General features: G+C 40.4%; 47 protein-coding genes, 1 tRNA gene and 1 pseudogene (2 of these 49 running past the window's edge). 42 read left to right on the forward strand and 7 right to left on the reverse strand.

What is annotated here, in order from left to right:
• The 15 genes and pseudogenes from J2Z48_RS10330 to J2Z48_RS10405 form a co-directional block, all read left to right on the forward strand.
• Positions 1-175: the 3' portion of a head-tail connector protein gene (locus J2Z48_RS10330; protein ID WP_307253240.1), read on the forward strand. The gene continues 110 nt to the left of window position 1, outside the view; 175 of the gene's 285 nt are visible here — the last part of the coding sequence; its start codon lies beyond the left edge, outside the window; its stop codon occupies positions 173-175.
• 23 nt (positions 176-198) lie between these two features.
• Positions 199-510 (forward strand): phage head closure protein, encoded by a 312-nt coding sequence (locus J2Z48_RS10335; RefSeq protein WP_307253242.1) that lies wholly within the window; start codon positions 199-201, stop codon positions 508-510.
• Positions 494-820 carry an HK97-gp10 family putative phage morphogenesis protein gene (locus J2Z48_RS10340; protein WP_307253244.1) on the forward strand — a complete coding sequence of 109 codons (327 nt, stop codon included), beginning with the start codon at positions 494-496 and terminating at the stop codon, positions 818-820. Before J2Z48_RS10335 ends, J2Z48_RS10340 begins: the two co-directional genes overlap by 17 nt.
• On the forward strand, positions 817-1,197 hold the full coding sequence (gene gp17 / locus J2Z48_RS10345) for a tail completion protein gp17 (RefSeq protein ID WP_307253246.1): 381 nt from the start codon (positions 817-819) through the stop codon (positions 1,195-1,197). The genes J2Z48_RS10340 and gp17 overlap by 4 nt, the downstream gene beginning before the upstream one ends.
• Positions 1,198-1,773 (forward strand): hypothetical protein, encoded by a 576-nt coding sequence (locus tag J2Z48_RS10350; RefSeq protein ID WP_307253248.1) that lies wholly within the window; start codon positions 1,198-1,200, stop codon positions 1,771-1,773.
• 17 nt (positions 1,774-1,790) lie between these two features.
• Entirely contained in the window at positions 1,791-2,120 is a 330-nt protein-coding gene (locus J2Z48_RS10355; RefSeq protein WP_307253249.1) for a hypothetical protein, read from the forward strand.
• Complete coding sequence (locus J2Z48_RS10360) at positions 2,120-2,410, forward strand: hypothetical protein (protein WP_307253251.1); 291 nt, start codon at positions 2,120-2,122, stop codon at positions 2,408-2,410. Before J2Z48_RS10355 ends, J2Z48_RS10360 begins: the two co-directional genes overlap by 1 nt.
• Positions 2,411-2,414: 4 nt before the next feature.
• Positions 2,415-5,123, forward strand: a complete 2,709-nt coding sequence (locus J2Z48_RS10365; RefSeq protein WP_307253252.1) for a phage tail protein — start codon at positions 2,415-2,417, stop codon at positions 5,121-5,123.
• Entirely contained in the window at positions 5,116-7,623 is a 2,508-nt protein-coding gene (locus J2Z48_RS10370; protein ID WP_307253254.1) for a distal tail protein Dit, read from the forward strand. Before J2Z48_RS10365 ends, J2Z48_RS10370 begins: the two co-directional genes overlap by 8 nt.
• Positions 7,623-10,085: pseudogene (locus J2Z48_RS15755) on the forward strand (phage tail spike protein). Before J2Z48_RS10370 ends, J2Z48_RS15755 begins: the two are co-directional and overlap by 1 nt.
• Positions 10,086-10,105: 20 nt before the next feature.
• A complete protein-coding gene (locus J2Z48_RS10385) occupies positions 10,106-10,384 on the forward strand; it encodes a hypothetical protein (RefSeq protein ID WP_307253258.1) in 279 nt (92 codons plus the stop codon).
• Positions 10,385-10,398: 14 nt separating this feature from the next.
• Entirely contained in the window at positions 10,399-10,629 is a 231-nt protein-coding gene (locus J2Z48_RS10390; RefSeq protein ID WP_307253260.1) for a phage holin, read from the forward strand.
• Position 10,630: 1 nt separating this feature from the next.
• The gene (locus tag J2Z48_RS10395) at positions 10,631-11,422 is read left to right on the forward strand and encodes an N-acetylmuramoyl-L-alanine amidase (RefSeq protein WP_307253261.1); all 792 of its coding nucleotides are present in this window, start codon (positions 10,631-10,633) and stop codon (positions 11,420-11,422) included.
• Positions 11,423-11,521: 99 nt separating this feature from the next.
• Positions 11,522-12,103, forward strand: a complete 582-nt coding sequence (locus J2Z48_RS10400) for a matrixin family metalloprotease (protein ID WP_307253263.1) — start codon at positions 11,522-11,524, stop codon at positions 12,101-12,103.
• A 21-nt stretch (positions 12,104-12,124) separates the two neighbouring features.
• On the forward strand, positions 12,125-12,820 hold the full coding sequence (locus J2Z48_RS10405; protein WP_307253265.1) for a hypothetical protein: 696 nt from the start codon (positions 12,125-12,127) through the stop codon (positions 12,818-12,820).
• Between the two features lie 398 nt (positions 12,821-13,218).
• On the opposite strand, the gene J2Z48_RS10410 is transcribed toward J2Z48_RS10405, so the two are convergent.
• Complete coding sequence (locus J2Z48_RS10410; RefSeq protein WP_307253266.1) at positions 13,219-14,565, reverse strand: helix-turn-helix domain-containing protein; 1,347 nt, start codon at positions 14,563-14,565, stop codon at positions 13,219-13,221.
• Positions 14,566-14,840: 275 nt separating this feature from the next.
• Here J2Z48_RS10410 and J2Z48_RS10415 point away from each other — a divergent pair, with 275 nt between their 5' ends.
• The 4 genes from J2Z48_RS10415 to J2Z48_RS10430 all read left to right on the forward strand — a co-directional run bounded on the left by J2Z48_RS10415 (position 14,841) and on the right by J2Z48_RS10430 (position 25,515).
• Positions 14,841-15,170: a hypothetical protein gene (locus J2Z48_RS10415; RefSeq protein ID WP_307253267.1), complete on the forward strand. Its 330-nt coding sequence runs from the start codon at positions 14,841-14,843 to the stop codon at positions 15,168-15,170.
• 485 nt (positions 15,171-15,655) lie between these two features.
• The gene (locus tag J2Z48_RS10420; RefSeq protein WP_307253268.1) at positions 15,656-24,397 is read left to right on the forward strand and encodes a DNRLRE domain-containing protein; all 8,742 of its coding nucleotides are present in this window, start codon (positions 15,656-15,658) and stop codon (positions 24,395-24,397) included.
• Positions 24,398-24,518: 121 nt separating this feature from the next.
• Complete coding sequence (locus tag J2Z48_RS10425) at positions 24,519-24,911, forward strand: transposase (RefSeq protein WP_307253270.1); 393 nt, start codon at positions 24,519-24,521, stop codon at positions 24,909-24,911.
• Positions 24,877-25,515, forward strand: coding sequence for a DUF416 family protein (locus J2Z48_RS10430; RefSeq protein WP_307253272.1), 639 nt, complete (start codon positions 24,877-24,879; stop codon positions 25,513-25,515). Before J2Z48_RS10425 ends, J2Z48_RS10430 begins: the two co-directional genes overlap by 35 nt.
• A gap of 1,550 nt (positions 25,516-27,065) precedes the next feature.
• Here the strand turns inward: J2Z48_RS10430 and J2Z48_RS10435 are convergent.
• Positions 27,066-28,472: an RNA-guided endonuclease InsQ/TnpB family protein gene (locus J2Z48_RS10435; RefSeq protein ID WP_307253274.1), complete on the reverse strand. Its 1,407-nt coding sequence runs from the start codon at positions 28,470-28,472 to the stop codon at positions 27,066-27,068.
• Between the two features lie 1,365 nt (positions 28,473-29,837).
• On the opposite strand from J2Z48_RS10435, the gene J2Z48_RS10440 reads away from it, so the two are divergent.
• From J2Z48_RS10440 to J2Z48_RS10450, 4 genes are all read left to right on the forward strand, one after another.
• Entirely contained in the window at positions 29,838-31,031 is a 1,194-nt protein-coding gene (locus tag J2Z48_RS10440) for a sensor histidine kinase (RefSeq protein WP_307253275.1), read from the forward strand.
• The gene (locus J2Z48_RS15760; protein ID WP_370872922.1) at positions 31,025-31,219 is read left to right on the forward strand and encodes an ATP-binding protein; all 195 of its coding nucleotides are present in this window, start codon (positions 31,025-31,027) and stop codon (positions 31,217-31,219) included. The genes J2Z48_RS10440 and J2Z48_RS15760 overlap by 7 nt, the downstream gene beginning before the upstream one ends.
• Before the next feature lie 51 nt (positions 31,220-31,270).
• Positions 31,271-31,540 carry a hypothetical protein gene (locus J2Z48_RS10445; RefSeq protein ID WP_307253277.1) on the forward strand — a complete coding sequence of 90 codons (270 nt, stop codon included), beginning with the start codon at positions 31,271-31,273 and terminating at the stop codon, positions 31,538-31,540.
• Between the two features lie 75 nt (positions 31,541-31,615).
• The gene (locus J2Z48_RS10450) at positions 31,616-31,771 is read left to right on the forward strand and encodes a hypothetical protein (protein WP_307253279.1); all 156 of its coding nucleotides are present in this window, start codon (positions 31,616-31,618) and stop codon (positions 31,769-31,771) included.
• A gap of 97 nt (positions 31,772-31,868) precedes the next feature.
• On the opposite strand, the gene J2Z48_RS10455 is transcribed toward J2Z48_RS10450, so the two are convergent.
• Positions 31,869-32,045, reverse strand: coding sequence for an alpha/beta-type small acid-soluble spore protein (locus J2Z48_RS10455; protein WP_307253281.1), 177 nt, complete (start codon positions 32,043-32,045; stop codon positions 31,869-31,871).
• Positions 32,046-32,414: 369 nt separating this feature from the next.
• Between J2Z48_RS10455 and J2Z48_RS10460 the strand changes: the two genes are divergently transcribed.
• From J2Z48_RS10460 to J2Z48_RS10490, 7 genes are all read left to right on the forward strand, one after another.
• Positions 32,415-32,741, forward strand: a complete 327-nt coding sequence (locus J2Z48_RS10460; protein ID WP_307253283.1) for a DUF2500 domain-containing protein — start codon at positions 32,415-32,417, stop codon at positions 32,739-32,741.
• Between the two features lie 176 nt (positions 32,742-32,917).
• Positions 32,918-34,135 carry a radical SAM protein gene (locus J2Z48_RS10465; RefSeq protein ID WP_307253285.1) on the forward strand — a complete coding sequence of 406 codons (1,218 nt, stop codon included), beginning with the start codon at positions 32,918-32,920 and terminating at the stop codon, positions 34,133-34,135.
• 189 nt (positions 34,136-34,324) lie between these two features.
• Positions 34,325-34,570: a hypothetical protein gene (locus J2Z48_RS10470; protein WP_307253286.1), complete on the forward strand. Its 246-nt coding sequence runs from the start codon at positions 34,325-34,327 to the stop codon at positions 34,568-34,570.
• 251 nt (positions 34,571-34,821) lie between these two features.
• Positions 34,822-35,514: a response regulator transcription factor gene (locus J2Z48_RS10475; RefSeq protein ID WP_307253287.1), complete on the forward strand. Its 693-nt coding sequence runs from the start codon at positions 34,822-34,824 to the stop codon at positions 35,512-35,514.
• The gene (locus J2Z48_RS10480; protein ID WP_307253288.1) at positions 35,504-36,574 is read left to right on the forward strand and encodes a sensor histidine kinase; all 1,071 of its coding nucleotides are present in this window, start codon (positions 35,504-35,506) and stop codon (positions 36,572-36,574) included. The genes J2Z48_RS10475 and J2Z48_RS10480 overlap by 11 nt, the downstream gene beginning before the upstream one ends.
• 177 nt (positions 36,575-36,751) lie before the next feature.
• Positions 36,752-38,404 (forward strand): cell wall-binding repeat-containing protein, encoded by a 1,653-nt coding sequence (locus J2Z48_RS10485; RefSeq protein WP_307253289.1) that lies wholly within the window; start codon positions 36,752-36,754, stop codon positions 38,402-38,404.
• A gap of 92 nt (positions 38,405-38,496) precedes the next feature.
• Positions 38,497-40,353, forward strand: coding sequence for a clostripain-related cysteine peptidase (locus J2Z48_RS10490; RefSeq protein WP_307253290.1), 1,857 nt, complete (start codon positions 38,497-38,499; stop codon positions 40,351-40,353).
• Positions 40,354-40,483: 130 nt separating this feature from the next.
• Here J2Z48_RS10490 and J2Z48_RS10495 read toward each other — a convergent pair whose 3' ends face one another.
• The 4 genes from J2Z48_RS10495 to J2Z48_RS10510 form a co-directional block, all read right to left on the reverse strand.
• Positions 40,484-40,711 carry a LuxR C-terminal-related transcriptional regulator gene (locus J2Z48_RS10495; RefSeq protein WP_307253291.1) on the reverse strand — a complete coding sequence of 76 codons (228 nt, stop codon included), beginning with the start codon at positions 40,709-40,711 and terminating at the stop codon, positions 40,484-40,486.
• Positions 40,712-40,835: 124 nt separating this feature from the next.
• Positions 40,836-42,956 carry a peptidase domain-containing ABC transporter gene (locus J2Z48_RS10500; protein ID WP_307253292.1) on the reverse strand — a complete coding sequence of 707 codons (2,121 nt, stop codon included), beginning with the start codon at positions 42,954-42,956 and terminating at the stop codon, positions 40,836-40,838.
• Positions 42,957-43,019: 63 nt separating this feature from the next.
• Complete coding sequence (locus tag J2Z48_RS10505) at positions 43,020-46,178, reverse strand: type 2 lanthipeptide synthetase LanM family protein (RefSeq protein ID WP_307253293.1); 3,159 nt, start codon at positions 46,176-46,178, stop codon at positions 43,020-43,022.
• Between the two features lie 91 nt (positions 46,179-46,269).
• Complete coding sequence (locus tag J2Z48_RS10510) at positions 46,270-46,497, reverse strand: hypothetical protein (RefSeq protein ID WP_307253294.1); 228 nt, start codon at positions 46,495-46,497, stop codon at positions 46,270-46,272.
• Positions 46,498-46,845: 348 nt separating this feature from the next.
• On the opposite strand from J2Z48_RS10510, the gene asnB reads away from it, so the two are divergent.
• The 12 genes from asnB to J2Z48_RS10570 form a co-directional block, all read left to right on the forward strand.
• The gene (asnB, locus tag J2Z48_RS10515) at positions 46,846-48,690 is read left to right on the forward strand and encodes an asparagine synthase (glutamine-hydrolyzing) (RefSeq protein ID WP_307253295.1); all 1,845 of its coding nucleotides are present in this window, start codon (positions 46,846-46,848) and stop codon (positions 48,688-48,690) included.
• 72 nt (positions 48,691-48,762) lie between these two features.
• Positions 48,763-48,839, forward strand: a tRNA-Arg gene (locus J2Z48_RS10520).
• A 621-nt stretch (positions 48,840-49,460) separates the two neighbouring features.
• Positions 49,461-50,294 (forward strand): class I SAM-dependent methyltransferase, encoded by an 834-nt coding sequence (locus J2Z48_RS10525; protein WP_307253296.1) that lies wholly within the window; start codon positions 49,461-49,463, stop codon positions 50,292-50,294.
• A 190-nt stretch (positions 50,295-50,484) separates the two neighbouring features.
• Complete coding sequence (locus J2Z48_RS10530; protein WP_307253298.1) at positions 50,485-51,453, forward strand: D-2-hydroxyacid dehydrogenase; 969 nt, start codon at positions 50,485-50,487, stop codon at positions 51,451-51,453.
• A 16-nt stretch (positions 51,454-51,469) separates the two neighbouring features.
• Positions 51,470-52,549, forward strand: coding sequence for a 3-phosphoserine/phosphohydroxythreonine transaminase (serC, locus tag J2Z48_RS10535; protein ID WP_307253299.1), 1,080 nt, complete (start codon positions 51,470-51,472; stop codon positions 52,547-52,549).
• A 56-nt stretch (positions 52,550-52,605) separates the two neighbouring features.
• Positions 52,606-53,610, forward strand: coding sequence for an asparaginase (locus tag J2Z48_RS10540; RefSeq protein WP_307253301.1), 1,005 nt, complete (start codon positions 52,606-52,608; stop codon positions 53,608-53,610).
• A 28-nt stretch (positions 53,611-53,638) separates the two neighbouring features.
• Positions 53,639-54,655, forward strand: a complete 1,017-nt coding sequence (locus J2Z48_RS10545; RefSeq protein ID WP_307253302.1) for a hypothetical protein — start codon at positions 53,639-53,641, stop codon at positions 54,653-54,655.
• Between the two features lie 2 nt (positions 54,656-54,657).
• A complete protein-coding gene (locus tag J2Z48_RS10550; RefSeq protein ID WP_307253304.1) occupies positions 54,658-55,272 on the forward strand; it encodes a beta-sandwich domain-containing protein in 615 nt (204 codons plus the stop codon).
• A 25-nt stretch (positions 55,273-55,297) separates the two neighbouring features.
• A complete protein-coding gene (locus tag J2Z48_RS10555; protein ID WP_307253306.1) occupies positions 55,298-55,540 on the forward strand; it encodes an acyl carrier protein in 243 nt (80 codons plus the stop codon).
• Positions 55,541-55,619: 79 nt separating this feature from the next.
• Positions 55,620-56,654 carry an asparagine synthetase A gene (locus J2Z48_RS10560; RefSeq protein ID WP_307253308.1) on the forward strand — a complete coding sequence of 345 codons (1,035 nt, stop codon included), beginning with the start codon at positions 55,620-55,622 and terminating at the stop codon, positions 56,652-56,654.
• 22 nt (positions 56,655-56,676) lie between these two features.
• Complete coding sequence (locus J2Z48_RS10565) at positions 56,677-56,928, forward strand: phosphopantetheine-binding protein (RefSeq protein WP_307253309.1); 252 nt, start codon at positions 56,677-56,679, stop codon at positions 56,926-56,928.
• Positions 56,929-56,933: 5 nt separating this feature from the next.
• Positions 56,934-57,671: the 5' portion of a class I adenylate-forming enzyme family protein gene (locus J2Z48_RS10570; RefSeq protein ID WP_307253311.1), read on the forward strand. It continues 720 nt past the right edge of the window; the window shows 738 of its 1,458 coding nt (coding positions 1-738); it begins with the start codon at positions 56,934-56,936; its stop codon lies beyond the right edge, outside the window.

The following is a 57,671-nucleotide window of genomic DNA, read 5'->3' on the forward strand; positions in this document are numbered from 1 at the left end:
GCAAGCTGGAACGTATACCCGAAGACCTTGGTCTTACTATGGGGCGAATGTTCCACTTCCGATTAAACAAGCTATTCTTCTAATAATCGGGCATCTATATGAAAATCGCGAGAGTGGAACCATTCCCCTACAAGCTGAGTACCTACTTCAACCATACAAGCTGTGGTTGCTATGAAAGCAGGAAGACTTCGACATCGGGTGAAGATTCAGCGATTGGTACTCGGAGAAGACGATGGAATAGGTGGAACGATCCGAAGTTGGGAGGACGTTGGGACTGTATGGGCTAGGGTCACTCCACTGAGTGGAAGCGAAATGGCCACAGCACAACAGATCCAACCGAGTACAACGCATCGTGTGGAGATGAGATATCGAAATAATATTCATTCCAGTATGAGGCTCCTATTTCAAGGGAGGAAGTTAGAGATTCTCTCTGTTCAAAATATCGAGGAGTGTAAGAAAGAGCTCCACTTACTCTGTAAAGAGGTGGGATTAGATGAGCTTTCGGAGTAATTTACCCAAGATGATGAAACAGCTTAAACAGAATGAAAAAAATGCTCTTGAAGCGGTAGGACTCTTTGTTACGAGAGAAACGAAAATCCGATCTCCGGTTGATACTGGGAGGCTTCGTAGTAGTTACCGCCACCGAGTGAATTCAGATAAAAAGAGTGTCCAGATTGGAACGGACGTAACATATGCGACTTATGTGGAAAAAGGGACAAGCTGTTCTAGGCCCCAGCCTCACTTAACACCCGCGTTAGAAGAGAATCAGGCTCAGATTCAGAAGGTCATCGCCACTCAATTAGGGCGTGGATTGAAATGATCGAACTACAACGATTCATTGTGACACAACTGAAAAAGATCCATTCCCGTGTCTATTTAGAATGGACTCCGCAAGATACACCCTATCCTTATGTGGTCTATCAAATTCCAAACAGTAGTGAAGTGAATCGAAGAGAGGACTTTGTTCTTGAAATAAATGTGTGGGATCGACTTCCAGAACCGAGTGGCTCGACCGTTCGTCTCCAAATGTTAGCGGATCAAATGGATCAACAACTGAATCGTCTTATTTATACAGATGAAAGCGGATGGACTGTCCGCTTTTTTCGCATGTCCAGATTGATGCTACCTGATCCAGATCCATCTATTAGACGGAGACAATTGCGCTATGAAATACGAACTTATAGGAGGGATACCTAAATGGCCCATCAAACCCATGGAATCTCGGTGGATACAGTTAAAAATATGCTTTTGGACGCGGGTAGGGTTTATGTGAACTATGGATTAACAGATGAAAGACCGATCGGGGCTACTTCGGGCGGTAATAGCTTTACTGTCGAGAGGGAGATTAAGGAAATTGAGATCGATGGAGCAAGGGGAAAGGTCAAGGGGGCTCGGCGAATCATCAGCGAAAACGCTAGTCTCACCATTAATTTACTAGAGATGAGTCCAGAGAACTTCGAGATGGTATTAACCGCCGCGGATACAACAGACATCTTAGATGCTGACGGAACAACCAAGATTGGGAAAAAAGTATCACCTAGAGGGCAAATTCTAGACTCTGACTATATAAGTAATGTGGCATTAGTAACGGAAGTAAGTGGTTCCAAACAACCATGCGTAATCGTTCTTTATAATGTTTTAGCCGACGATGAGATTGAGTTAGAACTGGAGGATAAGGAAGAAGGAAAGCCAGAGATCAAATTATCTGCGCATTATGATCCTGCCAATTTATCGGCTGTACCCTATGAAATTAGATATCCTGTTATTCCCTAAAAGAGAGGAGAAACAAAATGAGAGAGTTACAACTAGAAGATTTGTTTAAGTTTACGAGAATCTTACGTAAGCTCGATATCAAAAAGGAGATCCAATCTCTTGACTTCCAAAACGTTGAAAATGATTCCACAGGGATCGGAATTCAGGTATTTTGGTTGCTACTGGAGAACTCGGACAAGGCCGAAAAGGAAGTGTATGAATTTCTGGCAAGTGTAGCAGGTGTAACGCCTCAAGAGATGAAGACAATGAGTCTTTCTCAACTAGGAGAGCTTATTCAAGAGTTTCAGAAGATACCTGGTTTAGCAAATTTTTTTCGCTCGGCTTTCAAACAAGTAACGAAGAACTAATGGATTTGCTACTGAGGAGATATGGTGGTGGGATTGAGTATATACTCCACATGCCTTTAGAAGAAGGCATTCTATTTATCTCTACGGTTTTTGAAAAAGAACAAGAGGAGCGAGTTTGGCAAATGTGGCTGGCATTCCATCCGCATATGGATAAGCCTGTTCCTTTTACTCAATATCTTCATCAATGTAAACAGGAAAATGTGGGTTCACAGGAACCGAAGCAAGCCCCAGAACAGATTATTGAAATGGCTGAACGGATCAAGAAAGCAGACCAATCGGCAAGGAGGTGAACCGTTGCAACTTTTTAAGATGTTCGGAGAGGTCATGCTCAAGGGATCGCAGGCTGTCACGAAAAACCTGAAGATCATTGGGCGTAGTGCTCAGGAAGTGAATCAGAAGATAGAAAATATCCGGGACTATCTGAAGATAAAAGTGGATGCAGATACAGAGAGTGCTGAGAAAGATATCGAAGAAGTGGAAGACAAAATAAAGGATCTCCCCAATGAAAAGAACATCAGGATTGATGTAGATACGCATGAAGCAATGTCTAATATGAATGGACTTATGAAGTCGCTCCTAGCTCTGTCTCCTGCTGTACTTCCTGTTTTGTCCACTGTAGCAACGGGAGCCCTTGCGATTGGGAGTGCTTTTGCGGCCGCTGGCATTGGAGCAGTCGGTTTTGGTGCCGTGGCCGCGGGTGTTTTAGGGGATGTTTTTGAGGCTTCCAAGGAGTTAGGGAAAGCACAAGATGCTCTAGATAAAGCAGATAACGCCAAAGAACGTGCCAAAGCCCTCGAGATGCAAAAGGAAGCACTTAAAGGACTGACCGAAGAGCAGAAAAAAGCGGTCATGGCTCTACAAGATTTTAAGTCTTTCTGGGATACGTTCGCTAAGTCTTTCTCGAAGCCTGTGGTAAATATCTTTACTAAAAGTCTAGATGTTTTAAAGAGTGTTCTGGATAGACTGAGGCCTGCAATTGAAGGATCGATGAACGCTGTGGCAGGGTTAGTGGACAGCTTCGGACAAAGCCTAAAAACTGAAGATATGGTGTCATTCTTTGATTGGTTGGGAAAAAGCGCGGGGCCTTCGATCACTGCATTTGGGCAGATTTTTGGTAATGTTTTTAGAGGGATTCTGAACTTGTTGATGGCCTTTGCCCCAAATGCTGAAGGAGTCCTAAGCTGGCTTGTGGAGTCAGCACGAGGTTTTGCCGACTGGAGTTCTGCACTGAAAAGCTCAGATGGCTTTGCGAAATTCATCGGATATGCAAAAGAGAGTGGCCCTATTTTGTTGGGCATTTTTAGGGATATTGCAACCATCATTGGAGATATCATTACCCTGCTGGCACCACTCGGAAGCATTGCAATGAAAGTACTGGGTGGCTTGGTGGAGATTCTAAGAGATGTAATTGGACAAGTGAAAGCTACCTTTCAAAATCTGGATCCGAGCAACATCACTGGTAACTTTCAAAACCTAATCACCTCGATTATCCAAGCCATTGTCGGTGGACTTCCCAGATTGATCCAAATGGGTTCTGACATGATCCAAAAGATTGCAAATGGGATGGGAATCTCCATTCCTGAATTAATGATGCTTCCGATTAAAGCCATCGAAGGATTGATAACCGGTTTCCTTCAAGCGATTCCGCAAATTTTGCAGGTAGGTATCCAGATTATACAGGGACTCTTGCAGGGAATCATGACATCACTTCCTCAAGTGATTGATAGTGTCACCCGTATTATTCCAGAGTTGATTACGACTCTGACGACGATGATTCCTCAACTATTACAAATGGGTGTACAGCTCGTATTGAAATTGGTGGAAGGAATCGTGCAAGCCCTTCCCAAGCTACTTGATAGTGCGATCCAAATCGTGAACAGTCTGGCCCAAGCTGCTACTACGATGTTACCGACTCTACTAAACCTTGGTGTTCAATTTCTCACATCATTGGTGAATGGAATTTTGCAAGCTCTTCCAGCCCTGATTACCCAGTTAGCGACAGTCGTCACAACCCTAGTCAATACCTTGGTGCAATATATCGCGACGAACTTGCCCAAAATCCTACAAGCAGGGCTTTCTATGTTGCAAGGTATCATCGATGGAATCGTGACCAACCTGCCACTCATCTTGCAAGCTGTGATCTCTCTCATCATGACTATCTTGAATACGGTAATTACGAACCTGCCACTTATCATTGGAGCAGGTATCCAAGTTTTACAGGCTCTTTTGACTGGGATTATCAACATGCTACCCTCACTCGTTACACTCGTGGTTGACTTGGTTATGGTACTCGTGGAGGCTCTTGCAACCAACTTACCTATTATCATTGCAGCAGGGGTCAATATACTGGTATCCCTCATAGAAGGGATCATCAAGATGCTCCCCCTTCTTATCGAGATGGCGATCAAATTGATTATGAAATTATTCGAGGCTCTCATGGCGAATCTCCCGAAGATTCTCCTAGCAGGAGTCAAGATTATTGTAGCTTTGGCGAATGGACTCATCAAAGCGATCCCGTCTTTACTTGCCTCCATACCTAGAATTATCGGAGCTATTTTCAAGGCATTTATGGATGTGAGCTGGCTAGATATTGGAAAAGAGATTATAAGTGGGATAGGAAAGGGGATCACTAAATTTGCTGGTTCCCTCTTCGGAACGGTGAAGGATATTGCAAAAGGGTTGCTAAAAAGTGCGAGGTCAATCTTAGGAATTTCATCACCCTCTAAAGTGTTTGCGAAAGAAGTAGGGAGATGGATTCCAGCAGGGATTGCTGATGGAGTTGATGCCAACAGCGGCTCGGTTATGAGTGCTGTAGGAAATATGGGGTTATCTGCACTAGGTGGTTTACCTTCAGTATCTCCTACTTCTAGGTCGTCTGCTATTCAAAACCACATCAACATCCAATTAAATGGAAATGTCAGAAGTGATCATGATCTGGATCGTTTAGCAAAACAGATTTCCGAGATTCTCTACCGACAACAACAACGACAAGCTCGTGTGTAGAAGGGAGGAGAGCGAGATCGTATCCTTTCAATTTAATGGAACGTCGTCGACTGAGTTTCCTTGGCTGATTATAAATAGAGTAGAGAGTCCGATGCTCTCCCCAATTGAAAATAAAATGATAGAGGTCCCGGATCGTTCTGGAGCTTTTTATTTTGGGCAAAAGGTATCCAGTCGAACCGAACAAGTAAAAATCACGATTCTAGCAGATAGCTTGGAAGAGTTAGCTCATAGAAAAAGAATGATCTCAGGCTGGCTTTCCACATCTGAGCCTAAGCCATTCCGCTATTCATATGAGGATAAGGAGTACCAAGCCATCCTCGATGGATCGACCGATCTAGAGAAAACGGTAGCTGATGGAGAGGTGACTCTCTCATTTCTGATTCCTGATCCCTATGCATGTGGGATCGAAGTGAAATCTCAAATTATCGTAGGAGCTCCAAGAGTGACAGAAGACACTCATACTCAAAGATCGTGGTCTGAGGGGAATTTAGACGGAGTGGAAGCAAGTCCAAATGGATTACAGCTTCAAAAGATAGGGATAGATCAGGAAAAATCGATTTCTCAATTTGATACGGGGAATCATCATCAAACACAGGGAACGAGCAAACTTACCTTAGACGGAACGAGTTTACCCACTTCCCAGTCTTATCAGGATGACTTTGCAGATGGTGAAAATATAAACGTTCGAGTAGTGGATGGTACTTTGAGGATCGCCCAGCTTCCTGTTTGGGAAGAGAGGGACAATATGGAGAGTTGGTCTCAATCAGGTTGGGAAGCCAAAATTACGGAGAATGCTGTGTCTCAAACATCAGATGGAGCACGTATCCACTGCAGTGGTGTGAGTGCTGCCTTGGTAAAAGATCACCCTACACTCAAGTTCCCACAAGCATTTGAATTCGTGTATAGACTCAAACCACCTACTTCTCCAACCAATGGTTATGAGAATAAGGCGAGCTTTCAAATAATAGAAGCTCGTGACGGGAAGAACTATCGGTTTTCTATCTCCTTAGATGAGACGTCTACTTTGAAGTGGATTAGGGTCGTGTTAACCAGCCCTACAACTGGTGATGTTTACATCAATGGAATGCATGATCGATCTATTGCTTCTCCCTCTGTGACCTCGTTAACACCAAGAATTCAATTTATTATTGATCATTCCTTACGCAATCAGGGAGATATGGATATTATCCAATTCTATCGGAAGTCAGGAGTTATGCATGAAAAGATTGGATCCATTGGTTTTCCTTATCGAGGGGAGCGAGTAACTCCTCCGATTGACTTATCATCTCTCGGAATCTATCAATCAAGTGAGATCCGCTTTGAAACCCTTACACCAACAGGATTTAACGGCTTCGACTCTACGTCTCATTTGAAGATTAGCATATTGAGAAACGGAAAATGGTCTGATTATCAAACCCTTGTAGTAGGGGAGGGAATACCGGGGCTCTCCAGTGGAGATTCATTGACTGGAGTTCAAGTGAAATTGAAAGAGACCTTAGAGGTTTATGATATAGAACATCCCCCACAAATTATATCTGTGGGAATAGTGGTCAATGGAAAACGTTTTGTTTATTACACGGATGGAAGATATGAGACTCTAGCTGAGGGTCTTCAATCTGTAACCAAGGCAAGAAAGGCCACTTTCTCTTGGCGGGAAACAAAACCCCATGGAACAGAGATTAAGTGTTATTTGGCCTTGGAGATCAATGGCATTCTAGGAGAATTTAAAGAGGTGGCAAACGGAGCGGATATCCCACAAGTTAATCCAACTATGGATCTCACGAAAGCCAAACTCTTTGTTCGATTTGATCTACAAACCACTGATCCGAAGATAACTCCGGAGGTTAACAGCTACAGTTATCACTTCGTAACAGCCTATAAACCAAAAGGAGAACGGATTAGTAAAGGTGTTGCTCTCTCATCTCTTAAATCCATCGAGGAATCATCTATTACGTGGGACACCACGCCAGATTCCTCTCCGGATGTGGAACTCTATGTTCAATTTGTGGAGCCGAGCCAAACTCCTACTTCGAATGGTTGGTACTTGGTCAAAGATAATCCGTCTACCATTCCAAATGTGGATCTTACAAAAAGGTTGTATACCAAACAGGTCATTACGAGTGACGGTATGACTACACCCACTCTTCAAAGGCTTTTGTGGGAGATAGAAGAGAAAGCTGGAAACATTGTTCTCTATGATGGAACGATCAAAGCCTATCCGAAGATAAGGATTACGTTTAATCAAGTGGTTCCAGATCAATTTAAAATCCACCATCAAGAAACCGGAAAGCAACTAATTTTGAATCGTTCCTTTCAGATTGGAGATGAGGTGGAGATTCAAAATCAAACAGGAAAAGTAACAACCAATGGTGCTCTGGACATGGTTTCCCTGTCCATACAGAGTGCTTTTTTCTTTTTGCAACCAGGGAGCAACACCTTTATTGTTAGCCCTGAAAATGTGTGTACCGTCTACTTGGAATGGAAGGAGAGATTTCTCTAATGGGACCAATACTTTATGTGTTCAGACAGGAACAATTGATTCAAATCATATCAAACGAACTGCCAGATGGGCTTCCCCTACCTTCTTGTATTCTCAAAGAACAAATCAATGGAGAAATATCTCTTACTTTTTCTATTCCTTCTAATCATTTAGATTCACAGAATGTGCAGGTTGGGGATGTGATTGTGATAAAAGATCTCGACTCAATTCATAGGGCCTTCTTGATAATTGATGAACAGGAAACTCATAGTGATGAATTTATTCGAGAGTTCTATAGTGAAGATCTTGGAATCAATGAACTGAATGATGAAGTGGTAACCGATGTCCGTTCACAAAATACTAGTGCCGAAGTAGCCCTATCGCGGATTCTCAAAAATACTCGATGGCAGGTCGGGAATGTCGATAATTTAGGAATCAATAGCACAAATGTTTATTATGAACCAGTAATGGATGGTATTAAGAAAGTGCTCCAGACTTGGGGAGGAGAGTTACGATTCCGTGTTCAAATGAACAGTCAAAACCAGATCACAAAAAGGTATGTGGATCTCGTATCTAGGCTGGGGAGGCGCACAGGAAAGCGGTTTGAGTTTGGTAAGGATCTCACGAATGTAGAGCGAGTTGTGGATATCAAGTCTCTGAAGACGGCTCTCTTTGGACGAGGCAAAGGAGTGGAAGACGAGGACGGAACGGGATATGGTCGTCGCCTTACCATTGCTGATGTGGAATGGCGAAAAGGGAAGGGTGATCCTTGTGACAAACCACTGGGTCAAGAATGGATTGGAGATCCTGAAGCATTGAAAGTCTGGGGGCATATCAATTCTGATGGTTCCAAACGACATCGATTCGGTGTGTTTGTGGATGAAGAGGAAACCGATGCAGCTATACTCCTACAAAAAACATGGGATCGGCTTCAAGAGATGAAGAAACCAGCCATTACGTACAAAATGGATGTGATCGACTTAGAAAGAGTCTCATCATGAGATGGTCACAAGGGGGTGTAGCTAATGACTACATTTGACTATAAACATGAAGCAATCCGTTTAGGAGATTCCACTTATGTGATTGATCGTAATTTCCCAGTTGATGTGGAGCTAGAAGCACGAATAACTGAACTAGAAAGAGATTTAATCTCCCCTGAGAATACAAAGGTGACACTAGGGAACGTGCTTGGAGATATCGGCTCTTATGTGAAAGATCTTCAGGCTGAACTGAAGAATAAAGTATCCATTGGTGATCCAGTTGGCTGGCTAGAGGGAGCGAGAGATCTTGAAAACATCGAGTTCGAGAGGTCTGGAGCTTATGTTTATATGAACGATGTGGATGGATTCTTAACGACCAACCGTCCTCTAAGAAATATAGATAATCCACCAGACGCAGCCGTGCAAATTAGATCAGCAGGAGTGAGAATAGCTAATAATTTAAAGCCAGATGGAGGTTTCGATTGGAAGACATTCATGACGGCGGGTGGAATGATTGCCGATTGCATCACAAGTGGAAAGGTTCGAACGAACGATGTGGAAATCGGTGACGACGATGGAAAAATACTTCTGACTGGAGGAAACCTCACGATTAAGGGTGGAGGACTCGAGGTCTACTCTACTCCCAGTGCCACAGACAACGGAGTGATGATACGTGGGAACCGTATCTCAACCAATTTTGTAAAGAATCCCGAATTCCTCACTCCACCCAATGGATCAACGGATTGGAAACTATACTCTGGTGTTAAGTACGATCCATCTGCTAATAAGATGTCGATTGATTGCTCAGCCACCATGAATTTTATTGGGATTGATCAGATGCTAGATATCTATCATCCGAAAGCAACCTTTCAAGCCCTCTTTCGAACGAATAGTTTTGGGGGCTCTACACCTAAGTCGGCCCGAATTGTACTCTACAACTATGATAGAAACGGACAGCAATTAGAGAGTCGGATTCAAACAGAAGTATTCTCCCTCTATCAAAAAAATCTATTATTAACCATGCCAGTTGTTTTTCCCGTGGATACGGTCAGATGTCGATTGTGGATACAAGTAGAGTTTGACAAAGATGAAGAAAAAGCGATGGAGATCCTCTGGGTGAGGGGAAGTTATGATGATGTTGTTTCCCAACAGCAATTAGATATGTATCCCAAGGATATCTATAATCTCGATTCGAAACCCGAGGTACAGATATTCCATGTGACCATCAGCCACTCAGGATTGGGATCCGGAGTATATCGCAATTGTGGTAGGGTAAAGTTCGATCAGCCGTTTTCTCCACCGGGAGAACTTGGCAGTATGATTGTTCTACTCACACCCTATGGAAGTAAATCAGTAGACTACCACGCAACTGCCTATTCAGTAGATAGAGCTGGTTTCAACTTATACATTCGGACTCTTACCAGTATACCGTCAGGAGAGCTGGAGGTTCACGGTCTGGCTTATAGGGCTGGATATATGGGGAATGTGGGGCTATCGATTTAAGGAGGTGGGAGAGTGTAAATATGGGAGAACTTCAGATTCAAGAGTTGGTTGCTAAATTAGATAAGCTGGATGAGAGGCTGGGTCATATGCAAACGGATCTGGCGGTAATTCGAGAGAAGCAGTCCAATGAAGTCTATCGCCTTCAGCTGGATATAGAAAGACTAGAAATGGATTCAAAAGACATACGTCAAGATGTGAAACAACTTCATGAAAAAATATCAAACCGAGATAGATTGTTGGTAAGTACATTACTGGCAGCTGGTCTCGGTCTTTTTGTGTGGTTAATACAACGAGGATAAGAGAGGGATATGCAATGACAAAAGATAAGCAGAGATGGAGAAATAAAGGGTTATGGGTGAGTCTACTAGCAGTCATTCCAGTTGTGCTGGAAGCGTCAGGAGTTAGTTTACTACCTAACCAACTAGAGGCAGGAAAAGAAGCTGTAATGTCTTGCCTTGGACTTCTTGTTGTTTTGGGTGTTTTAAGTGACCCGACCACTCAAAACACGGGTTTTCTAGATGATCAAAAAAGGGAGGACAACTAATATGTCATACTTGATAGCACTCGATGATGGCCATGGCCGGGGAACATCTGGAAAGAGAACTCCACATATTTCAGGGGTAGGTGTTATTGAAGAGAATCGATTTAATAGTGCGGTGGTAGGCTTTTTAGATCAAGAGTTGAGAAAATGTGGGTTTCGCACTCTGTTGGTAGCTCCGACCGATTATGATACACCGCTTGCTCGTCGTACCGCTCTGGCTAATGCTAAACGGGCAGATGTTTATGTTGCTGTTCATTATAATGCCGGGGGTGGGAGTGGCATAGAGACGTTCTATCATACTGCATCAAGCAAAGGTAGACGTCTAGCGACTTGTATTCACAAACAAGTTGTAAAAGGAACACCTCAGAAGGATCGTGGTCTAAAGTCCGGGAATCATCTCTGGGTCATTAGAAAAACGAACATGCCAGCCACTCTCGTCGAATTTGGCTTCATGGATGACCCGGGCTTAGTTGAGGCGAAGCGTATGATTAGTTCAGATTTTCAAAGAGAGTGTGCTATGGAGACAGCGCGGGGTATTTGCGAATTCTTCGGAGTAGCCTATTCTTCTGGTTCATCTAGTACTTCCACATCATCTCCATCCTATCCGGGATCTCACATTCGAAAGGGGTCGCGTGGAGAGAGTGTAAGGATGATTCAACGTAGATTGGGTGGGCTTGTAGTGGATGGGATATTTGGCGAGAAGACCCTAAGTGCTGTGAGATTGTTTCAAAAGAGAAATGATCTCGTAGTAGATGGGATAGTAGGAGTGAATACTTGGAAGGCTTTATTTAGTTAGAGGAGAGGAGTATATAGAAAGTGTTACTTGAGTGTAGCACTTTCTATATAAGTATTGATAGATTAAGAGGTTAATATCATATATACGAGGTGGAACATTTTGAACAAGAAATTACCGTTATTGTTTGCGATTGTAGCAATGATCGTATTTCTACCAACAGATGTATTTGCATATAATCTTTTTGGTTATAAGTTAACCAATGGAGTAGGTAACTGGGGTAAGAATCGCCAATATTATTACGTACATGACTCTGCTAAAACGTATTATAAACCACTTATTAAAGGTGCTTGGGATACATGGATACACTCATCTCACATCGTATCTACTCCTATTTCTTTTCGAGAAACAACTAACAAGAAATCAGCGGTAGTAGAGCTGGCTTCTTTCTCTAATAACGATTCCAAACATCAGTATGTAGCAATTACGAGCTTTTTTAGGTATCAAAAAGAAGTTGAACCTTGGGAATCGAACTGGGGATGGGCAAAAATTGACTTAAACCGTTTTTATATGAAAAATCATCTTAAAGCCGATCAGCAAGGGACGATTGCCCACGAGATCGGACATGCTATGGGTTTAGCCCATAATGGAGATAGTTTTTCAATTATGTGTCCACTTGCAGGAGGTAGAAAAACAGCCAGACCTTTAAGGGATGATTACGAGGGAATCAATGTACTGTACTAATAACTAAGGGGCGGTTTTGATATGAAAAAAGGACATATCTTTTTAATTGGCACTATCGTGTTATGTTCTGTCATAATGGGTTTAGTTTTTTCGTCAAAAGCTTCTTCGACAAATCAGGATGCACATGCTAAAAAGAAGGTTGAAACGAATGTGACAAAGAAAGATGTTGATGAAAAATCACCGGGCTTGACTGTTGAATCTAATGGAGATATTGAAACCATATACAGCGACATACAAAGCTTAACAAAAGAAGCTGATGTTATATTCGAAGGTGAGGTATTAAGTACTAAAACAAAATATTATAAGGATATTACGATACCGTCTACCGTTTCTCAGGTTAAAGTTGTCAAGGCAACTAGTGGGAATATACGGGTTGGAGATGTTCTAACGTTTGAAGAGATAGGAGGATTTACTACACAAAAGTATGTTAAGGAAAGTAGTGGAAGAGATTTTCCTCTTAGCAAATCAGAAGAAAAACAGCCAGTGGAATTCAAGGTTAATGGGATTTCTGCCATGAAAAATGGCGAAAAGGTAATTTTGTTTGGAGGGAAAAACAAAGATGAGACGTATTCGGTGATCGGTGTCTATCAAGGTAAGTTTAGAATAGAGGGCGATATCATTCAAAGAGTAGTACCCAAGGGAGATGAGGGAATGTATTCATCCTTACAGATGAATCAGGCCAGTTTGGAAAAAGAAGTAAATCAATTTAAAAAGTAAGAGATAGGAGTATCGATGTCTCCGCAGAGGATGATGTAGTAGGGCCGCGAACGTGGAAAGTGTTGTTTAGATAAAAAATGATAACTAACTGCCTCCATGTTTGCATACGGGGCAGTTAGTTAATTAGTACATGAAACAAATAAGGGCCATCAATATAGTGTAGACCTTCTTCATTAAATCAAGATCTACATAGAATGAAATTCGTTCAGATTTCCGAGATTGTCATAGTCATAGGTTTGCAGACATACCCCTGACACTTGCTTGGATAGCTCCTATGCTGTCGTAGTCGAAAAACTACTAAATAGTAGAATCGGGTGGGTCAGGCTGGAATGCTGTAAGTTTTTGATCCGGTGGATCAGGCTGTAGAAAGCTCATTGTCTTCATCTTTTTCACCTCCTTCATCCTTCTACCTTCTCAATAATGGAATCTAATGTTAACTCTAGTTCGTAATCGAGTAATTTATCTGCACACTTTCGATGTGCCTCAATATTACCAACAGATCGATAGCAATATGCCAACTTAACTAGAGTATCTTTCAGTAGTGAGGGAAACTTGCTTTTTTCTGCCTGGACTAGAGCTTTATTGTAAGGAATAATCGCAGATTCGATTTCTCCTTGGTAGATATGGAAGTCTCCGAATGTCTCTAAAGCCTCGATGTAACGATATTCATCATTACTGTTTTCACCAATCTGAACGGCCTTTTCGATGTGCTCCTGAGCCCAATCAGATTTGCCTTGTTGCATATACAGTTTTCCTAGTTGTATATGTATGCTGATAAGCAGATACTCTTTTTTGATTGAATCCTTCATCTCTAGTGCCAGATTGAAATATTCTTCGGCTTCCTCAAATTGTTTACTTCTCATGTATAAACTTCCAAGGGTAATCCAAAGTTCAAATCCACGTTCGATCTCCTTATTAGTTCGTGCTAATTCCGCTCCTCGTTCCGCGTACTCTTTGGCTTTATCGTAAAAATTAGCTTTGATAAAAAGTAGAGCTTGGATCTCAAACATATTAATTCTTACCTCAATGTTATCGATCTTCCCAATGTCCTTCCATAATTGCGATAGAGTTCGTGTGGCAGATTCATTTTCGTTCATTTTTTCCAAATAGAATGCCTTGGTCACTAGTAGTACATAGATTAGACCAGGACGTTCTTTTTCAGGTATAAAAGAATCGATGCCCAGATTGTTGAAATGGATAGCCCGTTCTGCATTGCCCTCATGGTAATAGGCGATCCGCCCCAGTTCTTTGTAACAGAATGGAATAATGTTACTTTTATCCCAATCAGGATGGTCTTTTAGAATGTTAATTGCTTCCTCGAATTTCTCGCGTGCTTTCGTCCACTTTTTCTTATGATAGTAGCATCTACCTATTAAATAAGCATGAATACCGCTAATAGGATCATCCATATCAAAAGTGAGAGTCTTTAATTTTGTATATGCTTTATTGGCTCCAAGATAATCGAGTAAACCTTCGATTCCTAGTAGTTTTTTGTACCATTTATCTTGCTGTTCACGTTCATTTTTCAGGATGTTCCGATACTGGCTAAAATCAATCTCTAGCGGCTGACACATAAGTTTGATTTTATCTTCACTGACACCAGCTATACCACGCTCATAATTACTGATTGTGGCAGCGGATATTTCTTCTTTGGCTGCTTTGGACAGGTTATCAAGTGTATAGCCTAGACTTTTCCGGGCTTTCCGAAGGTATTTACCAAAGTCTAGATAGTCTCTCATTTCCATTTGTATCGGAATTACTCCTCTCCAAAAGGTATCTGAATCAATTATTGATCAAAACTCTGATTTTTTCAATGAGTCAGACGTAACTATATTTTTAGTATCATTCGCTAAAAAATGAGTGCTTTTGATTTGAATAGATGTTATTAGGTACAGATATTTAATCAAATACCACCTTATTCATTAAATATAAAATGTTTGTATAATTATGTATTTTTATATAAGATCAAACCAATGAAGAAGTTTAGAGCTTGTATTCTTTAATTGAAGGAGGTGAAAGTATGCTGAAGTTGCAGGTGGAAGGTCCAAAAGATGAGATCCAAGCATTCCTGTATGACTTGAATAGGAACTCTAATACAACATTAAAACAGCAAGAAGATGGATATAGGATAAATGATGATGGTGTCTTTCCTTGTATGAGATGTGAAATGGAGCATGATCGTAGTAGTAGAGTGGAGATTATCGAGATGGAAACCGTTGATGGCTTGACCATTCGCCTTCCACTGTTAGATGTGATTTGTGTGAGGATTACAGATGAACATCAAATGGTAAGCGGAATGAGCTACGATATTTTTGCAAACAAAAAAGGCCACGCCACATGGCCCGAGTGAAAGTATACCTAAACACTACAAAACAGTGATCAAATACGTAGGAGGTAGATGAGGTATAAGCTCCTCCTATGTGTTTACCCTAGTGTAGCACATCAATATGTATTTTAGTATTGTATCTCTTCATTAAGGAAGGTACGAGAAAAATGAGGAATTTTCCAAGGGGTTTCACTCCCTTGTGTACCGTTTACGTTACTGTTAAGCCAAATCGAGATATGCACAATATCAAAGTTGTTCAGGATCATGGTACTGTTTTTAAATTACCCAACGCCATACTTAAACGAGAGAAGAAAGATAGCGATTCCCGGTGTTCGTGTGGGAGAAGAGTTATCCCTCCTATATCCACTCTTCAATGTCCCCTTTGTTTCCTTGATTCTTTACCTATCGTAGATGATACAAATAATTAAAGGGAACTAGTTTCCCTTTTTATTTTTTCGGATATATTCAGAATAGAATTATATATAAGATGAAAAAGGAGAGAATATAAGATGAAAAAGAAACGATCGCTTCTCCGACGATTGTTTTTAGTGAGTACGTCGTTTTCGATCTTTTTTGGAACAGCTTTCCCTACTTCTACCCATGCGGCAGATTTTGCTAGCGCGACCTATAAAGCCGCGGAATGGGGCTTTCTATCTGTTTATATGAGTGCAAAGGATACATGGAACAAGCTATCAGATCAATGGACTCTCGCATCCGAAAAGACCAATGGAAGCAAGGAGTTTACTGATAATCAACAGAGCCTTCCAGTAAAGGAGACGGCCCCTAAAGGAAAAAAGGTTGTAGATCCTAAGCGAGTAAAAGAGTTAGTAGAACAAAGGAAGATCAATGCTAAGTTCTATGAGCTTTCGGATGGCCGGATCGAAGCCGAGATTAGCTCAGATCCTGTTCACTACCGGGATTCAGATGGAAAATTACAAGATATCCAAAATGGCATCTCGAAGACGAGTCAAAAGGGATACGTGTATAGTAGCGAAAAGAACCAATTTAAAACGTATTTTAGCGATAGAGCAAATGAATTAGTCAAGATTTCGAGTGGGAAGCATGCTATATCCATGGGATTAAAAGCTCCGAATAAGCCACAAGTTTCCCCAACAGTAAAAGGGAACATCATCTCGTTTCCAGATGTCTTGAATAAAAGTAAAATCGAGTATCAAACCGAAAATAGCAAAGTAAAAGAAAGAATTGTTTTAAATGAGAAGCCAGAGAGTAACGTATTTGACTTCATCCTCGAAACAGGAGATCTCGATCCCAAGTTACAATCAGATGGCTCCGTTTTATTTGTAGATAAAGGTGATGTTGGTGTTTTTAAGATTCCAAAACCCTTTATGTACGATAGTAAGAAAGAAGAGAGCTCCCCCTATGGTTATGCTTGGAGCCATGATGTGAAACAGGAAATTGTCCAGGTAGATGGTAAGAACGTTTTGCGTGTGATTGCGGATAAAGACTGGATAAACAATGAGAAGCGCTCATTTCCTATCACAATAGATCCCACTCTGGAATTGCAACCGACTCCCGGTAACGGAGCCCAGAATAGCAAAGACACGATGATCAATAGTTCCTCTCCTACCACGAACTACAATGATAACTGGAGGCTATCCGTAGGAGCGGATTCGTCGCAAATTTCACGCTCCATTGTAAAGTTTGATACTTCTGTCATTCCATCAGGAAGCAAGATCGACTTTGCACAGGTACAGCTCTATTACGACCAAAACTTCTGTACAGGTTGTAAGGATACCGACCAAGATGTAACCTTCAGCCTCCATAGAGTCCTTCAAGACTGGAACCCAGCTGAGGCGACATGGAAGGAAGCAAAGAAAGGAGTACCATGGACAAGCCAAGGTGGAACCTACCGAGGAGCCGTAGAAGCAAGCACCTATGTGTTGGATAACACAGACAGTACAGGTATTACCAAGAATGGTACATGGAACTTATCCAGTAACGTTGCGGGTGGAGTGAATGGTAGCTATCACGCCGCACAACCGAATGATAAGAGTGCGACGAATACCTTTACGTGGAAACTGTACCTAAACGAAAGTGGGACTTACGATGTCGCGGCATCGAATGTAAAGGCATCAGACCGTGCAACCTCTGCTCCATACAGCATTGTCCACAATGGAGGAACAACGAAAGCCTATGTGAACCAGCGGACAGCTAGTACGGGTTACCAATCACTTGGACAATTTAAATTTGCGGCGGGGGATAGCCATAGTATCACCCTTTCTAACTACGATTCGAGTAAAAAAGTAGACGGAGCCGTTATCGCCGACGCTGTTCGCTTTACGAAAACAGCTGAGGTGAATAAATCTGCTAACGTGAATAACCGCTGGCATGATTACACAGCGCGAGATCTCGTTCAATCTTGGGTGGATGGAAGCCAAGAAAACTATGGAGTTCTCATCAAGGCCAAAGATGAATCGAAAAAAGTAGGTGGAGTGCGTTATACAGCAAGCCAGAACTTTGATGAAAATGCTGTGCGACCGAAGCTAAAAGTAGTTTACGGTAAGCCGTCTGTTCTACTAGCAGAGCCTACTAAGATCTATGCAAACGGTGCAGAGTTGAAGTGGACGAGGTATATACGTTCTGACTTTGTGGAGTACCAGATCCATCGAAGCACAAATCAAGCCTTTATTCCTGATGAAACTACCTTAGTCGCACCGATCCCTAACCAGAATACACTCACCTTTACAGATACGACGGCCACACCAACTCCTTCTTATAGCAGTGATCCGTTTGGACGAGCCTACTTCTACCAGATTGCAGTGAAAACGGTAGATGGTACGATTGTTCCCTCTACGACTCAGCTTGTCCGACTACCGAAATCGGGTATGACCATTCAGATTTTGCAAAATGCCATTGATACGACTATCTCAAGCAAAGTACCGGGAAGAGGATTTGACTATTTAGAAGGAAGTCCATGGGCATCTGTAGGGAACAACAGTGAGACGCTTGAAACCACTCGCTCTCTTTACAAATTTGACCTCTCTTCCATTCCTAGTACAGCGAAAGTAGTGAACGCTGACTTTAGTCTGTGGAGTTGGCAACGGGATAGCGTGGGAACCAAAAATGCCACCTATAATGTACATTCTTTGAAAAAGGATTTTACATCCGAGGAAGGGGCTAACTGGAAAGATTATAATAAGGAATTTGATTCCTCTGTTATCGACTATGTAACCAATGTGACCAATGATCCAAAGTGGCTAAACTGGGATGTTACTTCGGTTGCTACTCAATGGGTGAAAGACCGGGCTGCAAATAAGGGATTCATGATCCGCCATAGTGATGAAGGAAGCAAAGCAGCCAAAGAAAAAATACTTACAGTAAGTAGTGAGATGACCCTAGCTCCACAGCTTAAGCCGAAGATGAAGGTTGTTTATATCGACAAAAAGGCCGCCAACTCCTACTACGCACCGAAAACTCCTACCACGATGAAGTCGGGCGAAACGTACCCTGTGGAGGTAACACTCTCCAATCCAACTGATACAGCGTGGAACGGAAGTACTGATTCACTTGGTTGCCACTGGGCATTGCCGAATGGAACCGATCGGACGACTGAAGATAATTGTGTAGGTGCGCAGTTTAAACCCATTGATGCTGATGGCAATGAGTCTGTCGCAACTGTCAACATTGCACCTGGGCAAACGGTTACCGTTCGCGGAAACATCAAAGCCCCAGCCATTAGTCAGCCGAACAAACTCCGTGAAGGGCTTATTCTACAATGGGATTTGAAACTGGATGGAAAGTGGTTATCTAAAAGCCCAGATCCGATTCCGACTCTGAATCAGTTCGTCATGGTCGAAGATCCGAATGGTGGAAAGGACTTAGGTGTGGATGAGAATCATGCTTCCAGTGATGGGAAAACAACTGGAACGGGGATTAACCTATATCGTGGAAATGCGAGTTTCTCTTATGCTTCCTTCGAAAACCCATCTCGTGGAGACTTCTCTACTTCTGTCAATCTAACTTATAACAGCCTTGATACAAGTGATTCGCCTATTGGAGTCGGTTGGTCACTTGATACCTCTAGCTTTGTTCGTTTAGGAGCTTCACTGGGTGATCAGGTTTATACGGATAAACAGGATAAAATTACTCGGGGTTCCATGGATCTCCTTGATAGTGATGGAACGAACCATACCTTTACATGGGATACAACAACAAAAGAATTCAAATCTCAGCCAGGGGACGAGCTCTATCTCCAGTATCTAAGTGGCGGATCAAGTAGTCGAAAGTGGGTTGTTACGGAGCCAGATCGTACTCAATACTACTTTGACGACAAAGGATATTTAGTCGAAGCAAACGACCAGAATGGGAATAACTTGCGGTACACATACGAAGAGAAGAGCGTGAGTAACAAACCAGTCAAGCTGTTACGTTATGTAACCGACTCACAGAATCGTCAAACCCTCACGATTGAATACAACGACAATCACAAAGTATCGAAGATCAAGGCCCTACAACCAACAGCAACCGAAACACCACAGCGTGTAATTGAATTCACATACGATGCATCCAATCGGTTAACGAAGTTCGTAGATGGTGCCGGAACCAATATTGCAAAGACACACGAATTCGTCTATGACCTACTCTCTACCAACGTTATCAATCAGATCAAAGACCCTCGCGGAAACATCACGAAGATCGATTACTACACTGATGGAGAAAATAAGCATCGCGTTAGCAAGATGAGTAACAAAAAAGATGAAGTCATGCTCTATACCTATAACGACAAAGAGCGAATTGAAACCGACCTCAAAGGCAATTCAACCAAGTACCTCATGGATGACAAAGGAGATCCAGTTAAGATCACGGACGCAAAAGGGAACGTAAGTGAGTTCAAGTACGATGCAAACCACAACATGACGTGGAAAAAAGATCCTAATGGTGGAATCACCACATGGACCTACGATGAATTGGGCAACGTTCTTACTACAACTGACCCAGAAAATAATGCGATCTCAGATCCATCCAAGCGGAAGTTCAGTCGCTATGACTATCAATATTCGTTAAATAAGCATGTAGCAGAGTTAATCAAAACCACTACTCCCGAGGGTCGCTTTACGAAAACTACCTACAATGAAATCGGGAATGTAGTGTCAGTTGAGGACTCTGAAGGGAACAAAACCGTTACTTCGTACCATGGTAATAGCGGACTAGTAAAGAGTGTCACTGATTCAAATGGAAAAGTCACAACTTATGGAGATCCGAGTGTAGCTGACTTTGGTTATGATGCAAACGGAGAAGCCAAGAAGGAAACGGATGCTCTAGGAAACACCACTATCACCAAACATGATGATTTTGGTAACATCGTCGAAGTCACCGATCCAAAAGGAAAGACGGCTACTTTCAGCTTTGATGTCTTCGGTCGTCCTCTAGGATCTAAAATGCCGAAAGACCAAGCGAAAGGCGAATTCATCACAACTACTGCACCTACTTACGATGCAAACGATAACGTGATCGAGAAAACATCTCCAATGGGAGCAAAATTCGTCTACAAGTATGACGAGTATGATCGCTTGGTAGAAGAGTTGGAGCCAAAGAACCATCCAAGTGATCCAGAGAAAAAAACCACCTATTTCTATGATGAATTAGGAAATCTCATCAAGGAAGTAGAACCAAAGGGTAATCTCACCGATGATCCCAATGATTACACCACGACTCATACGTACAATGAACTCAATCAACTGGTCGCCGTCACCAATAGCCAAGGGCACAAGATCACATATGAATACGACAAGATCGGCAACCAGATCAAAGTCACCCAACCCAAAGGGAATCAAACCCCTGATAACCCGAATGATTATGTCGTCACGACTACGTATGACTTAAATAACCGCCCGGTTAAAGTGACGGATGCCGATGGGAAATCGATTGAAACCACCTATGATGCGGATGGAAAAACGATTCAATCGAAGGACAAAGAAGGAAATGTCCACAAGGTTTCTTATAACATCCAGGGACTGGTATCAGAGGAACAATCTCCACAAAAAGCAGGTGTGACGAGAACCACTCGTTATACGTATGACAAGATGGGTAATGTGACCCAAGTAGATCCACCACGAGGAACGGCTACTCCGTATGCTGACGACTTCGTACAAAAGAAAACGTATGATGATCTCGGTCGTGTGAAAGAAGTCATCTTCCCAAGAGATCCGAACAGCTCCAACCCACGCTTCAAAGAAGAGCAAAAAATCATCTATAGCTATGATGAAGTAGGAAATGTCACCTCGGTAAGCACACCTCCGTCTGAAGGGCAAACCGAACGTAATATCTCCACCTTCACTTATTTTGACAATGGTTTGCTGAAAACCGTTACAGATAGCTGGGGTGTAAAGACCGAATACGATTACAACCAGATCGGGAGTCAGATAGAGCGAGTGAGCACCAGCTCCGACGGGAAAGTAGAACGGAAAATGAGCTGGGATTACTTCCCGGATGGCAAACTGAAGAAAAACGTAGACGAAGGACTACAAAACAAAGGTAGTTCCTCGGATACGGAGAGAAAACAATTCGAATATGCTTACGATATAAACGACAACATTGTTTCTATGAAAGATTCTAGTAGCAATAAAAAAGTGGATGAATACCGTACTGCCTACACTCCACTCAATCAAGTGAAGGAAGTACAAGAAGTCGTTGATGGCATCGTGAAACGAAGCATCCAGTATGACTATGATGTCCATGGAAACTTGTTCAAACAGGAGTACTCCAACAACATCTCCGAATACAGTTATAACGGCTTGGATCAAGTCACCCAGTTCTCACATAAGAAATCCGCTGAGGATAATAAACCTCAAGTGTATGGTTTTCAATACACTACCAGCGGAAAAACCAAGAAAGAAACCAAGCCAAACGGAACTGTAACGGATTTCGAATATAATCCAGACGGATCCGTCTCTCAATGGGAAACCAAGAAAACAAATGGAACCTCTCTGCAGAAACATTCCTATGAATACGACTTGCATGGAAACCCAACCAAAGACGTTTATGCGGGTCTAGATGCAAATAACAAGCCTATTCACAACACCTATGCATACACATATGATCCGCGAGATCGTCTTGTCCGCTATGACAAATCAGGAACCCAATCCTCCACAGAGGAATATGTTCTCGACGCAAATAGTAACATGGTTTCAAAAACTAGAGACGGTGTGCTCTCAACATACAAGTACGATAAAAACCGTCTTATTGAAGAAACCGAGGCAGGACTTACATCCAAGTACATCTACGATGCTATGGGCCGAGTTGATAAGATCACCACAGACGGTAAAGACAAAGAAACCTTTACCTACGACCAGTTTGATCGCACCATCGAGCATACGAAGCTGGACAAAGATAACGTTACGATGATTAAGTCCCGCTTTGCTTATGATCCACTCGACCGCACTACATCGAAAGTAGAGAAAGCTGGCACAGCCAATGAAAAGGCTACCACCTTTAACTACTTAGGCAATACAGATCAAGTCCTATCTGAAGAAGTAGCAGGAAAAGTAACCCAGTCCTACTCTTACTCTGCATGGGGACAACGACTTACGATGTTGAAAGAAGAAACAAAAGAACTCTCCTATTTCGAATCAGGGAATAACGGTGTCGAGATGTTGACGGATGAGACAGGGAATATCCGTGCCACTTATGGGTTTACGCCTTATGGTGAAGATGATAAGGATATGTTTACCGGTGTTGATAAGATTGATGCAACCAAGCCTGATCAAGCCATGTATAACCCATTCCGTTACGAAGGCAAGCGTTGGGACTCGAATACACAGTCATACGATCTCGGATTCCGTGATTACCGCCCGGGTGAGGGACGTTTCCTAAGTAGTGATTCCTATAACGGCGCAGGTGCGCATCTTGCCCTCATGATGGATGCAGGAAACTACAACCTGTACGGCTATGCCGGAGGAAATCCGATTTCCAATAGCGATCCAGATGGTCACGCATGGTGGAACAATTGGAATGATTTCAAAGCGGGTGTTTCATCTGCCACCTCTGCAGTCGTATCCACTGTGTCTACCTACGCTCAAAAGGCATACGACACTGTCGTCTCGGTAGCGAGGAGTACTTATAACGCAGGGAAAAAATTCGTCAAAAAGATTGTTGCTCCGATTAAGCGAGCCATCAATAAAATCTACAACAAGGTAAAAAATGTCGTTAAGAAAGTCGTGAGTTATACTAAACGGGCCGTGAAGTCTGCCAAGAGTGCCATTAAATCCATCACCAAGCCCAAACCCAAGTCGGCAACCAGTAGTAAGCCCTCAGCATGGGTGTCTGCTCTACGGGAAACGGCTTCGTGGGTAGTAGCTGAAATTCCGATTATCAGTAGTGTCAATGATGCCGTAGTACTAATCGCAGGTCACGACTTCATTACCGGCGATGATGTTCCGAGGCTGTACGGAGCAATAGGTCTCTTCTCACCGATTAGTTCGAAAGAAGCAAGGCTTGGCGGTCACGTTATTGAGACGGCTGGAGAGCAACTTGGAAAGCGGCTTTGTTTTGCCGCAGGTACACTAATCCGTACAGAACGTGGTAACAAATCCATTGAAGACATTCAAGTGGGCGACAAAGTCTTGTCTAAGGACGATAAGACTGGGAAAATGGAGTACAAGAAGGTAACTCAGCTCTTTAAACGTGACGTGGACAAGATCTATACTGTTCATGTAGGCAAAGAGAAGATTGAAACTACGGCCGAGCATCCATTTTGGGTGGAAGGACAAGGTTGGACAAAAGCTCAAGATCTCCATGCAGGAGATTTGTTGCAGGACGAGAATGGATTTAATGTTCCAGTCGAGAAGGTAATAGTTAAGGAAGAAAAAACTACTGTTTACAACTTCGAGGTTGAGGACTTCCATACGTATTATGTCTCTGATACAGGTATCTGGGTTCATAATAAGTGTGGTGGTGAAGCTTATGATGTAGGATTTTACAAAGACCTATTAGGTAACCGTCACAAAGGATTAGATGCTCACCATGTAGGGCAAACTGCCGCAATGAAAAGGCTTGTAAGCAATTATGATCGAGATCTCTCTCCAGCAATATTAGTTCCAAGTATCGGTCATACTCGTAGGGGAGCCAGCGGGACAGTTTCGAAAAACCCAAATGGATTTACAAGCGCCCGGGATGTAGTAGCAAGAGATATATGGGAGTTAAGACGAGTTTATCCAGACGCTCCTAATACAAGTCTTCAAGAATTAATACGGATGAACAAAGAGCTATATCCAGAAGTAGCAAGAAGATGAGCTGATATACGGCGCACGAAGAAAATTTTGCATTTATCAGGAAAGTATGAGTTTGGGCGGAACTCGTTACTAAAAAACCGCCCTATCCTTTGAATAGGGAGGAAGATAGGGTTATTCTGATTTGAGAGGTCATAATCCTATCGATGAAAAGATGAATCTAGAAACATTGATTAAGTCTCTGTATAAGCAATTGATAAATGATAGCTGTGCATTTTATCAAGACATGTTTATAAACCGAACTGAGCAGGATGTTACTGATCCATATTGGAAAGAATCACTGAAAATGTTCGCTAATCTTTCAAATGAGGATAGAAAGACCTTTTTCAAAGTAATTGAACAAGTACAAGTAGATTCAATGTCTGAAATACTGGGGATTTTAGATGGAGTAGTATGGGTTGACGGAGATGTGAAATTTAACGTTACCTTGGGTGATGGAGGTATTCCAATCAATGGGGAGTTGCAGGAGCTATTTTTAGCCTATGACGAAGAGAAGCGTCCAAGGAATAAGGAGTGAAAATGTATTGGACGAATTTGATCAAGATTGGCTGGAAGAAGAGCTATCACAGTTTAATGAATTTCAGCGAGCTGCTTTCTCAGCTTCATGTGCTGAAAGAATGATCAAAAACTATGAGAGATTTTATGAGGAAACGGGTTGGGGAAATCCAGATTTATTAAAAAAAGCTTTATCAGAAGTGTGGAAATCATTATCCCTGCAGGAGGTTGATCCAGAAAAAATTGAGCTCCTAAGAAACCAAGTAACCGATATAGCTCCAGATACTGAAGATTTTGAGACAATCTATGTTTCTTGTGCCTTAGATGCTACAACAGCGGTGAATGGTGCATTGGATAGTCTAATTACACAAGGAGCAGACGGGGCAGTCGGTACGGCTATTGTCAGTGTAGATACTGTGGATATGTATGTTCAAGAGTTATTAGATCTAACGCCATTTGATCAAGAACGCGAAAAGAAGATTGTTGAGCATCCATTGATGGTTCGGGAGCTACAGAAGATTACTTCTGATATGGAGCTTATCTCCAAAACTCCAACATTATCGAAGCAGTTCATCGATAGCTTGAGAATGTCATCTACAGGTACCAGCTCATTAGGATTCTCCTAAGCCAATCTAAAAATCACTTTCGGACTTCGATCCGGAGGTGATTTTTATTTGTTATTGACGATTTTGGATGAGAGTATGATGCATGTGGACAAAGATAAAAACTCCGACTCATGCCGGAGTTTGTTCATTAACAATATAGCTAGGACAGAAAGTGTTTCCCTCCAGATTGTACTTTTCGATACCAAAGTACTTCATTAACAACATAGTTAGGCCAGAAACGTACCTTCATACTCTGTTCCTAAATCCTTAGTGATATCTTCATTAACAACATAGTACGGACAGAAACGCAAAAAAGCTCTCTTTTTCTCCGTGGGTACTTAGGCATCCTTAACAACATAGTTAGGATAGAAACTGTCGGCGAATTGTATAAAGGCTTCTATCATACACTTCAATAACAACATAGTAAGGCCAGAAACGACCTGTCACCGCTGACCTGACACTAACAAGAACTAGTATTCTTCAATAACAACATAATTAGGCCAGGAACTGGTCAGTTCAGGAAGCTCGTTAGAGTCGATCCATCGGTCTTCATTAACAACATAGTAAGGCCAGAAACGAGAGAAAAATATGTGGTTCTACAGACCATACCTTTCACTAGCAACATGGTTAGGACGGAAACTATCATTGGCTCGCTCATCCGTTGGCATAGTCATACCGACTTCATTACAACATAATTAGGCCAGAAACCTGGAAAATTTGTACCAGCGTAATCCTTGTCGTAGACTTCATTAACAACATAGTACGGGACAGAAACGGCAGCATAGATGAAAAATCCTTTCTGTTCTAGATCCTGACTTCATTAATAACATAGTACGTACAGAAACCATCATTTCCATAGGCATCAGATAACCAGATACTTGCTTCATTAATAACATAGTACGTACAGAAACTTTAATGGCTCCATTATACAAATTATTACGCTATAGCTTCATTAATAACATAGTACGGACAGAAACGATGAGTTCCGCTTTTAATTTGGATTTAAGCATTATTTATCAACTTCATTAACATCATAGTTAGGACAGAAACGCTCCATGAGAAATCCAATATTAAAAAGGCTATGAATCTTCATCAACAACATAATTAGGACAGAAACTTTTGGGATTCCTCTTGATAGAATCCTTAAGCAACACTTCATCAACAACATAATTAGGCCAGAAACGTGCCGTCTTTATCTAAGCTAATCACATCTACCCTAGCCTTCATCAACAACATAATTAGGACAGAAACCTGACCAACTTGCACCCCTCTACTGGACAAATGTCCATACTTCATCAACAACATAATTAGGACAGAAACCAAATCCATCTGTATGAAACATGAGATTCCTTGCCGGAACTTCATCAACAACATAATTAGGACAGAAACTCTCTGTCCAAGGATACGAGATGCCACAAGCATAACAATGAGCTTCATCAACAACATAATTAGGACAGAAACCCCATAGTGGCCTAGAATATACTGGGGTTTCAGATCAAATAAACTAAATAAAAAAACATATACAACACTAAGTAAGCCTTTAGTGATGGGGATTATGGTGTCGTCGATCCCTAGGAGATATTACCGTACTCCAGATCGACGACATCAATTATTTCTTTGCCTACAGCCTTATCAATGATCTTTTCAATGTTCCTTGTTGAAATGTTTCTAGCAGCGTTATAATCTGCGAGGGCTTTAAAACCACAAGCTGTACAAAGAAAATCTGCTTGGTTGACCCGATTTTCTGAATCGATATTACCACATTGAGAACAGCGTTGACTGGTATAACGAGGGTTGACCTTGATTACTTTGATCCCAGATTCTTTTGCCTTATATGCTATCTTCTCTTGAAGATCGAAATACGACCAGTTTTTGTAGAAGACGTCATCTTTGCTAATACCCTGTAGATCTTCCATTTGAATGGTTCCACAGCCATGTTTGACTGCTATATCTACAACAAACTTAGAGTACCTATGATTACAAAGTTTACGGAAATTTGCTATCTTATCTGAAATTACTTCAATTGGCTTAATACGTGCTTGGATACCATGCCCCTTACGTCCTTCTCCACAATATGTACCCTGATGTAAAAGTTCCTTTTTTCTCTTTTCGATTTGGTTCCGAAAGCGATTTATTTCGCCTTTATTGATGTGATATCGCGCATAACTATCACTGAAGGCAATATAGATGGGATGAACTATTCCCATATCAATACCCATAATTAGATCAGGATTAAGTGTTACATCTTCTTTTTCAAAGCTATAACTCAAATTTAAGAACCATTTCCCCTTCTTTCCACTTCCTTTTCCTTTTTGATACAAGATCTGAGAGGCGGCAATGTTATATTTCCCTTCGATAAGCCGTTCGATAATAGCTTTTTGTGTATTATCTCCAACTTTGATTAGCATCTCAAAAGCAGTACTGTTACGTCCTAGTTCTTTCTTATAGGAATCACTTATTAGGTTTACCTTAACGGTGTATCCTTGAATACGTTTGCCAGTTTCATTGTTGTACTCTTCACTACTTAGTATTTTCCGGATTCTTAGATTCTGCTCTTTTCCTTCTTTAAAAGCAGCCGCGACTACATCAATAGGAATATCTTTTTTAAAATTTGGTATAGAACGTTCGCCTCGGAGAATTTCTCCTCTGTCTGAATTCCATTTATCAGTAGCTCGTTTAACTGTTTGAGAGAAATTACCACGGTATAGGCTCGGGAACTCGTGCTTGAGTGTATTGTAAGCATAGCCTTGTAGATTGGTATAGTTAGTTATTTCTTTAAGGTTAGGATAGTGATCTGACTGCCTTTTATACTCAGCGCTGAATCCTTGCCATTCCCACGAAAGTTGTATGGATTTATTTAGAGCATGGCGGGTCTCATATTGTACTTGGCGCAATACTTGACCGAAGACTTCCCAAGTAGAGTCAAGTGGTTTAATGATTTCATACCGCATTACTTTAGTGTGTTTCTTTGTTTTCATCTGTTTAGTCTCCCTTGTAAAATGAATAAACCAGTATACTTCATCTTCATTAATCCACATAGCTAGGACAGAAACGCTTTTGACATTAAACCAGTACTTTATTAAGATAGTTAGGATGAAAAACCATATTAGGAAAGCCCACAACCACTAAGTATGTTCACTAATCATATAGATATGATAAAAAACCAGTAGTACTAGAATGACGCTAATAAAATGATCATTAATAAAAATCGTCGACCCCCAGTGGTTTTGACGCTACTCAGGATCGACGACCACTATGTTATTAATCCATGCGGTTTTCGTGCATGGAATTTCCTCCTCGAATAACGAGGATACCTTATCGAGTGTATTATCGTATAGTAACGATCACTATCTCGACTTAAGGGCGTTGAATCGCCCCGAAGTTTCTGTCCATGTGGATATTGTAGACTATCTAGATGCTGATAGGAATGCTAAAATAATTACAAAATATCCTTAAATATATTGTTTATCCTAATAATTAGGAGATAACCCTTGCATCAAAAATTTTTTCTTCTATTAATATAGAGGTTTTTGGGTGCCATGCAGGAAATCCTAAATGGATCAATTTTTTTCGCAGATAAAGGGGGTTATAATAGGACTAGATTTTACTGCTAACAAAACTGCTAATGAGTTTGCTAACAAACCATAGAAAATGAGGTTAATTGGGGTTATACTATATTTCATGAAACCGCGGTCTGTTTAGGACAATTACACTCCATTACACTGTATAAGGTAGATTCCGTGGACTTGAAAACCGCCGACGTTGCAAGGCGTCCGTGGGTTCGAATCCCACCCTCTCTGCCAAACGAAAAGTGCAATCTGGAGTAAAATCCGATTGCACTTTTTGTGTGTATGATATTATTTACATTGAGTGTTTTCGTCGGCTTTTTATATCCAAGTCGAAAGCTAGTTTTCTCCGCCAACACGAATATGCATTTGATAAATACTACAACTGCTATCTACGGTTATCCACAACTATCTGTGGATAACTTTTTCTTAACATGAATAGGGAATGGTGACCAAGTTGATAGATTTCTTAATCTTGGAATTTCTAAACTTTTAGGTATCCTAATTGGTTTATCATTATGGTCTGGGACTCTGGGGAAACCTAAAGATGCATAAAATCAAATCAAATCACTTCTAGGTCAATTTGTGTGGTTAGATTATTTTTTAATTTTAATAATCTTTAATATCAGATATTTTAAATATGTGTATCAAATTAGCGATAAGAAGGTATATAAAATGATGAAATGTCCAGCTAAATATATAGATACTGTTGCCTCCATTACTAAAGGTATAGCTAAGTTTATTAATGAGGGAATCTCCAAAGGAGGAACCCAGTAAATGCTCTTTCTTGTGATATTAATATGGATTGTAGGGATATTGATTCTCTTTGCTGATTTTAGAAATGCAAGTGCTCGGTGGGCGAGTGCAACTCTCTTTTGTGGTGGTTCAGGAGGATTGTCAGCAGTCATTGACGACCAAATGAAACCGCTCTTTGAAAGTAACTCCGATGTTTTTCAGTATTTACTTTTAGCTGGAAATATTACATCGTTCGTATCTCACTATCTGACGCCATATGCTTTTATTCTATTTGGATTTATGTACTCCGAATTTGTTCCTAAAAAATATATTTGGATACTGCAGTTTTTCCTTTTTATTCCGATCGTAGGAATGCTTATGTTTTATCCTGTGCATCCAGTTTTTGTTATTCCATATTACCTAACGTCCTTCTGGGTTGTTCCCTATATTTTGTTCGGTGTTATCCTTCTTACGTGGTCCTATATTAGGGAAAAAAATCCTTTCATGAAAAGAAGTAGATTCTTTACCTGCTTGGGGTTTATTCCTATTATGCTGAATGCAGTAACTACTAGTTATTTTCTACGCATTATAGGGATTGAGGAGGGATGGCGTTATAATTACTGGGCTACTCTTTTCCTGTTCGGTGTTTTCATCATTTCTCTTTTCCGTTTTGGCTTTATTGGAGCTCGTCTAAGGGTTCGGCGTCAGAGTCTTAACTATTCCATCCAGCAGTTAATAACAGAAACATCTATGATAAACCATAGGGTGAGAAATGAATTAGAGAAGATCAAATTATACAGTGATAAAATTAAAAAATACGCAGTGATTACAAATCAAGAGAATTTACAAAGTGATATAGATGTCGTTTTTCAGGTGCAAGAAAAAATGCAAAATACGATGATGAGAATACAACAACAAACAAAGGATCAAGGATTACATTTATCAGAAAATCGAGTTTTGGATATGGTTAGAAAAAGCCTACATCAATTAGAGATTAAATTAAAATCTACCAACATTGAGATAGTGAGCCAATGTAGCAATCATTCTCTGACAATGCTGTGTGATTGCTTATTGGTAGAAGAAACTATATGTAATATTATTTCTAATGCGATTGAAGCCATGCCATGTGGAGGAAAGCTTACTATACAAGTAGATGAGACAAGAAAAGATATTATTTTAATAATCAAAGACACTGGAATTGGTATATCTAAAGTGCGCATTTTCCACGGATTCTAGAACCATTCTTCTCTACAAAATCAAATCCGAGGGAAAATTTTGGCTTAGGACTTTCATTTTGTTACAACGTCATGAGGAAACATGGAGGCAAAATAGACTTTTATACAAAAGAAGGAAGAGGAACTTCTGTATACTTGGCTTTTCCTAAGATCAAGGGGCGAAGATTATGGAGAAGATTCGCACCGTAATGGTTGAGAGGTTGATTACAATAAGAGAAAATCGAGAAGGAGTGAAGCTGAATGTTGTATGAGATTGCCACATTTATTTCCGCTACCGCTGCATTTTTCTTAGCTATTAGTGTACGTAATCTACAGGGGAAAGTTGATGTGTTGAGGAAAGAGAACTTAAAACTGAGGACACAAATAGATGGAGATTATCAATCTGCCTTAGAAGAGGAAGTCAAACGCTTGTTGCAGTCATCTTCAGATATTGAGGTAATCAAGTTCCTGCGCTCTGAAAAAGGTTTCTCACTGCTGGAAGCAAAACAACTGGTTGATTCATTGAAATAGATATCCCTCTGGGTTAAATCCATTACATAAAGTAACAAACTAGTAGGCAAGATAAATCTGAAAGGACGGGATTCCATGAAATCATATGAAAACTCTACAACTCCTATTCATTCAGAGGGAACGAGCAAAGGACGTGATGAACGACTCGCAGATCAAGGAACTCCATTGGGGGAGGCTGTGGAAGCCAACAAAGAGAAGAAGTTGAAGGGACCTAATGCTCCGGCTACATAAAAGGGATATAGGCGGTTCCCTGGGAGTGTATCCAATAAACAACGAGGTGCAATCAGATGTTTACGCTAGATTGCACCTCGTTTGGTTATAAAGCCATTTACAACATTTTTTCACCTAACATAACCAATTGTCGAGTCATTTCTCCACCAACATAGCCATTCTCACGGGATGAGGTATCTGCTCCGAGTTGAACTCCCAATTCTGATGCGATTTCAACCTTCATTTGATCCAGACTGTTTTGCACTTGATCATTATGAGTGTGTTTCTGTTTCATTTAAGCACCTCCTTTATTGCTCCTTAGTATGGTCGATGAAAAAGGGAATATGCTTAATTATCAGCACCTTTTATTTCCAAAAAACGACAGCACCACTCATTTTATATATTATGATTGAGTATAAAAACATTTTATTATATTCTCGAGAAGTACAATTACGGGAAGCTAATCATCTAACGAACCGATATTGATAAAGTATGGAGACTAAGGAATATAGCTATATTGCTGAGCTTACAGGAAGTAGAGTCCCACGGAGTGCTTTTCCAGTCCAGCATACTAAAGGAACTTTCAAGAATAATGTGTTGAAAAAGGATTTGCTGGGTACGTAGTAGAGATACCTCGCCTCGTTGCTGAAGGAGGAATAGTCCATTGGAATCAATTGGATCGTTAATAGGTTATTTAATCATGGGTTTCTTCATCATTGTTTTTACTGGAGTTATTATTTTCATTATTTCCACTCTCATTCGAGGCTTGTTTAGATGGATACGTAATAATAATCAACCTGTGCAAGCGGTAAATGCTATGATAATAAGTCGACGCTCTATCAAGCAATACACCTTTGTGGCTTTTGAGGGAGAGAATGGCGATCGTATGGAGTTCCGTATGAGTATGTATAACTCTGGATTATTAGTAGTAGGAGATAGGGGAGTACTTACGTTTCAAGGTACTCGGTTTAAAGGATTTCAACGGAAGTAGAAGTGGAATGATAGATATACTCTGCCTATTTAGGTTGCTAGATCATACATAAGCAAATAGAAGAAGGTGTAGATTTGGACACATTTCCTAAGTACATATATGCTGAAATAACCGCGCCTCGTGATCCTGCCAATCGAATGTGTGGGGATTCCTCTAAAGAGGGAAGTCATGCCTTCATGAAGTGGGAACTATGGAAAAAAATCGTCGATGAGTGTAGTCAATACGAAGATGTAATACTTGAGCCAGCTTGGGAAGGAGAGCCTATGCTCCATCCGCAATTCGAAGAATTTATGGCATATGCGATCACAAAGCTAGGTGAAAGAATATGCCTAACTACCGACGGTACACTTATCAGTGAACAAAACATGGAAACATTGAGTAATCTAAGATCGATTACAGTCAATGTGAATAGTGATAAGGGGTTTGAAAATGCTGTAGGGTTGCAAAAAGGACGATATAATGGAAATGAACAACATACCTATCTCACGCTGTCTTTTGTCTCTGGTAGTGAGGCTGCTCAAAAGTATTTCGATTACATAGTTGGGGATCCATATCAGGAATTTCGAGGATTCGATTTTGTTGTCTATTATTACGATTTAAAAGAGGGTTCCCCGTACCATGATCCATATGTAGGGAAGACGATTTTGATTGATCCAGAGGGATCTGTTGCCCCCTATTTGCATCCCTACGATCAAAAGGGAGCGAATCTAGATACAAGCACCCTAGCAGATATTTGGCGTGGTTATGATCTGAAAGATTCTCCAGATCAAGTGTATCGTTCCTGTGCGACTCGTAACCGTTATGGTAGCCAATTCTATAATCCCGCAAATGAGTATAGTCAACTGACCGATTGTCCAAGATGTGATGGGTTCCTGTTTCAGAATTCTACTTTCTGTTTCGATTGTGAGAGGCAGGATGGAATAGCCAAACTAACATCCCAGATTCAAGAGATTACAGATAGTAAGATTTTGTCTGGTTACAAAGTGTTTCGAATGAGTCCAACAGAGTTTGAAGCATATAAGCTAGAGGATCTCGAAGAAGATGATGATGGACCATACAGTTACTGTGATTCGAACGGTGACGCAGATGAGATAGCAGAGCACATCCAAGATACGATTACTTCAGAATTGGATATGGAAGGGTATAGTTGCTCTCAATGCGGTGCGTCGATCAAACGGAATGAAACAATATGTCTAGGATGTTATGAAAGGGAAGGGTTAGATAAAATTACATCTGATATAATTAAAATTACAGAAATCGGAATTGTGTCTGATGCGATGATTAAACGAATTAGCCCGACGGAATTTGAAGTATACAACGACCAACATATATGCAAATGTAGTGGTAATGCACAAAAGGTAGCTGAATACGTCTACTTTTTCTATCCCTATTAAAAACGATATAGTAAAAAGAGCCGTCTAGCATGGAACTGGACGGCTTTTTGGTATGTCATCCATTGTGTTGATAGATTACAACTTTGTAATATAAGTGTAAGTCGAATGAAATAGTTTTAATTATGATCTTATAATATTATTTATTCATGGGAGAAAGATAACAACTTAAATACAAAGGAGATTATATATATGAAAAAGAAGTTATTTCCAATCATAGCAGCAGGAGTGGCAACGGCGGTTTTTTTAGTAGGTTGCGGAAAAGAAGAAAAGAAAAAAGAAGAGCCTAAAAAGCCTGCTGTTGAGCAAAACACAAATACAACACCACCAGCTACCGGAACACAACCATCTCAGGGAAGTACAACTCAACCGGAAAAAGGTAAAACAGACGATAAAGCCAAAAAAGGTACAGATACAAAGGAAAACGAGAAAAAATAACTTGCCCATTCGTATAGATGAAGGTAATGAATGAAATTCCTTTATGCGGAAATGAGTAAGTGGATAAAAAATAGATTACATTATGCTAAATCATGTAGATTTCACAACAAACTATATACACATATATGCATACTTAATGCGTACTTACCGTTCACGGCTAAGTACGCATTCTTTTGTCGTTTTTAAGCCATATATACACTTGAAAAGTATTTAAACTTGTAGTGAGATAGAAAGAGAGGGGGATTATGAATTTGTCTAAGCAGATCTTAATCGTAGATGATGAAAAAGAAATCGTAAACTTAATTGATATCTCTTTACAGAATGAAGGTTTTACTACATTAAAAGCGTACGATGGGGAAGAGGCTCTTGAAATCTTGAAAGAAAATTCTGTCCATTTGATTATTCTAGATATAATGATGCCTAAAAAGAATGGCTTGGAGTTTTGCCAACTGGTTAGACAACATGATAATACTCCCATTCTGATGTTAAGTGCTAAATCAGAAGACATGGATAAGATAACGGGCCTGATGACAGGAGCAGACGATTATATGGCCAAGCCATTTAATTTGTTAGAAATGATGGTTCGTGTGAAAGCGCTTTTACGAAGAGCCTATTACTTTAATCATCAGCCACTGCAGGAAGATAGTGAGATGGTGCGTTTAGGAGAGCTGACCATTAATAGAAAAACATACTCTACTACGGTTGGAGAGGAAAAAATAAATCTAACATCCAAAGAGTTTGAAATCCTATATCTCCTTGCAACACATCTGGGTCAAGTATTTAATTCGGAAGAGATATTTCGCTCAGTATGGAAGGAAAAGTATTATGAAGCCAACAATACTGTTATGGTTCATATCAGTAATTTACGAGATAAACTAGAGAAAACACTAGGGTATAAAGTAATTCATACCATTTGGGGAGTGGGTTACAAGATTGAGGGATAAAACGTATTACCGGATTCTATCAAAAATTGCTGTGGTCTTCATTTTTAGTTTATGGAGTTCCTTATTCATTTCAAACTTTGTTTATAATCTACTGAAAAAATATGTACCTAATCTAGACGATATAGAGCACCTATTACCCATTCGTATGGAGTATATATTGGTAGGTCTATTTGGGATTATTATATTTTCTTTGTTTATCGGGAGTTATATTCGATATTTTATTCAAATCTGTCATGCTGTTAGTGAGATTGCACAAGGTGATTCAAAAAAAAGAGTGCCTCTTAAATTTCAAAATGAATTTAGTAAGCTAGCTACCCGGATAAATTTAATTTTGGAGCAATTACGTACAGCTGTTGAGGAAGAACGATTAGCCGAACAGACCAAAAACGAGCTAATCACGAATGTTTCCCACGATTTGCGTACTCCATTAACGTCTATCTTGGGTTATTTGAGCCTAATTGATCGCAATCAATATCAAGATGAAGTAGAGCTTCGATATTATACAGATATTGCTTATCAAAAAGCGCAACGGCTGGATCAATTAGTGAATGACTTATTTGAATACGTTCGGACTAAAAATCCAAAAATGAAACTACAAACAAGGGTAATCAACTTAAAGGAATTGTTGAAGCAGATCGCCATCCAGTTCCAAATTCAGCTTAGGAAAGAAAAAATGAAGTCAAGACTTTCTCTACCAGCTAATGCTGTTTGTGTAGAGGCTGATGGTGATCAGCTAGCAAGGGTATTCGAAAATATCATCTGTAATGCAATGAACTATGGGAAAAAAGGGGTATTCTTGGACATCTCCTTAGAAATCCATGATCATCTTGCAATTGTGAAAATCACGAACTACGGAGATAGTATCCCTCGGGCTGATCTTCCCTATCTTTTCGATCGCTTTTACCGAATTGAAAAGTCAAGATCTGTATATACGGGAGGATCAGGGCTAGGATTAGCTATCACGAAAAATATCATTGAATTGCACAAGGGATTTGTTGCTGTCGAAAGTGATGAAAGTGAAACAAGCTTTCATATCTGTCTCCCGATCTTTAAGCGATGAATACAGGTTATTAGACTCGAAAAGTCCGCTTTGCAAATTAGAAGCGGACTTTTCTTTGCATCTTTGTATCAATCTTACAAAAATGTAAGAGTGATATAGCAGAATAGTAATGTATAATGAAAAGTGTAAACTAATAAAAAGTTTTCACTTTTCAATCAAGATAAAGGAGATGATGTTGTGATCAAGAGTAAGTGGGGTGCAGGGGCTTTATCAGTAGCTCTAGTAACCTCAATCTTTGTCTTCCCTAGTATGACAGAGGCAAAGATGGATAAAAAAGGGACAACCTCAGCTAATTCTACTCGTTCCTTATCCGAATTGAAACAACAAGTTAAACAGCAACAAAAATGGCTGAAAAGCAATGGAATACAGAGAAATACCCCGAAAGAGTCTGTGCAAGAGGCTCAATTTAAAGGGAAGCTAGATTGGTATCAAAATCATACTTATCGCATTGTAGTGGAAAAGGATGGAGTCCTTCAGATTAATGAAAAGAACTCAAACGACAAAGTGAAGTACACCCTCATGAACACAACTAGTTTCGAAGAAGTGAGTAATGGAGCTAAGGTACCTACTGGAGAGTATTTTCTCTCTGTGTGGTATGACCAAGATCTCCCTCCTTCGGAAAATGACGTATCGTATGAGGTAAAAGTTAGTGGGATTTCCATGAATTCAGTAGACAATACAGTTCCAGAACTTCAGACAAACGCACCTACTAAACACGAATTACGGTTGACGACAGAGGCAAAGAATTTTTCACTTAAGGGCTCTGTTAAGGGAGCAGACCGCGTTGACATTACGGCTAACAGTACCAGCTATGGTTTGAGAGGATTCATATATTCGGAAGCGTTGCCCTTAAACCCAGGGAACAACTCCTATCAAATAACGGCCCGAGAGATGTCTGGAAATATGGCTAATGAATTATTTGAAGTAGTTAAGCCACATCTTCAGCGGTATAACGGCTTGAATCCGGCGGGTATTTCTGCTCAATTAAGCAAGCAACGATATCCTAGTGGTGCAGAGACCGTTGTGATTGCGAATTCCCATTTTGGATCAGAAGCTCTTACGGCGCCTGCCCTTTCTTCTGTTACCAATGCACCTATTCTTTTAACAGATGCTAATCAATTACCAGCGGCGGTAAGTACTGAAATCAAACGATTAGGTCCATCCAAAGCGATCATCTTAGGTGATGATAAAATTGTTTCCAAAGCAGTCGAGGAGCAACTAAAAAAGATGAACATACAGATTGATCGCCAAGCAGGGAGTAATCCATTTATCAGTACTTCGCAGATGGCCGAAAAGATCTTAAAGGAAAATGAGATCGACTCCGTGGCGATCGTAGAAGCTTCTGATTTCGCAAGTGCGATGTACATGAGTGCCGGTTATAGCTCGCCTATTTTACTGGTAGAAAAGGATCGAATTCCTGTTGAAACGAAGTCGGTATTAAAGAAATATCCCCAGATTAAGAATCTACTCGTGGTGGGGCCAAAGGGTCAAATCTCTGAAGCAGTGAAAAAGCAACTAGGTTCATATGGAAAGGTAATGGAAGTGACTGGAAAGGATCGTTTGGAGGTAGGTGTGAATGTAATCCGTCATTTCAGTAAGATGAACGAAGCAGAGGTAAGTGAGTTTGTCATTGTGAAAGATCAGGATTACGCATCATCTTTATTGGGCGGAGGCTTTTATACTCCTATATTGTTTGCCCCGACCCATTCTTTGGACAAGTCCGTTTCTACCTACCTTAGTGAGAATAAACCAAATGTGATATATCTCTTAGGTGGAAAAGAGGTCATCTCGATGCAAGTAGAACGTCAGTTGAAAGAAAAATTGAATTAGAGAGTTCAATCAAATCAATAGGAAAGAAGTTACCATTTGAGGAGGCATCATCTTTCCTATTGATGAAAACGTAACCTAAAGGGGAGAAACAAATGAAATTTTCAAAAGTTATGCTAGCTGGAGCTTTAACTTTGCTTTCTGTTGTCCCGCCGACGGTTTCATCAGCTGCGTCTACGCCTAAGAGTGACTATACATTAATGGTTTATATGGTTGGTTCTGACTTGGAGAGTGGTGGTAATTATGCGTCTACAGATTTGAAAGAGATGATGAAAGTCGGATCGACGAAAAATGTGAATGTGGTAGTGGAGACAGGCGGATCAAACGACTGGGGAAATCAGAAAATTAGCAACAAGGAAAACCAACGCTGGATCGTCAAGAAAAATGACATTGAGAATGTTGGAAATGTTGGGGACAGAAATATGGGCAATCCGAAATCGTTAACCGATTTTATTGATTGGTCGATGAAAAAGTATCCAGCCAAAAAATATGGAATGGTTCTTTGGAATCATGGTGGAGGTTCCGTCGTCGGGTATGGGGCGGATGAAAAGCATGACTACGACGCTTTAACGTTATCTGAACTACAACAAGCGTTGGATAAGTCACAAGCGAAGACCAATAAGTTTGATATGATTGGGTTCGATGCCTGTCTAATGGGGAATGTGGAAGTCGCTAAGTTATTGCAGCCATACGGCAAATATTTGGTTGGTTCGGAAGAGTTGGAGCCTGTACACGGATGGGATTACACTCCTTTTCTAAAAACGTTGACCACCTCTTCTCAGAAAACAGGTGATGTGGTTGGAAAAGTGATTGCAGATTCATATGTGAAGCAATCAAAAGACTTCGGCACCGCGGATGACATTACTTTATCCGTTGTTGATATGGATAAAGCAGTGGATGTTACGAAGAAAGTAGAAAGTTTAGCCAAGAAACTAAAAGCCAATATGGAAGATGATGAAGCATTACAAGCCATTGCAAAAGCACGCTTTCGGTCAGAGGATTACGGTGGTTCTGGGGGACCTGGAGATACTGATATGGTAGATATCGTAGATCTGGCAGAGCAATTATCTACCCTGTATCCCAAAGAATCGAAAGCATTAATTAGTTCAGTTAAAAAGTCAGTCATTTATAACATCAATAGCTTGGGGAATCCGCGGGCAAATGGATTATCTATCTACTTCCCATCGGAGGATCGTCCGAGCTTTAAATCGAATGCGGTGAAGTACGACAAAAACAATTTTTCTGAAATATACGAGAAGTTTCTCAAGGGGTATGTGGATCGATTGTTAGATGATGAAAAGCGCATCAAGTCAGAGAAACTACCTCTTCAAAAATTTGCATCAAATCAAACTGCCACGGGTTTTGAAGTGAAGGTAAGCCCAGAAGATGCTTCCTCGCTCGTTAGTGTGAAAGGGATTGTAGGTCAGTATGAAACCGGATCGATGAGTACAGTTCGGATTCTCGGTGCCGATAACAGTCAGGTGAAGCTGGATGAGAAAACAGGCATCATCAAGGGACAATGGAATCAAAATTGGCCTATGCTATCAGGACAAATGGTTCCGATGTTCATTACGAATCAGACGGCTCAACAGGCAAACTATGTAATCCCTGTTAAAATAAACGGTGAAAAAATGGAGTTAGTCGTCCTTCACAACAAGCAAGCTAATACGTATGACATTTTGGGTGCATGGCGTGGAGTAGACCCGAAAACAGGTGTACCGGATCGAAATCTCCATCAAGTGAACGAGGGAGATCAGGTTGCTCCAGTATACCCAACTATTGACAAGAAAACCAATGAGCGCGGGATGGTAGATGGAGCAGAGTTTACTGCTGGAAAAACAATCAATCTTCAGTGGCAAGCACTTCCAAAAGATCAGAATTTCCTATACGGATTTGATCTTACCAATTTTGCACAAAACCGTTCTGTTTCCGATTTTACGACTGTAAAGTAAAGGTCATACAAACCTGCCCATCGTTATTTGAGATAGGGCAGGTCTATTTTATGGATGATTTATTTTTCAAATTAACAGAATGATCAGCTAAAAAATAGAGAGCCGTTCGTTTAAGGAATCAGTTAAAATTTTAATGTTTAACAAAAACCTCTTTTTTAATATCTATTAGGCCACAATAATATGTGATAATTCCGATTTGAACGCGAGATGTTATATGCCATTTACCCTTTATAGAAGCAATGATTTCTCCTACACGTCGTCTGCTAATAAATAATGACAAAGCAATTTCGTTATCCTTATACCCTTTTGCCACCAAAATCGCAACCTCAACCTCTTTGCAAGAAAGTAAATGATCCATTTAATATCTCCTTTTTTATAAAAGTAAAATAATACATTTATTATTTTAACATATATAACTTTAAAGTTTTAGTGAGAGATAAAGGAAGTTACCCATCTAATCTGATCAGATTAGATGGGTAACTTTATACTTCTTGACTTGTATAGAGCGCGTGATAAAAGCCTCCCTTTTGTAGCAGCTCTTCATGAGTTCCGTTTTCTACTAGTTTTCCTTCATGCATGACTAGGATTCGGTCACTTTGCTGGATGGTACTTAATCGATGAGCAATCATGATTTGAGTGCAATGGAGTTCAGATAGGCAACGTTTTATATTCGCTTCCCGAATATTATCTAAGGCAGATGTAGCTTCATCTAATAAGATAATGTTGGGTTGATGAAGTAGTGCTCTAGCGAGTAAAAGCCGCTGCCTTTGCCCACCGGAGAAGTTACTACCACCCTCAGAGACGATCGTGTTATAACCTAGAGGTTGCTCTACTATATCCTGATGAATATCAGCCATATGGGCAGCTTCTATCAGCTTTTCCATGGGAACTTTTTTATCAAAAAGTGAGATGTTATTCTGAATGGTGCCATGGAATAGCCGGGTCTCCTGTAAGACGACACCTACTTGCTGCCGTAAAGATTGTATATTTATATCAGATAAAGGCTTATTGTCAAAAAAAATCGTTCCTTCGTGAGGTGTGTAAAGCCCGATGAGGATTTTGGCTAATGTACTTTTCCCAGATCCCGAAGCTCCTACAATCGCCACCTTCTCCCCGGGATGGATATGAAGTTGGATATCGGACAGTACATTTTCACTAAAGTAACCATATTTAAAAGATACATTTCTTAGCTCGATTTCCCCAGAAAGTGGAGAAACGATCTCTCCTTTCGTTCCTTCTGGCTTACTTTCAATGACATCTTGTAGGCGGCGTATATAAGAACCTAGGATGATAAATTGAGAGTAAGAGGAGCTAAGTGAGATAATAGGGACCATGAAAGCACTAGATAGCGCGCTAATCCCCAACAATTGTCCTAGCGTAAGGCTACCATCAAGGACTAAAGTAGCACCCATCCAAAGAACTAGCAATGGAGTCGTAAACTGAATGCCACTACTAATCGTATCAAAGGCAGAGGTTAGGAGACTGTGTTTCTTAGCGATAGCTAGTTGGTCGGTAAACAGATTACGCCAATGGTTGTGTACTTTTTCTTCCGCACCTAGTACTTTTACATCACAAATTCCAAATATATTCTCCGTTAAATAGGCTTGCGTTTTCGTTTGTGCAGAAATTTGTTGGTCGGTTAACTTTCGGGTCCACCGTGTACTAAAAGTGAGGATTAAAAATAAAAGGAAGCTTAATAAAGTAATCATCAGCCCTAGATGCCACTCCTGATAGAAGAGCAGACAAGCATAGGAAATAACTAGAATACTATCAATGACGAGGGAAACCGTTTTGCTGGAAAGGATTTGCCTGATATAAACGTTGGAGTTAGCGCGAAAGACCAATTCGCCACCCTTTCGATTTTCAAAAAAGGAAAAGGGAAGGTGAAAAAGCTGGGTAACAAATGCTGTCATTAAGGCTAGATCCAATTTTGTTTGTAATACAACGATGAAATAACTACGTAGAAACGAAAAGAATTGGTGGAATAGAAATAATCCTGCGATCCCGATTCCGATGATCATGAGATACTCATTTTTACCTGGCATGATGACTTCATCTGTGATCCATTGGGTTAGCTGGGGGATTAAAAACCCTAATCCTTGCAATAAAAAAGAAACGAGAATGAGACTGCTTAAAAATGTGGATTGTCCTCTTAGAAAAGAGAGTAGGAATCCCCATTGTGACTTCTTCTTTCGAATTATGAAGCCCTCATCTGGCTCCGCTTGGAACAGATAGCCGGAATATCTTTTCTCTAACTCTTCTATTGAAATCTTCCTTCTACCATTATCAGGATCCACGATCGTAGCGTAGTTTTTGCCTAAGCGCTCTAGGACTACATAATGACGATCTTCCCAGTACAGGATAGCGGGTACTGAAAAAGGGAGTTCAGTTAGCTTTCCCTTATAAACATTGCATTTTAAATGAAAGTCATTTCCAAGTTCTAATAGATTGCCCAGAGAGATTCCCCTTTTTGACACTCCATAGCGCTCTCGAATTTCCGTTAGAGTAATTTTATGACCGTGGTAGTTTAAGATCATCGCTAGTGAGGCTAATCCGCACTCACTATGTTCCATCTGTTCGATAAACGGTACACGTTTAAACATCAAAACTCCTCATTTGTATATAAAATAACCTGAAATGGTGGGATGCATTTCAGGTTTTTGGTGTTATTTTTTGATAGGCATCTGTAAGGATAACACGGATGGAATTTGATCTGGATGAGCTAATCGTAGTAGCTGGTATCCAATTCCTGATAAGCCAACCAATAGCCCTGGCGTTTCTAGAAAATGAGAGATTCCAGTGAGGTATTTACCATTAGATTGCTTATATTGAATGGCATGGTGTCCGATCTGTCGAGATATTTTGATCCATTGTTGCTGCCCTAGTGCATCTCCAGCCATGAGTAGTAGGTCTGAATTGCCTAAATCACCGTGGCAGAGGGACTGGGAATAACCAATGCCGTTCTGAAGAGTAGCTTGTACGGATGAATGGATCTCTTCTTCCAATTGTTTGTCTTGTAAATAAGGCAGACATAAAATTCTGCTGATCCCAATGCCAGATGCACCGTGACACCATTGGGCGGGAGAAGAGGATGTACCATTTGTACGCATATCAAGCCAATTTTGTAAACGGTTATCATATAAGCAGCGATCATACTGGAGTGCTTTTAGGCCCCATTCGTGGAACTTTTCCTGACCAGTGGCACTAGCTAATCTAAATAATGTCCAGGCAATTCCACTAGTTCCATGCGAGAAGCCGCCTAGTAGAGTACTTTTGTTTGGATTGGTTTTCCAAGCGACTCCCTTTTCGGTTTGCACCGCATGCTTAATCAAGTGTTCGCCGTAAGCCTGAGCCACTTGTGCGGGATATGCCCAGTTAAATTGCTGAGCAACATTTAACAAGACATGGATGATGCCTGAACTACCATGGATGAGATCGTAGTGTTGGTCTTTGTCTACTTTCTCCCCAATGAATTGAGTGAGCTCTTCCATATAGGAAGTCCATTCTTCCTTTTCACCGTATAAACCAGTCATATGGGAGAGTGTATACAGAATAGAGGATTGTCCCATAAAAGCATTTGCATCGGCTACATGTTTTCCAGTATGCAAGGCGGTTTGCAAGGCTGAGTGTGACAAGTCGCGAAACGTACTATTTGGACAAATTTGATCCAAGTAGCCGTAAAATACTGAAATGCCACAAACACCACTGTATAGACCGAAATCCATGGGTGCTAGTGTCCATAAGTTATTAGCAGTAGGTGATGGACTGATCCATGTTACATCGTTTTTAACCCCGTATATAGCTTGTTTAGATAGATGAAGTCCGATTTCTTCTGCCGCTGATATAAGAGGTTGAACCGATAAATGGTGACTCGGATCGGGAGTGAAGTGGTACTGTTTCACTTGTAAATGATTCTTAGACTCCACGTTCCCGAGGATGGATGCATGTATATAGTTAGACTGCTGTTCGATTTCTTCAGAGGTTAGGGACTGGATTCGCTTCAATACCTTCTGATAGCTGGATTCTGGGAAGAAATGAGGAATCCTTTTACCCGTACTAGAGATTAAATCGGTGCTATCAACTATGGATGTAAAGAAAGGAATATCACCTTCTAATAGATCTTCAATCTCATGGATAGTGGATCCATTCTCTTTTCTTCTATACCATAGGCGATCTAATATTTTTTCACGCTCTATCGTATCCTCCATATAGTCGGGGTGTTGGGACTCTAGAAGGAAATCATAGTAGAACTGTGTATTACGTAGAATAATGCGTACCTTATCTTGCTTAAACTGTGCTATGGGTCCCTCGTCGTGGAGAAGATCGGCGCGATGCTCTAACATGATTTGATTAGCTTGGTTGAAGCCATTTATGATATCCCTTACATAAGGAGTAATTTCTACAAACTGACCGTTTAACTTAGGTAGGTTTTCTTTGAGTTTGACAACGGCATTTTTGCGAACATACCTCATTTGATCTGTTCTAGGATTTTCTTCTTGTAAAATAGGAGTCGGATATTCTTGCTCCAGTCCCCCTAAACCGCTCATATCTACCCCTGACTCTTCTTTTCCAGAAAATAGAATGAGAGGGAGTATGCCAGTGATTAGTACAGACTCACCAATGCGTTTATTTGCTCTGACTTGAGCAAAATCTTCCAATGACATGGGAACCTCATTATGGAAGAGTGTTTCTAAGTCAATTAAAGTTGGATATTCTCCACGGGCAATGATATTTTCGTAATGGAAGTCGACTCCATGTAAAGTATGAACGATTGCCAGCAAGCCGCCCAAACGATGATAAAACCGCTCTATCTCTTCTTCCGAAGTACATCCTTCGGACGATACAAATTCTTCCCATGTATAATCGTTTTTACCTAACACGTGATAACCATTGAGTGGTGGAGTAAAGCCGTGTTGATTAAACCAGTGTAGTAATTCATGAAAATGGTCAGATACCGAAAGGGATTTTGGTTTATAGATGACTCGCTTGGAATCAAACTGAAAGTGCATAACAGTTCTACCTTGTTGATGTGAGTCACCCATCCCAGCAGAAATGGAGGTAAGTGGTTGACTAGGGTCTATGTGAAATTCTTGGTGAATTTGCTTTCGGTCGCTAATATATCTAGTGATAGCCTCTAAGAGTGCTTGGATAAAATAATGGGTCCGTGTTATTAAAAGTCGAACAAGTGTAGGATATTCGTTATAGATGAATTCTAGTTGATCAGGATTCATTATTTTTTGCTTAATAAAAGATTGGAATCGTGCTTCCGAATGATCGCCTTCTAGTTCTCCCATTTCTCTAGCGATGTGCAGCTCTAATACGAGAGTTCTCCCAGCTATGGAGATTAACCCGTCTACCAAATCAAATAAGATAGAATCTAAAACCGAATTTGTTTGTATCATTTGATTTATTTGCGGAATGTGTTGGAAGTAGTCTTCTACTTTTTTCTTCGCCCATAAATGAAATGGACGTACAGCTAGATGCAAATCCAATTCTGTATCTTCTACGGGAGTGGATCGGTTCAGTTGTAGTGCTTCTTCCAACCAATGCATCCAGTCATCATTTTGTTTTGTCTCGATATTAGTGGCGCACAATATTTTTCCAAATGTGTCTATATCCAATTGAGTAGCACGCAGTTTTTTTTGTAGTGTTGGTTCGTCTAGAAGAGAAACTTCTTGCCATGATTGCAATGCTTCTTCAATCTCTTTTTTTGGTATCTGCTCATGTTCTAAGCTAGTGCAGAATAATTTTGTTCTCTCTTTTAATGTTAGAGATTTATTTATTTGTGGTAGACTCAGATTTATTGGGATGGAGTTAGTATTCATAATTCCCCCTAGGATCGGTTAATCTTGTAAAATAATAGCGTTATAGCATATTGAAATTTTCAATATGCTATAACGTCCATTTATATCATTCTTAGCATCTTTTACATGGAGTAGCCCATGAGCTTTTCATGCCGCAGCCTTCCGCAGCGGTTGTAACAATGACTGTGGTGATGATACGACAAACCGTACCCATGCAAGGATCGTTGTCGTCCAAGCCGCCGCCACTAATGCGGTCGAGCTCCTCTTGTGAAACTTCAACGTACTTTTGACCAGCAGGATGATTTGCCTTTAGTGCAAGTTTGATGTCTTTACGTGACATATGGATCATCTCCTCGGGATAGTTTGATTCAATAAATTATTATATTGAATACATTTTTATTATAAATTTAAAAATAAGAAACCAACACTTCACAAAATAGCATAATTAGCAAAGAGCACTGTCCTTCGCTTTTCGAAAGACAATGCTCTTTTGTACTTAAGGCAACTTCCCAGGTATTGAGTGGAGACACAAAAATTGGACTGACACAACTTTTTTAGTGTCGTGCAATTTCATGATACCATAAGAAAATGGAAAAGTCTATTTTCTTTCGTCAATCAAACAAGTCGTGGTAAATTCCAAATTCCGCTACATATACATACATAGATACTGCCTAGGGGAGGAAGACGGATGTGCGGAATTGTAGGATGGATGAATTACGAGGAAAACTTGAGCTATCAGACTAAAATCATTGATCTCATGAATAAGCAACATGCCGAACGGGGGCCAGATTCAGAGGGAACTTGGATTGGTAAGCATGTGGCATTGGGGCATCGGAGATTAAGTGTGATGGATCCAGAGAACGGGTTACAGCCTATGGTGAAGCAATTTGGTAGTCAGCAGATGGTGGTAACGTACAACGGTGAATTATACAACATGTCTGAGCTCCGGATAGAATTGGAGTCTTTGGGTTATCGTTTTACGACTCAATGCGATACAGAACTGCTTCCTGCTGCTTATCAAGAGTGGGGAGTAGATGCCGCTAAGCGAATGAATGGCATATTTGCGTTTGCGATCTGGGATGAATCGAAACAAGAACTATATATCGCGAGGGATCGGATTGGAGTTAAACCCTTATTTTACGCTCATGTGAAGGACACCTTTGTATTCGGATCTGAGATAAAGTCATTGTTGCAACATCCCGATATTCGTCCAGCTATCGATGAGCAAGGGATAGCTGAAGTGCTGATGATGGGGCCAGCTAGGACTCCTGGTGAAGGTGTGTTTCGTGATATTAAGGAGTTGAAACCGGGGCATTGGCTGAAGGTATCTAGGAGAGGTATTCAAATACATCCATATTGGCAGTTAGTGAGCAGACCACATGAAGACGACTTTGAGACAACGATCACAAAGGTAACAGATCTATTTGAGGCTTCTGTCAGAAGGCAATTAATCTCAGATGTGCCAATTGGAACGATGCTTTCAGGAGGACTGGATTCGAGTGCGATTTCCGCAGTCGCAGCAAAGGTGTTTCGCGAAGAGGGAAAAGGGCAGTTAACCACGTTTTCGATTGATTATCAGGATAATGATCAGTTCTTTCAACAAAATGAATTCCAACCTAATGCGGATTCCCCATGGGCGCAGTTGATGGCGGAATTCTTACAGTCTGATCATCATGTTGTATACCTCAATAATCAAGAACTGGTTGACCATATTCCTAGCGCACTCATCGCAAGGGATTTCCCTGGAATGGCGGATGTGGATAGTTCATTAATGCTGTTCTCTCGAGAGATTAAAAAGGATTTAACCGTTTGTCTTTCTGGAGAATGTGCTGATGAAGTATTTGGTGGCTATCCATGGTTTCATCGGGAAGAAATGGTTCAGGCAGATATCTTTCCATGGGCGCGCTTAACAAATGAGCGGATTCCTTTCATCCGAAAAGATGTTCAGGCTAAAATTCAACCATTGGAATATGTGCAAATGAGATATCAACAAACGTTAGAGGAAGTTCCACGATGTGATCAAGACTCTCCTAACGAGGAGCGGATGAAAGAGCTATTTTACATGAATCTAACACGCTGGATGCCAACCTTACTCGATCGAAAAGATCGCATGAGTATGGCTTACGGATTAGAGGTTCGAGTGCCGTTTTGTGATCACCACTTGGTTGAGTATGTGTGGAACATTCCTTGGTCGATGAAAGCGCATAATGGCAGAGAAAAAGGCTTGTTACGACATGCATTAAAAGGGATTTTGCCAGATGAAATTATCGAACGGAAAAAGAGTCCTTATCCCAAAACCCATCACCCTCTCTATCTACAAACCATGCAAAAGAAAGTAAAGGAATTGCTTCTAGATAAGAAAGCGCCTATTTGGGACTTTCTTGATCATCAAGTGGTTCAACGCTTTGTCGGTCAAGATCTGCAACAGAAGCATTTGCCTTGGTTTGGACAATTGATGAATGTTCCAGCTTTATTAGCTTACTGGCTTCAATTCAATCAGTGGCTCGTTCACTTTCAAGTTCAGTGGAGTTAACGAAGATCCTCTACTCTATTGTGAGTAGGGGATCTTCGTTATATAATGGATAGAAATTAGAAAGTGTGCTATGTGCCCGTAGCTCAGCAGGATAGAGCACTAGTTTCCTAAACTGGGTGTCGGAGGTTCGAGTCCTCTCGGGTGCGCCAATGATATCCAGGACGTTAGGGGCTACGACATTGAAAATATGGTATTGTAGCCCCTAACTGCAAACAAATTGCAAACCTTTACCTAGCTAAAGCCTTTTGAACCTATCCTTCGGACGAGACCATAAGACGTTTTCCTAATGTGTTTTGTGATTATCACAGCGCAATTACACACAAGGAGGCGTATTTTTTATGTCTAGAAAAGGCAAACGAATTATTACCAGAAGGCAAGAGCTGATCGAAATAACCTCTACTAGTTATGATATGTCATCTATAGAGAAAGCCGACAATATCAGTAAAGACAATTATTCGAGGTATAACGAAAACAAAGAAGAATTTGGACTGCTTCCTAATCACCTATACATTAATTCAGTAGTTGTATAGTTACACACGTCCTGCTTTTCCTGCTGTTTTCGAACATTGTCAACCGCGTTCATTATTTTATGAATAATAGATGTGATATATATAATTGCGATTTTTATTATGTGTATAACTTTTGCAAAAGCATTTAATCATTTAAAATATGAATAAGATATATATAAATCAAAATTATTTTCGACGTGAAAGACGTGAAAAGAAATGAATTATATCTTAACAAATTTCACATGAGAAAGAGGTTAAAAAATGAAAGAGAATGTAACGGTTAAAGAGATTGAGCAACTCGATTTTTCCAGTTTAGTTGGTGTAGTACGGGAGCCAAATATGTGCTCAGGCGGGATTGAAACCCTACGAGTTATCATTCGGGAAAGTAATATTCGTCACGATGCGAAAATTCTTGAAGTGGGCTCGAATACTGGATTTTCTAGTATTGAATTTGCAAGCACTTTGCCTCATGCACATGTTGTAGGAATTGATATGAATCCTATATCGGTTGCTTTTTCTAAAGATAAAGCCAAGAAGTTTGGTATAGACAACGTGGAGTTTATTCAAGCTAATGCGCTGAAGTTGCCATTTGAGGATGATTCCTTTGACATGGTATTTATTAGTAATGTGACATCATTTATTAATGATCGTGAAACCGCCATTACTGAATACATCCGTGTGTTAAAGCCAGGTGGAATTTTGGCAGTAGCGCCTATTTACTATCGTGAAACACCACCGGAACATATCGTGACTGCTGTTGAGGAGGCTATTCTAGCAAATGTTACGGTACGAGATAAAAGTTATTGGAAAGAGATTTTGTCAGGTTTTGAGATACAGGAGTACTTTGACCAAGATTATAAATATATTAAATCTACCGAAGAGGAAATGAGTTCTTATGTAGACATGGTTATGTCACAAGAACATTTACGTAGCTATGATGAAGATCTAGTGGTGGCTATGAAAAAGAGATTGCAGTACTTCTATGAGCTTTTTGATGAAAACCTACAGTATGCAGGATTTTCCGTGATGCTGTATCGCTATCAATCGCCAAATGATATACCGATTCTGCATAAAACCTGTTTGGTGAAGGGTTAGTCGTAGTAAAAGGGTTGGCACCTTTTAGAGTCAACTCAGACTATAGATAATCGATTACGGTTTGGAGGAAGGTTTTGAACAGGGAACAGTCTTCTCTACATCACTTTAAGGCGGAAATTATGTATCCTTCAAATCTTCTTCCAAATCTACTTTGTCTACAGTTTTGGTCCATATGGATAGTTGTAAGGGAGTGATACTTCTGATTATTTCATCAATAGCGCATATCGACGAGCATTTGCAAAATAAATTAAGAAACGATTTTCCTGAAAACCAATTTTTGTTTTTCTCTCATCCTAAAGAAATAGAAAGTGATGTAGATGCATTAGAAAGAACCGAAATCTTAATTGCATACGGAGATGGGGTTTCGCCAGAGGTACTGGATGTAATGCCCAATCTGAAATGGGTTCATGTACTTAGTTCTGGATTGAATTTGTTGCCTAAGGCGAAATTAAAAAGTAAAGAGACAATCGTGACAAATGTGAAAGGGATCCATGCGATTCCGATGTCCGAATACACAATCAGTATGATATTAAATATTGTGCGTAGAAACTATCATTTTTTCCAATTGCAACAAAAGAACGAATGGGAATCATGGGTTACGGTAGAAGAAGCCTACGGAAAAACACTTGGCATTATTGGGTTAGGTACAGTCGGTATGGATATCGCCAAAAAAGCGAAAGTGTTTGGAATGAACATTATGGGTATGTGCAACCAAAGTCAGCCAGTGTGTGAATATGTAGATGAGGTCGTTCCGAAAGAGAATATGGAATATTTATTGCGAAACTCAGATTTTGTCTTGCTAACTGTACCTCTCACATCGGACACGTTTCATCTGATTGATATCAATGAACTCAATATGATGAAAAAGTCCGCTTATATCATGAATATTAGTCGCGGTAACGTCATCAATGAAGAAGCGCTTATTCAAGTATTAAAAGAAAAAAGGATTGCTGGTGCCGTTCTTGATGTATTTTCCAGTGAGCCGCTCCCTTCAGACCATCCGATCTGGGAGTTAGATAATGTGATGGTTACGCCACATGCAGCTGGACGAACACCATTTTATATGGAGCGATCATTAGACATATTTACAACGAATCTGGAAATATATCCGAATGAAAGTAAGATGGTGAATGTCATTGATTTAGATAAAGGTTATTGAAAGGAGATGGATAAAAATGATGCGTGCACATAACTTCTCTTCGGGACCTGCGGCAATGCCAAGTGAGGTATTGATCCAAGCCCAAAATGAGTTGCTAAGTTATGATGATTCGGGCATGTCAATTATGGAAATGAGTCATCGTAGTAAATATTATGACCAGATTCATAATGAAACGATGGAATTAATTCGTCAATTACTAGGCATTCCTGCGAATTATAAAATCGGCTTACTTCAAGGTGGAGCAAGATTGCAGTTTGCCATGATACCTTTGAACTTCATGTCGAAAGGGAGACAAGCTGGTTATGTATTGACGGATACTTGGTCAGAAGAAGCTTTCAAAGAGGCCGAACATGTGGGCTCTGCCTATATTGCTGGCAAAAATGATGGGTATCGCCGAATTCCTGATAGCAATGAAATAGAGATTCAAAGAGATACGACATATATTCATTTGACATCCAACAATACGATCGTGGGTACTCAGTACCATGATTATCCGCAATTAAATGGAGTGCATCTCATAGCGGATATGACAAGTGACATTATGTCGAAAGAGATTGATGTTAACTCATTCTCCTTGATTTATGCGGGTGCACAAAAAAATCTAGGACCTTCTGGCGTAACGTTAGTCATCTTACGAGAAGATTTACTAGAAGAAGAATCGTCGCTCACAATGCCTGCGCTACGATACAGTTCTCACTTAAAAGAAAACTGCATGTTAGCAACTCCACCCACCTACAATATCTATTTAGTGAATCTATTTGCGAAATGGATTCAACAGCAAGGTGGTGTAGCAATGATCGAAAAACAAAATCAGAAAAAAGCGACGTTGCTATACGATTTTATCGATCAGAGTGGAGGATTCTACAAGGGTTATTCAGAGAGAAGTAGTCGTTCCCATATGAATATCACCTTTCATCTTCCAACCAAAGAATTGGATCAAAAATTTATTGCTCAAGCCTATCAAGAAGGATTCATAGGAGTGAATGGTCATCACCGGATCGGTGGTTGTAGAGCTTCGATCTATAATGGCGTTTCGCTACAAAGTTGCATGGAATTAGAAATGTTTATGAAACACTTCCAAGATCAGAATGGGTAGATGGTTGAGAGATAGTCGAGCAGGTCAATCGTTACTTGTGAAGGGAGTTCAACGTATTGCTTAAGCTGGTGGATGTAATTCGTAGTGGGAAAATCGAGAGTACTCATTATGGTCATATAGCTGTGGTGGATGCACAAGGAAAGTTGTTGTATTCAGCAGGTGATCCAGATAGATGGACATGTGCTAGATCTTCAATTAAACCATTTCAGGCACTGCCAATCGTGCAAACAGGGACCGCTGACAATTATGATCTCACGGACAAAGAATTAGCCTTATGTTGTGGATCACATATTGGAGAAAAACAACATATTGAAACAGTTTTTGGAATGCTAGAACGAGCTGGGATTCGAGAAACAACTCTACGATGTGGCACGAATTTACCGCCCTTGTTTATATACAGAGAGTTAATCAGAAAGGGAAAAGATATTGCACCGGTCCATCACAATTGTTCCGGTAAACATGCAGGAATGCTATTAACTGCGAAATATCTGAATGAAGAATTGGTAGATTATCATAAGCCCGATCACCCTGTTCAACAACGTATTATGCAAACATTAGCTCGGATTGGTAGACTGACACCGGAAGAAATTGAGATAGGAATCGATGGATGCGGGGTTCCTGCGTACTTCCTTTCCCTGGAACGTTGGGCCACCATTTTCGCCCGATTTGCAGATTCGAAATCATTGGATCCTATGGATCGGCTAGCTGCTGAACGTATTACGCGTGCGATGACCACTTTCCCTGAAATGGTGGCTGGATCCAATGAATTTTGTACAGAGCTTATGAAGGTTGGCGAGGGTAGATGGATAGCCAAAGGCGGTGCAGAAGCTGTCTACTGTATCGGTGATAGAGAAACTGGACTGGGAATAGCAATTAAGGTCGAAGATGGCGCTTTACGTGCGGTTCATGCAGTGGCTGTGGAAGTATTAAAGCAACTAGATTTGCTTCGTGAAGATCAATTGCAAGAGTTGATGGGCTTTTATAAGCCGACACTCAAAAATGGGCGTGAAGAAGAAGTAGGTCATATTTTACCGTCATTCCAACTCACTGCACGGAGTTGAAATACTGTCTATTAGATAGGAGTAACATATGCGTAAAGAACTAGATATGGAAATGTACACAGGACATGTGGATTGTTGGAGCCGAGCATCCTTCTCTATTCTAAATTATATGGGGCTAGAAAATCCGGGTGTATTGATGGGTGTAAATAATGGCACTTATTTATTGATGAATCCACATGAGTGTAAGTTAACACCCAGCTATATTGATCAGCCGATGATTCGATTATTCAATATGAAAGTGGATTATCAGGAGTTTAGTGAAGAAGAAGAAGTATGGAAAGAAATTGTGGATTCGATAAACAAGGACATACCAATTGCCATTTTCTGTAACACAAAAAACCTTCCATTTACTTCGTTTTTACGTGACTTTCATATGACCATTATTGCAGGCTACTCTTCGGAGCCACGAACGGTACTAATCCGAGATACATTGGGTGATTACAAGGATTACATTTCATTTGATCAATTAGTGAAGGCGATGACTTTATCTCCTGAGTTAATGATTCAGGCGAGAGCAACTCAGCCATTTAAAATAGTTACGATCATTCCAAGAGATACTGAGATGGATCTGTATCAGGAAATACTTATGGAATATTTTATCAAGAATATGATGATCATGAAAGGCGAAGTTGAGCCAGACGAAGAAAGCCGTAAACAAATTTTACAGCTAGCCAATATGCCAGTTGGCACAGAGATTTTTACAGGCTGGAGTGGAATAGAGCGGCTATCTGAGATATTCATCGATCTTCCCTTGCATATTCAAAAGAATTTTTCGGGCTATTTTTTAGAATTTGCAATCAAACGGACTTTTTTATTAGATACGATGATGCATTTTCAATCGTTATTGCCGGCTGACAAGTTGGATGAAAGTTGTAAATATATGAAACGTGTATCACAGTCTTGGAATGTGATGAGAAATATGTTGATTAAGTATCAATTCACTCAAAATTCATCTCTACTTACACAGATCCAGCAACGATTGAAGCAAGTAGTAAGTGAGGAGCAAATAGCTTTAGAAAACTATGCGATTAGGGGGATCATCTAGCAATGACTTTCTTATTCACGAAGAAAGGAATGGGCTGTACCTATCATTTATTGGATCTAGAAAATTTGTGGAACAATAATGCGATTGCTTTTATGGATCGACTTGAAGAGAGTAATGCAAGTATTGGATATTCAGGTACTAGCTTCGGAACTGCATTTCCGGCTCAAGATCTGCCTAACTCTAAAGAAGTTTTTGAAAGTCATGGTATTCCCTTTCTTTTTCCGATTAAGAAGATCAATACACCTAACAACGTGGAATGTAATGGTCAAATGATTGATTGTAGTAACCAAAAGCTAGCTAAGATTCATTTTGTTGGTTGCACTGAACAAGGGGATTTCACAGAATCCATCCAGATTCATGCATCGAATCAAGCGGTGTATTCCTCAGATCTGAGCTTCAGTGAGTGGATCTTGAGAGAACCAAAGTTTGGAGAACGTGAAGCAATCAGAACCTCAGGAATTGCTAGTCAATTTTACGGGTTTTCAGAAGGAGTACGAACCACACTTTGGTTACAGACGATATCTGTTTCGAGTGAAGAACCAATCAGCCATATCGTTCTACCTGTAAATGAGAATATGCATATTTTCTGTATTACATTGCAAACGAGGGATTTATAGTTAAGCCTGAATGAGGGGGATACAAGTGAATATTCAACAAGAAATAGTGGATATTGTAAAGAATATCACGGGATTAGAGGAGGTGTCACCCAACCAAAAATTGATTGATGGCATTGGAATCGACTCATTTAGCTACATTCAGTTAATTATTGAACTGGAAGAGAAATTTCATATGAAGTTTAATGATCAGGATCTAAATATAGAAAGATTTCCTGATATAGAGAGTTTATCAAAGTATTTTATAGATTCTCTAGAGAAAACCACGTAACAATCATGTCCGAGTAAAGTGGACAAGCATGGGTCGCATTTTTACAAAAAGTAAGATTAAATCACTTGGAGGTTTATATATGAATACACTTGCAAAACGAGTTAGTCCTACAAAATCTTGGGTTAATCCAAACGATCATTATAAAAAATCCATGGGACATCCTTGGTATCAAGCGATCGCTGTACTACAAGATGAAATCGTCCATTCTACCTTTCAATTTTTTAGAGAACAAGGTATTCGATCAGTATGCTTGCCAGCAACGACAGGATCTGTGACGAGTCCAATGGGTCTTGGGAGCGATTCTTTACCCGTGAAAATCGAATTAGAAGGTGTAGAAACATACCTCGCGGATTCCATGCAGTTCCATCTAGAATATATGCTTCGTTACTTAGACCAAGGGGTTCACTATGTGATGCCTACCTTTAGAGGCGAAGATGCTGATGCTAGACATCTATGCCAATTTTATCATAGCGAAGCTGAAGTTGTGGGCACGTTAGAGGATGTTATGAAACTAGTGAGTGAGTATATTCACAGACTTTGTGTCGATATCCTTAACAACCCTGAGTCAAAGAAATTGGTAATGGAGATCGCTGGGACTACGGAGCATATTGAAAAAGTAGTCAGTCAAAAAGGTGTATATTCTACGATTACATTAAGTGAAGCTATTCTAGAGTTAGAGAATGATCCGGAATATGTTTCGACTCATCCGGTAGGATTCAAAACGATTACCAATAAAGGTGAACAAGAATTGATTAGAAGATTTGGTGGCCTAGTGTGGTTGACACACCACGATTACTTATCGGTTCCGTTTTATCAGGCAAGAGATAAAAATGGCGTAGCTGCACTGAATGCAGATTTACTCTTTGGAATTGGTGAGGTAGTAGGTTGTGGTGAAAGACATACAACCGGTGAAGAGTTGAGGGAATCGATGGAGTACCACACAGTCGATGAAAAAGAATATGAGTGGTATACCTACATGAAAGATCATAATCCGATGAAGACTTCTGGATTTGGCATGGGGATGGAGCGCTTTATCTTGTTCCTACTGAAACATGATGATATTCGTGATATTCAAATCATCCCTCGATTCAATGGAGTAGCAATTAATCCATAACAATAAATTCTAGGAGGTCCTTATGAATCTTTCTGCCACTCAACAGATATTGGATGAAGTCTTGAAATCTCGCAATGTGACATATCAACCAGAACATCGTATCCTTCAGGACCTTAATATTGATTCCATTGAAGTCATCAGTTTGATCGTTGAGATTGAACAAAAAATCGGTTGTGAACTAGATGATGAAACGTACTTGACTGTATTGGAAGGAACCATTTGTGAGATTACGGAGGCGATTGAGCGTTTATTAGCCGCTCAATCACAAGGATGAACGATATGAAGTCTAGAAGAGATATTCTTGATCATATTATAGAAGCTCATGGGAATAGACCATTCCTAAAAACATCTCGTGAGATCATTACTTTTCCTCAATTTCGCGAGAGGATAATGGATCTGTCCCATCTCATGTGTGACCGTTCATCAAGTACGGATACTGGGCATTTGGCCGTCATTATGTGTAGACGACCCAAGAATTTTGTACTTGCTTACTTTGCCGCTATCTATGCCGGACTTGTTCCGGTTCCCATCTCAGAATTATGTAAGGAGAGGGAGATTACAGCTAGTATTCATGGGGCAGTTTACTTATTGTCCGATTGTCCGCAATCAGAAAATATACGAAACTTACGATCTGATGAGTTATCGAACGAGCTTATCTGCTATCACTTACAACCAGAAAAGCCTCTGAGCGCCGGAGTTGAAACCGCAGTATTGCTTTCTACATCTGGAAGTGTAGGCTTTCCTAAGCGAGTTATGTTGAGCTTTGACAATATTTTTGCCAATGTGGAAGGCTTACAACAGGCTTTGCAACTGTCCAGTGATGATTCTACTCTTGCGATTCTTCCATTTCACTATAGCTTTGCACATACGACACAGCTTTGGGCACAGTTTATCCTAGGAGCTCCACTAATTCTTACGGATGGTCCATTGATTCCGAAACAAGTAATGTCACTATGTACAAATCATCAGCCTGTTTCGGTTTGTGTGGTAGCACAGAGTATTAAAGTGTTATCTACT

The organism is Croceifilum oryzae, from assembly GCF_030814315.1.
In the GTDB taxonomy this organism is placed as follows: domain Bacteria; phylum Bacillota; class Bacilli; order Thermoactinomycetales; family Thermoactinomycetaceae; genus Baia; species Baia oryzae.

Bases quoted from the DNA above. Each gene is read 5' to 3' on its own strand.
- J2Z48_RS10340 (WP_307253244.1), top strand. From the start codon at position 494: ATGAGCTTTCGGAGTAATTTACCCAAGATGATGAAACAGCTTAAACAG.
- gp17 (WP_307253246.1), top strand. From the start codon at position 817: ATGATCGAACTACAACGATTCATTGTGACACAACTGAAAAAGATCCAT.
- J2Z48_RS10350 (WP_307253248.1), top strand. From the start codon at position 1,198: ATGGCCCATCAAACCCATGGAATCTCGGTGGATACAGTTAAAAATATG.
- J2Z48_RS10355 (WP_307253249.1), top strand. From the start codon at position 1,791: ATGAGAGAGTTACAACTAGAAGATTTGTTTAAGTTTACGAGAATCTTA.
- J2Z48_RS10360 (WP_307253251.1), top strand. From the start codon at position 2,120: ATGGATTTGCTACTGAGGAGATATGGTGGTGGGATTGAGTATATACTC.
- J2Z48_RS10385 (WP_307253258.1), top strand. From the start codon at position 10,106: ATGGGAGAACTTCAGATTCAAGAGTTGGTTGCTAAATTAGATAAGCTG.
- J2Z48_RS10390 (WP_307253260.1), top strand. From the start codon at position 10,399: ATGACAAAAGATAAGCAGAGATGGAGAAATAAAGGGTTATGGGTGAGT.
- J2Z48_RS10395 (WP_307253261.1), top strand. From the start codon at position 10,631: ATGTCATACTTGATAGCACTCGATGATGGCCATGGCCGGGGAACATCT.
- J2Z48_RS10405 (WP_307253265.1), top strand. From the start codon at position 12,125: ATGAAAAAAGGACATATCTTTTTAATTGGCACTATCGTGTTATGTTCT.
- J2Z48_RS10410 (WP_307253266.1), bottom strand. From the start codon at position 14,565: ATGGAAATGAGAGACTATCTAGACTTTGGTAAATACCTTCGGAAAGCC.
- J2Z48_RS10415 (WP_307253267.1), top strand. From the start codon at position 14,841: ATGCTGAAGTTGCAGGTGGAAGGTCCAAAAGATGAGATCCAAGCATTC.
- J2Z48_RS10420 (WP_307253268.1), top strand. From the start codon at position 15,656: ATGAAAAAGAAACGATCGCTTCTCCGACGATTGTTTTTAGTGAGTACG.
- J2Z48_RS10430 (WP_307253272.1), top strand. From the start codon at position 24,877: ATGACGAAGAGAAGCGTCCAAGGAATAAGGAGTGAAAATGTATTGGAC.
- J2Z48_RS10435 (WP_307253274.1), bottom strand. From the start codon at position 28,472: ATGAAAACAAAGAAACACACTAAAGTAATGCGGTATGAAATCATTAAA.
- J2Z48_RS10440 (WP_307253275.1), top strand. From the start codon at position 29,838: ATGCTCTTTCTTGTGATATTAATATGGATTGTAGGGATATTGATTCTC.
- J2Z48_RS10445 (WP_307253277.1), top strand. From the start codon at position 31,271: ATGTTGTATGAGATTGCCACATTTATTTCCGCTACCGCTGCATTTTTC.
- J2Z48_RS10450 (WP_307253279.1), top strand. From the start codon at position 31,616: ATGAAATCATATGAAAACTCTACAACTCCTATTCATTCAGAGGGAACG.
- J2Z48_RS10455 (WP_307253281.1), bottom strand. From the start codon at position 32,045: ATGAAACAGAAACACACTCATAATGATCAAGTGCAAAACAGTCTGGAT.
- J2Z48_RS10465 (WP_307253285.1), top strand. From the start codon at position 32,918: ATGAAGTGGGAACTATGGAAAAAAATCGTCGATGAGTGTAGTCAATAC.
- J2Z48_RS10470 (WP_307253286.1), top strand. From the start codon at position 34,325: ATGAAAAAGAAGTTATTTCCAATCATAGCAGCAGGAGTGGCAACGGCG.
- J2Z48_RS10490 (WP_307253290.1), top strand. From the start codon at position 38,497: ATGAAATTTTCAAAAGTTATGCTAGCTGGAGCTTTAACTTTGCTTTCT.
- J2Z48_RS10495 (WP_307253291.1), bottom strand. From the start codon at position 40,711: ATGGATCATTTACTTTCTTGCAAAGAGGTTGAGGTTGCGATTTTGGTG.
- J2Z48_RS10500 (WP_307253292.1), bottom strand. From the start codon at position 42,956: ATGTTTAAACGTGTACCGTTTATCGAACAGATGGAACATAGTGAGTGC.
- J2Z48_RS10505 (WP_307253293.1), bottom strand. From the start codon at position 46,178: ATGAATACTAACTCCATCCCAATAAATCTGAGTCTACCACAAATAAAT.
- J2Z48_RS10510 (WP_307253294.1), bottom strand. From the start codon at position 46,497: ATGTCACGTAAAGACATCAAACTTGCACTAAAGGCAAATCATCCTGCT.
- asnB (WP_307253295.1), top strand. From the start codon at position 46,846: ATGTGCGGAATTGTAGGATGGATGAATTACGAGGAAAACTTGAGCTAT.
- J2Z48_RS10525 (WP_307253296.1), top strand. From the start codon at position 49,461: ATGAAAGAGAATGTAACGGTTAAAGAGATTGAGCAACTCGATTTTTCC.
- serC (WP_307253299.1), top strand. From the start codon at position 51,470: ATGATGCGTGCACATAACTTCTCTTCGGGACCTGCGGCAATGCCAAGT.
- J2Z48_RS10545 (WP_307253302.1), top strand. From the start codon at position 53,639: ATGCGTAAAGAACTAGATATGGAAATGTACACAGGACATGTGGATTGT.
- J2Z48_RS10550 (WP_307253304.1), top strand. From the start codon at position 54,658: ATGACTTTCTTATTCACGAAGAAAGGAATGGGCTGTACCTATCATTTA.
- J2Z48_RS10560 (WP_307253308.1), top strand. From the start codon at position 55,620: ATGAATACACTTGCAAAACGAGTTAGTCCTACAAAATCTTGGGTTAAT.
- J2Z48_RS10565 (WP_307253309.1), top strand. From the start codon at position 56,677: ATGAATCTTTCTGCCACTCAACAGATATTGGATGAAGTCTTGAAATCT.